Genomic DNA, 57,671 nt, shown 5'->3' with positions numbered 1-57,671 from the left:
GGTTCACCTGCTTGAAGTCATCAAGTGCCATTCCATAGTTCTGGAATACCGGCTCTTTCACCGGTGACATCAAATCGAAAGGGGCCTTCAGAAACCGGCCTTCAACCATCGGTACGACTGGAGACAACTCACTTAGCAGCAGGCTGGCCTCATGACCGGAACGGTCGGTCACCTGTACAGTCAAATTGACGGGATGATCCTCCAGATTAGCAATTGAGAAGACGAGGGAAGAGCCTTTTTGCGGTTTTACGCCCTCGTCTGGAAGACGAAGCGAGTAGACGGGAGGCTTGCCTCCTGAAGCAGTCTGATCCCAACCGATCCGGGCAGCCCTGTATTCACTTGGGGCGAACTTCAGCTGCACGGTCTCTTCCTTCCATTCTTTCAGGTGTTCTCCGATCAGCTCGCCGCCTGCAAGGGTGGCGGTTGACGGATCGGTGTCTTCGTTATAGCCAGCTAACAGGCTGGTATGCGCGTCCATATAATTGCTGATATATTGATTATCCGGCAGCCAGCTCTTGGCATAACCAAGATCCTGGAACACCTGACGGTAAGAGTTGTTCTGTTTCAGAGTCGTCTCCAGAAAAGCCGAGATGAAGCCCTTCGCGGTTTGCTGCTGCATGTCTTCAGACATGAGCTGCTTCGTATTATATAGCCTGTTGGCGAGGCCGGCTCCGTCCGTGCGGCCCCAGACACTGTTGAACTGTCCGTGGTTGGCCCCGTAAATATAGACGGCCGATTTCATCCAGGCAGTTCCGGGATCAAAGGTGATCCGCTTGTATTGGTTTGTCGTATCATAGGAACTGACATCCATATCGTGCACACCTTGGAGGGTAAGATAGTTGATATTGTGCAGATTCACTGTAGTTCCCGAAGGTTTGAACTGGCCGTCGGTTCCTCCAATTGCGATAAGGGAACGGATGCCAAAGTTATAGTTGAACTTGATTAAGGCGTTCTCGGAGTATGCCTTCTGTCCATTGAACAGGGCCGCAAGGGTGATCGCTTCCCCGCCCCGTGAATGTCCGATCAGAGCGACATTGTTCAGGTCGGCCCGGCCGTAGAACGGGTTGCTCCGGTCTTCGTTCCACTGCTTCCATACCTTCAGATGCTCCAGCATCAGCCAGGCTCTGGCAGGATTCTCCTTCACGGGCACCTGGAATATGAACATATCGTCATAGGGAGAGGTGTTGAGAAAGTTCTCATCAATCGAGATGAAAATATACCCGCGGCTGGCCAGCAGCTTGCCCAGGTATTCATAACCCGGGTCAGAGTAATCGGTCATCGTATGGTTGCCGTGCACCGCCATAACCACAGGGAAGGGGCCCTTCCCTTCGGGGTACCAGACGAGTCCGTTCAGCGGCATTTTCTCAGGACCGAAACCAAGCGTCCCGGTCCGGATCGAAGACCAGCCGCTCACGAAGGCGGAGCCGTCCACTGGCTGGGTTGTCAGTGAACCGCTCTGCCGGAACACCTCGCGATAGTTGTTAGGACTGCCGTACGTCAAGGTTTTAACCGCATAAGCTCCGGGCTTAGACGGGTCGGGAAGCTGGGTACTGTACCGGGGAGCCTTCTTCATCTCGTTCAGCCGGTAAGCTGGAGACAATGGGTCTGATCCGCTGCCTAAGTACCAGAAGGTTCCGGAGATCAGTGTCACGGTGAGGAGTCCAGCCCAGAGCACCCGGAAGATGATCCCCCGACGGGCTATGCCCGTGTACTCCTTTTTCCGCCACTTCCATAACATCGAGCCAAGCAGGGACACTATGGTGATGGTTGCGGCAATCAAGATCAGGGAGACTGTCGGAACGATGAAGCAAAACAACATCATTCCGGCTGAAGCAACAACCGCCCATATGTAGAGAGTCGGAAGTTTCTTCAGCAGATGCAGCCCCAGGGCTGCGACCCCGGCCGCGAGCACAAAAAATACAATCGCCACAACTGAACCAATTACATACCTCAGAGGGCCCTGCCCGCCGATCATGTAATAGGACTGAAACAAGATGAGCAGGAGTGCACATGCAAAGACTGCGGTGATCGCACCCTTCCAGCCGCTGCTGAGCGGTTTGGGCCGGGGAAGAGGGAGCAGCTTGCTCCGCACCCGGTTAAACCTGTTATTGAGATCAAGTTTCATTTCATTTCCTCCAATGCGGGCATGTGTTATCGATAAGATACTGCCCCAGTATAGGAGGCGAATCTTTCTCCACTCTGGCTGGCACCTTACAATAAACTTACATGGAAGGAGTCTGGGTGAACGGGAGCGAACTTCTTGTGTAACCAGGAGGGATATACAGATGCGCAAAACGATATTAATCGCTGACGATGAACCGGAGATTGTGGATCTCCTGCGGCTCTATTTGCAGCGTGAACAAGTAGATATTATTGAGGCCAATGATGGAAGAGAGGCATGGGAGCGCCTTTCACAGACGCCTGTGGACTTAGTGATTCTGGATATCATGATGCCGCAGCTGGACGGCTATCAACTGCTTAAGCTGATCCGGAAGCGGTATAAGCTGCCGGTTATTATCCTCTCAGCCAAGAATCAGGATATGGACAAGATCACCGGACTTGGCCTGGGGGCGGATGACTTTATCGGCAAGCCGTTTAATCCGTTAGAGGTTGTTGCCCGTGTTCAGGCCCAGCTTCGCCGCTCCTATGAGTTCAACGAGCCGTCTCCCGTCCCGGTCCGTCCCCGGACAAAGGTCGGCCGTCTGGAGCTGGATCATGAATCCTGCCAGCTGTATAACGAGGGGCGGCAAATGGCTTTAAGCGCTCTGGAATACAAGCTATTGGCCTTGCTTATGGAGCATCCCGGGCGAATCTTCACAAAACGGCAAATTTTTGAGAACGTGTGGTCGAGCCCCTATTTTGAAGATGATAATACCATCATGGTGCAGATTAGCAGACTGCGTGACAAGATGGGGGACGACCCTAAGGCCCCACGTTATCTTAGGACGATCCGGGGGCTCGGATACCGGTTCTCCAAAGAGGAAGAGCTGAATGGCCAAGCCTAAGAAAATCCAGAAGACCCTCATTCAGAATTTCGTGTTCTTCTCGCTGACGGTAACCCTGCTTGCTGTGATGGTTATGTTTTATTTCAATCACCGGATCACCACCCAATTGATCACCGGCATGAGCAGCCACTTGACAGCGGGGGATATCGTCCAGACGGATTACAAGAAGATGGATACCGAAGCAATAGAGTCGCTGGAAGGCTGGGTGGAGATTCTCGATGATAAGCTGAATGTCGTCTACACGCATGGCGTTAAACGGGACGGCACCTTCCGGTACACAGACAAGGATATTTATGGCATGTTCTATGATCATGGAGGGAGGGAATATTCTGTATCCCTGGCGCCATTTAAGACCCGGGAAGGGCGGACTTATCACTGCCTGGTGAAAATACCGAAGAAACACGTGGAATCCTCATTGACCATTACGGACCAAGCGAAGGATCAGACGGCCGCCTTCTGGCGGCTGCTGCTGGAGGCGGCTCTGCTGTTCGTGTTCTTGTTCGCCATCATCGTCTATATATACAGCCGCTGGACAGCAAGGAGTATCACCAATCCGCTTCGTTATATTGCAGAGGGGATTTGGAGTGTGGCCAAGGGGAAATACGGGAAAAGGCTCGATTTCGAGGCGAACTTGGAGCTTATTCAGATTCAGGAACGTTTTAATGCCATGGCGGATAAGCTGGAGCGTACTGAGCGGGAGAAGAAGCAGCTGGAGATGAGCAAGCAGCGGATGCTCGTGGATATTTCCCATGACCTGAAAACCCCGATCACAATGATCCGCGGATATGCGCAGGCCATGCAGCTGGGGCTGATAGAGGAGGAACGAAAGGAAAGGACCATCGGTCTGATCCATGACAAATCACAGCTTGTAGCGGAGCTGATTGACGATGTGTTCGAGCTCTCCAAGCTGGAAAGCCCCGATTATCCTGTAGAGATGGCGTACGCAGATTTGGCTGAATTTGTGCGTAAGCTGGCTGCCGACTATTATGATGCGTTCATAGATAAGGACTTCGTTGTGGAGATCGATATTCCGTCAGCACCGGTTGCTGCGGAGTTCAACGCCCGGCTTCTCTATCGCGCAGTTTCCAATCTGTTTGAGAATGCGGTCAAATACAATCCGCCCGGGACCAAGGTGGCCCTGGTGTTGAAGGAGGAGCCAGATACGGTGCAGATTGAAATGAGCGACAACGGGACTGGCATCCCCTCCAGCCAGAGGGAACATGTATTTGAGGCGTTTGTGCGGGGCGATCCGTCCAGGAAAAGCGATGGCGGGACAGGGCTGGGCCTTACCATAGCCCGGCAGATTATACAGAAGCACGGCGGAACGATTACACTGGAGCCAATCAAAGGCTGGACCATGTTCCGGATCGTGCTTCCGAAGCGGCAGACGGATGGGACCTAACATACAGGCCCATCCGCTTTATTTTATGGAAAACTGGGTCCCTGAACCCCGTCCTCTACCGGTGAATTCTTGGGGATATTGTTCTCTGTGGACGGTCGTTTCTGTGCAGGCATGTTAATAGCGATAATCGAATTTTGCGGGGGATAGGTGTCCCTCGATATTTTCCGCCGTTCCACAGCGATGCCGTTCACATATTTAACCCGGTAGGTTTCCACGATGTAGCCCTCCTTACCTTCCTGTACAACCTCTTGAATACCCAAGGCAAGCGTGTTGTTGCGAACATATTTTGGCTGGGCGGGCAGCACCTTTATTGTCCGAGATTCCAGTTCATACCGGGTCCCGGTGGGAATGTCCCCGAACAGCTTGATCGTCAGGTTCCTCTGGATAAGTCCGGCTTTAATCAGAATGTGGTGGCTGGTTGTGTTCTTGAACCGGAAGTTAATATAACCTTTGGCAAAAGTCGCATCCTGTCCCTTGGGCAGGTAGCTGACCGGAAGCGAGTGATTGCGGCGCTCTACAATATCCAGTCCGGCCCGGACTGCCGCATTGTACAGCGTGCTGGACACTTGGCAGATTCCCCCGCCGATGCCGGGGACAAACTTGCCTTGTATAATGACGGGAGCGGGCTTAAATCCGTATTTGGCCTCAGCGGTGTCGATGACTTTCCCATAATCAAAAATATCACCCGGTGCCAGCAGCATGCCGTCAATCACCTGAGCCGCCGCATTGATATTGTGGGCTCTGCCGCTTGAGCTTGTGGCGAGCCCGGTTGTGAATTCAGTGATTTTCCGCTGGATTCCCTGGCTGCGGAGTGTGTCCAACGTCACAGCCGGCTTGGCCGATTTCAGAGGAATCTGAATCAAGACGGGACTCTGCCGCTGGGGAGACTCCGATACAGAGAGCGGAATGCGGCTCTTGAAGACCTGGGCGAACGCTTGCCAGTCAATCCGTGTGACAGGGACTTCCGGTACATAACGAATACTGTCATCAGGCCCGATAATACGCTGTGCGTTAACACCCTCTCCGAACTGCTTGGCCTCCCATGCTGGATTGAACGTCTTGTGCAGTGCGGTCTTATCCCAATGTACAGTCAACTGCCACTGCTTGGACAGCTGCAGCCGGGCCCGGGCCCGACTCCAGATAGAGCCCTCCCGCAGTTTCCTCACCGCCGCTTCCCAGTTGTCCGCTGTATAATGAACTCCTGCCCGCTTCCAGGAGGATTGGACCTTAATACCGGGATGCCCCGGGACCTCGGGGATACGAAAGTAAATCTCCTCATTCTCCGCCCGGTCGAACTCCTGCTCCAGCCGGGCTTGCCCCTCTTCATAAGTAAGCCCCCCAATATCCACGCCGCCGACGGTTACACCGGCGGGAATCTTATTTCTGGCAGCATACAGGTGGAGAATTCCATAAGTTACCGCAGTGAGCAGCAGCAGGGAAGCTGCGATGATGAGAAGAATATGCAGTTTTTTCATTTGCATCCCCCTTTAATTTGATATGGAAATGGAATAGACGGCGATGCTCCAGGCTTCATAGGCAGGTAGGTTCTATATAAAACGAACCTTAAAAATTATCCTTTCTCAGCTTCGATCCCGAGTGATTCTGAAGAAGCGGAGCGTCCGCCTTTGTCTCCGAAATGCCCCGTTGGATATCTAGTTCAAGCATTTCGGAGACAACAGCGGCCTTAAAGAACACTCGGCATCGCAGCGCCCCATAAGGGTAACTTTCATAAGTTCATTTTTATAGATCTGACTCCCTGAATGCCAGCTTGCTGGGCACCATTACATTCCTGTGAACATAGGTATGAAACCATGTATATGTCAAAAGAATGGGAAACTTTCGGGTACTCAAAGGGTAACAAATTTGTTACAATGATAAACGGACTGATGAAATTGCTCATCTTTTAAAGGATTTGGCTGGAAGGTGTCGAAGTCCTATTAGTCTTGTATGTAGTGGATAATGACAGGTAGTTACTAATTCCGAATTGATAGATAGAAGTAGATAGAGATATAAATTTTAGGAAGTGATGCTGTGATAGAAATGCAGGATGTCTGGAAGACTTATCCGAATGGAGCACACGCCCTGCAAGGGGTTTCGGTAAAGATTGACCGGAATGAATTCGTATACTTAGTTGGTCCCTCTGGTGCAGGGAAGTCCACATTTATGAAGCTGATCTACAGGGAAGAAGTGCCCACCAAGGGGCAGATTTCGGTAAACGGGTTTAACATAGGAAAGCTTAAGCCGCGCAAAATTCCTTACGTCCGCCGTAATATCGGCGTTATTTTCCAGGATTTCAGGCTGCTTCCCAAGCTGACGGCCTATGAGAACGTAGCTTTTGCGCTTGAGGTCATTGAGGCCCCGAAGAAAATTATCAAGAAGCGCACCCTTGAGGTGCTGGATCTTGTGGGACTGAAGAGCAAGGCGAACCGGGAACCGTCCCAGCTGTCCGGTGGGGAACAGCAGCGTGTTGCGATTGCGCGTGCCATCGTGAACAATCCTTCTGTTATCATTGCGGACGAGCCTACCGGGAACCTTGACCCGGAGACGTCCTGGGGGATTATGCAGCTGCTGGATGAGATTAATTTCAGGGGCACCACAATTGTGATGGCCACCCATAACAAAGATATCGTGAACACCATGCGCAAGCGCGTCATTGCCATCGAGCACGGCAACATTGTCCGTGACCAGGTGAGAGGAGAATACGGATATGACTTTTAGAACCTTCTTGCGGCATTTACGGGAAGGTACGAAGAACGTATTCCGTAACGGTTGGATGTCTGTCGCATCAATTACTTCCATTATCGTTTCTTTGTTCATTCTAGGGGTGTTTATTCTGTTGGTGCTGAATGTGAACTCGTTCGCTGATGAGGCTGACAGCCAGGTTCAGATCAGCGCTTTTCTGAATACGAAGGTTGACCAGAAGTCCATCCAGGACATTCAGACCGAGATCGGCAACATGCCGGAGGTCAGCCGGGTTACGTTCGTGCCGAAATCGCAGGGCCTCAAAGATTTCAAGCAGAAGCTCGGCGAGAGCGGCAAAGACCTGCTCGAAGGATATACCGAGGCGACCAATCCGATTCCCGATACTCTGAAAGTTGAGGTTGTTGAGCCTTCGACGGTTCCTTTTGTAGCGACCAAGATCAGTGCTCTTAACGAGAAATACAAGAACTCGCCTATCTACAAGGTCAATTATGGCAAGGGGACGATTGAGAAGCTGTTCAAAGTCACCCGGGCGATCCGTAATATCGGATTTGTATTTGTAATCGGGCTTGGTGTTATGGCCATGTTCCTGATCTCCAACACGATTCGGGTTACGATTCTAGCCCGGCGCAGGGAGATCGGCATTATGAAGCTTGTAGGTGCGACCAACTACTTCATCAGATGGCCCTTCTTCGTGGAGGGTGGACTGATCGGGCTGATTGGCTCGGTTGTTACAGTGGTTGTCTTGTACGTAGGCTATCATCAGCTGGTCCAATCCGTCAGCCAGGATATTACGATCCCGATTCATTTGGTTTCGCTTCAGTCGATCGGGCTCCCGCTGGCAGGGCTGCTTATCGGGCTTGGCCTGCTAATTGGCATTTGGGGAAGCACCGTGTCCATCCGCAAATTCCTGAAAGTGTAATTCATAGATATCTTAAGAAGGACGGGGAAAATAGAATTGAAAAAATCGTTATCTGTCGTCGTCGCTGTTGCTCTGGCCGCATGTCTCTTTCAGCCAACTGAAGGGTACGCCAAGAAAAGAACGATCGATCAGATCGATCATGAATTAAAAGTGCTGCAGCAGCAGGCTCAGACAGCCAAGCATGAGCAGCAAAAGGCGGAAGAAGCCAAACAGGAAGCCCAGCATTACAAGGACAAAGCTACGAATTTCCTCCAAGTGGTGATGGATCAGATCGATCAGGTCAGCACCGAGCTGGCCAACATCTCCGGTGAGATCGACAAGACTGAAGAAGGCTTGCGTGTTACGGCAGAGAAGATTGATCAGACCCAGAAGCGGATTGACGAGCGGGAGAAGCTGCTCGATTCCCGGGTCCGGTTAATGTATACAGATGGTGCGGTATCTTATCTGGATGTGCTGCTTGCCTCCACCAGCTTCTCGGATTTCCTGGACCGGGCCGATTCGATTCAAGCCATCGCCGAACAGGATCAGACAATTCTGGATGACCATAAGAAGGACAAGGCTATGCTTGTCCAGGAACAGGCGAACCTGAAGACAGCTTATGCCAAAGTCAAGGATCTGTACACACAGGCGGCTGCCCGCAAAGGAATTCTCGACGCCAAGGAGAAGGAGAAGCAAAGGCTGATCGCGAACTATCAATCGGATATCGAAGAATCTGATGATATTAGCGGCAAGCAGGATCAGCTGCTGGTGCAGATTGCAACCAAGCGTGCTCAGCTCGCCAAGGAGAAGAACAAGCTTAAGGCAGCCCAGATCTATGCTTACAATCAGAAGAAGAAGAGCAAGACGGTCAAAGTCTCCAGCAGCTCTTCAGGCTCATCCTCCTCAAGCGGCGGCTTTACGGGCAATGGCGGTTCCATGTCCCTGCCCGTCTCGGGTGCGCGTATTTCTTCGCCGTATGGATACCGGATTCATCCGATTACCGGCGTAAGAAAGCTGCATACCGGTACCGACTTCGCCGTTCCACAGGGTACGGATGTGCATGCTGCGGACAGCGGAAGTGTAATCGTAGCCGAGTGGTGGAACGGATACGGGAACTGTGTCATCATTGATCACGGGAATAATACCTGGACCTTATATGGGCATCTCAAAGAAATTAAGGTCAGCAAGGGAGATAATGTGAAGCGCGGTGAAGTGATTGCCGAGTCCGGGAATACCGGCAACTCCACAGGTCCTCACCTTCACTTTGAAGTCCGTATTAACGGTACTCCGGTTGACCCGATGCCATATTTGTAGACAAGTTTTAAACATTGTGGAAACGGAACCCTTGCTCCTTGGTGGGCATGGGTCCGTTTCCCCTTTTTTTACGGCAGGAGTCAAGACTGTTCAAAATTTAGGATCTAATTTATAGATAAATATTCCGTACAAGCTAAACATATACTATGATGAATATTAAAGGCCTGCATCAAGTCAGCCGGAATAGGAAAGGGCGGTGAATGGACCTATGTATAAAGGACGTACAGTGGCTTTGTTCGTGGTGGTTGCCGTGCTCGTCAGCAGTGCGCTTACCATGACGCTTACGGGAAATTGGAGTCTCGTATCCAGCAGCGGTTCACCTGTTAGCGGGATTTTTGCCTCTATGGGAGGCGAGTCTGCGAGCAAAGATGATTTGAATAAGATTGAGACCGCACTGAACCTGGTCAAGAAAAATTATGTTCAGGATGTGGATCAGAGCAAGCTTGTAGACGGGGCGATTAACGGGATTATGAGCGCGCTGGATGACCCGTTCTCTTCTTATATGGGCAAGAAAACAGCGGAGGAATTTACGGAACAGATTCAGGGTTCCTTCTCAGGAATCGGGGCGGAGGTCTCGATGGAGAACGGCAGTGTGGTAGTTGTATCTCCTATTAAGGGCTCGCCTGCCGAGAAAGCGGGAATTCACGCCAAGGATATCCTCCTGTCTGTTAACGGGGAATCTTTTGAAGGACTCAGCCTGAATGAAGCCGTAAGCAAAATCCGCGGGCCAAAAGGCTCCGTAGCCAAGGTGAAGGTGAAACGCACGGGAACCGCTTCGGCCTTGGAATTTGAGATCAAACGGGACGATATCGCGGTGGAAACGGTCAACGCACGCATGGAGAAAGGCGGCGTAGGCTACATCGAGATCACGGAATTCTCCATGAATACGGGGGAACGCTTCAAGAAGGAGCTGGAGTCCCTGGAGAGCAAGGGTATGAAGGGACTTGTCATTGACGTCCGCAACAATCCGGGAGGTGTCTTGTCCGTGGTGATCGACATGGCTCAGCGCCTCATCGGCAAGGACAAGGTCATTGTTCAGGTGGAGAATAAGATGAAGCAGCGGGATCAGACCGTATCTAAAGGCACGGCGAAGCCGTATCCGATTGTAGTGCTTACCAATAAGGGAAGCGCGAGCGCATCCGAGATTCTGGCAGGAGCGCTCAAGGAGTCTGCGAATGCCAAGCTGATCGGGGACACGACCTATGGCAAAGGAACGGTTCAGACCAGCTTTGACAAGGAGCTTGGCGACGGAAGCCTGCTGAAAATCACGATTGCGAAATGGCTGACCCCTAACGGGGAGTGGATTCACAAGAAAGGCATTAAGCCGGATATCGCCGTATCCCAGCCAGCCTACTTCTCCGTTGCTCCAATTAACAAAGAGAAGACACTGAAATATGATATGAACAATGAGGATGTCAAGAGTGCTCAAGTCATGCTGAACGGGCTAGGATTCGCACCGGGACGTACGGATGGCTATTTTGACACCAAAACCGTGGCTGCCGTTAAGAGCTTCCAAAAGAGCAGCAAGCTGACGGTTACCGGCAATGTCGATGCGAAGACGGCGGAGGCGCTGGAGAAAAGCTTGATCGCCCACATCCGTGATCCTAAGAACGATGTGCAGTTGAACAGAGCATTCACGGAGATCCGGAAGGAAATCGCTTCTCCTGCGTCGAATAAATAAAGAAGGCTGAATTCAGCCTTCTTTTTTTCTGAATGTTGAGGCGGTACTCACCTATATAAGTTGAACTTAAGAATTTCGAATAGGCAAGAGCGTGAATTGATTCTAGAGAAGCGAAGCAATGGGAGCAACAGTTGGGGTACCGGTTGGTATGCATTTTGGGAGGCGCTTCCAGACTTTGGATACTTCCATCATCCGTAATTTTGGTCTACGCTGAAAGAAGAGTTTTATTGCTGGATTGGATACAGGGGAGAGTGAAGAGGACTTGGAAATTGTGCTTGAATGGTTATGGAAGCTGTCGGATGCCTTGGTCTATTTTCTAGCGCAGCCGTTCTATTATATTTCGATAATACTGGTCATGCTGCAATACCGCAGACAAGTTCAGCTTGAGCGCAGGCTGTTCCATGTCCGTCTTCACAGTTGGGGACGGCAGACCTGGATCACCGTATTAAGCGGATTTGCCGCCGGGATTGCGATATCCGTCGTGTCCTCCTTTCTCGGGACCACACTTACCTTGGACGGAATTATTCTGATATGGTCTGTTTCTATCCTTCTGTTGTTATTCCGCGTGCGGTATTTGTGTTTTGCTTATTCGGTGGGGCTCTTGGGCGTCATTCAATTCATATTAAGCTGGTTTCCGGGGTTCACGCTGGAGGGCTTTGCGGGCGGGGTGCTGAAGACAGTCCAGGATCTGAATATCCCGTCTCTGCTTGCCTTGGTGGCTCTGCTGCACTTGGCCGAAGCGCTGCTGATCAGATGGCAAGGGGCTTTATTTGCCGGACCTCTGTTCTATGAAGGCAAGCGGGGGAAAGTGGTCGGCGGTTATCAGATGAAAAGCTTCTGGCCTATTCCGCTGTTCCTGCTCGTTCCGGCCCAGAATGCTGGCAGCCTGCTGCCTTGGACGCCATTCTTCGGCGGGGAAGCCTGGCATAGCGGTTTCAGCTTTATTGCACTGCCTGCGCTGATCGGTTTCACGGAAATGACGGTCAGCACGCTGCCTGGTCAAAAAGCACGGCTGACCTCCAGCCGGCTGCTTCTGTATAGTGTGGTGCTGCTGGGCCTGGCTCTGCTCGCTGGGTGGTGGAGCCCGCTTACCGTCGTTGCGGCCCTTGCCGCATTTCTGCTTCATGAGCTGCTGGTATGGTACAGCAGTGTGGAAGAGACGAACCGGAGTCCTTACTTCGTTCACCCTTCCCGCGGTCTCAAGGTACTTGCCGTCCTGCCCGGCAGTCCTGCGGAGGAGCTCGGCATCGAGGCCGGCGAGGTGATCTTCAAAGTGAACGGGACTCCGGTGAACACGAAGCAGCAGCTTCATAGCGGGCTGCGCATGAATCCGGCCTTCTGCAAGCTGGAGGTGCTCAACCGCCAGGGCGAGAGCAAGTTCCTCCAGCGGGCAATCTATGCCGGGGAGCATCACCAGCTTGGCGTCATTCTAGCGCCGGATGATGATGCATCTGTAGCGCTTAGAATGAAGCCGCTGTCGCTGCTTGAGCTCTTATCGCCCCGGCGGGGTGCGGAAGGGCGGAAGAGTGCCCGGGTACCGGAGAAGGCTCCTGGAGAGGCGCTGGACCGGTAAGACGGTTGGCGGACGTGACTGGTTTTGGCTTGCTGCTGTTCTGTGAAAATAAAGTTGTAGACTGGCAGCCGGCATTAGCCAACGAGCAGGATAACGGTACCATTAGATGAACTTATGGTTCTCATATGATGCAATTTATCCCAGAAATATCTTCGCGGATTAATGAAAAGCAGCGGTGATGAACTAATAGGAGACGGCTGGCACTTCGCGCCGAATGGAACTTGGTACTAAAAGGAGGGGCAGGACACATGCGAGAAGAACAGGAAATATTCGCGGGCGACGGATATAACAGGTTGTACGCAATGGCTACGGGTATGCCGATTTTGAATCTTAGGGGTAGCATACCGCGTGAAAGTAACGGCCAACTACCGTTTCCGTGGGTGACAACGGGCATCAGGATTGATAAAGAACAGATGTTGGAAACCGTTATGAAGCAAAAGACACTCGAGTATTTGTTTAAGATGCAATTCAGTAAGGAGGAAATGACCGACCGCAATTTGGTTGTAGGCTGTTATGAATACAGGAATCCGAATGACAAGGAACAAATAATGCTCTATGCGCTGGTTTCGTTGAAGGAATTTCTCGCGAGATACGGCGATGAACGGGCATCGGAGATTCTGATGCGAGTTGGCTGCACATACGAGAAGATTATGGAGGAATGCGATGAAGCCATTAAAGAACACTTTGCAGTGTTGCGCAGGTCACTTCATTTAAAGAATTTGAGGGACAAATATGATATCGTTTACGAGTGGAGTGAAGAGGAAGGGGTAAAGACGTACATAATCAGATACACCAAATCGAGTTATACGAAGATTGAAGCTGAATCCTTCGAAGAGTTGACCAAACTCTATGATGAGCAACGGAAGAAGGATGCAAAGAAGACGTTCGCGATTCTGGAACCGTTAGAAGCATTCATGCAAGCATAAGAAAACCGCCCCTTTACGGGGCAACATTTCATTGAACGAAGATGAAGATTCGAGGAATATCCAGCTATAGGGATGATTCTCAACAGTCACATCTAAACCTTTATTTTCATCGGGCAGTTGCAATGATTGTAGACACCACCGGCTGTGGTTAGGAATTTAAAGGCTGTCCCAGAACATCATGAAGATGAAGGGACAGCCTTTCGTATTATGGGGGTCGTCCCAAAAGTAAGCAAAGCGCCAGTTCAAGGGGGGGCCTTGGGCTGACGCTTTGCTATTTTGTCTACTACAGGCTTCTTCAGGAGAGAGAAAGCCACCTAACCACCCGGCTTACCAAGGAACGGCTTATTTTGATTTTTTTTGTTCGTTTTTTGGTGGGGAATTTCGCCGAAGCCGCGGAGAGACGAACGACCCGCGGCCAAGCGGTAGCGGTCGCCTTTGATTTTGGATTTCATCCACTGAAAATAATTCAAGAAATCCAAAACCAACAGCGCTGGGAGCAACATTCGTCTCGGAGCCTTTCGAACACAAGCCGAACTCCTAAACAATATCAGGGGCTGTCCTGTGGGGCAGCCCCTGATATTGTTTATTTCTGCAATTGTCTCAGCACCGTGATTTCTACCCGCCGGTTCTTCTGCCTGCCTTGGTCCGTCGTATTATCAACAGCGGGACGTGTATCCGCATATCCGGCGTATTGGAACTCGTCCGGCTTCAGCTTGGCCGTATCAATGAAATACCGGAGGACGGAGAGGGCACGTGCCCCGGACAGCTCCCAGTTGTCTTTATAACGGGCCCCTGCACTAACCGGTTGGTTGTCCGTGTGGCCCTCAATGCTGATAACGGTGTCCAGCTTGCTGAACAGACTGGCCAGTTTGTTCAGTGCTTCGGCTGAGCCGGGCTTGAGATCAGCCTTTCCGACATCGAACAGGAAGCGGTCACTAAGCGTAATCGAGATGCCCTTGGCCAGATCGGCCACATGGATCTGATCCTCAAGATGGTTGCTCTTAATATATTCCTGAATCATTTTCATCAGATTCTGCAGCTGCTCCTCCTGCTTCCGGAAAGCCTGCTCCCGATCAGTCAAGGGCTTGGTGCTGCCGGAATTGCCCTGCTTATCGCTATTCCCCTTCTCGGCCCCCTGCTGGGAAGGGGGATTCTTTGAGGTGTTCTTGCCGGCTGTGCCAGTAATCCCTGATCCCAAATCGAGGACTGAATCCCCGTTCTTGAAAGTCATCTGCAGCGATTCCGTTACAATCTGGTACTTCTCAACGTCCAGCCTGCTCATCGCGTACATAATGATAAAGAAAATAAGTAGCAGCGTAATCAAATCCGCATAAGTGATCATCCAGCGGTCCTTGGATTCGCCACTCTCCTGCTGACGTCTCCGGTTCAGGCGCTGTCTCATTCCACAGCCTCCCCGGCCTGCAGGGGCGCACGGTCCGGTTTCTTGGAAGCGAAGGATTCGAGTTTTTTGCGGACAAGCAGATGATGATCGCCGTTCTGAACGGACAGAATTCCATGCAGAAGCATCTCCAGCCGGATGATTTCATCTTCGCCCCGGGTTTTGATTTTGGTAGCAATGGGAAGAAAAATAAGGTTGGCGCTTGCAACCCCGTACAGGGTTGCGGTAAAAGCCATCGCAATCGACGGACCGAGCATGGTCGGTTCGGTCAGACTCCCGAGCACATGGATCAGACCCATCACCGTGCCGATAATTCCCATGGTCGGGGCATATCCGCCGGCCGTCTCGAATATTTTGGCATATCCGTTGTACCGGTTCTCGGCCGCATCAATCTCCAGCTCCATGATCTGTTTGATTAGATGCTGATCTGTACCGTCAACCACCAGCTGGATTCCCTCCTGCAGGAACGGATCCTCATGCTGGGCGGCCTGCCTTTCAAGAGCGAGAACCCCGGAACGTCGTGCAGTCATGGCCATCGAGACCATGTCTTCTATAATCTCATCGTGATTCTGATTCCGGCTTTTGAAAGCAATGGCCAGAGCTTGAGGAATGGACTTCAGTTTGGAGGCAGGGAAGCTGATCATTACTGCTGCCAGGGTTCCCCCCAGTACGATCAAGGCTGCTGTGATCTGCATCAGCCCTGTAAACTCGCCGCCTTCCCAAATAAAGCCGCCTACGATAGCGATAAGTCCAACTATAATACCAACAACTGTAGTAATATCCACCAGTTCGCTCACTCCTAGTTCGGTCTATCCGTTGCAACCATATCATGAACAAGGTATAATATCATGGGAACAGATATTCTTATTCATGGAATAGTAAGGATTTCCGTTATTTATTAGACATCAAGGATACGGGTTATATAAATGATGAGGCGAGTAGCGCCTCTTTTCTATAAAAGTCATGGGAATCATGTTCGCTCTAGGCTTTTAGAAACTTGTTGTTATATAAGTTGGACTTACAGAATTACGAACAGGCAAGAGTAGAACATTTTCACATAGCTGCCCTGCGTGTAAATCAACAATAGTTCAACTTAGATAGAGACTTATATAGTAACTTTAGCACAAGGCTTGGAAGTATAAATGTGTACAGAATACTATTTTAGACGATAAGGGTGATGTTGGACAATGAGTGATATTGTCGTAAGTAATCAGAAATTTGAACTTATTTCCGATTTCAAGCCCCAGGGCGATCAGCCGGCCGCAATTGAACAGCTGGTAGAGGGCGTCAGACAAGGCAAGAAGCATCAGACGCTGCTCGGGGCCACGGGAACCGGGAAGACATTCACAATCGCCCATACGATTGCGAAGCTCGGCCGTCCGACGCTAGTAATTGCCCACAATAAGACGCTTGCGGCCCAGCTGGCCAGCGAGTTCAAAGAGTTTTTCCCCAACAATTCCGTAGATTATTTTGTCAGCTACTATGACTACTACCAGCCGGAGGCGTACATCCCTTCTTCCGATACCTACATTGAGAAAGACTCCAGTATTAATGAGGAAATTGATAAACTGCGGCACTCGGCGACAAGTTCCTTGTTCGAGCGCCGGGATGTGATCATTGTGGCCAGCGTATCCTGCATCTACGGCCTCGGTTCCCCGATGGAATACCGGAATTTGCTGCTGTCACTGCGCGTGGGCATGGAGAAGCCGAGAAACCAGATCTTAGCCAGACTGGTCGATATCCAGTATCAGCGCAATGACATTAACTTTGTCCGGGGGACGTTCCGCGTCCGCGGGGATGTAATAGAGATTTTCCCGGCTTCCAAGGGGGAGCAGGCGATACGGGTTGAGTTTTTTGGTGACGAAATTGAGCGGATTACCGAAATTGATGTCCTGACCGGGGAATTGATCGGGGAACGCGAGCACGTTGCCATTTTCCCGGCCTCTCACTTTGTTACCCAAGAAGAGACGATGCGCATCGCCCTGAAGAATATTGAGCGCGAGCTGGAAGAGCAGCTGGAGAAGTTCCGCTCAGAAGGGAAGCTGCTGGAGGCGCAAAGGCTGGAACAGCGTACCCGCTATGATATCGAGATGATGAAGGAAGTGGGCTTCTGTTCGGGCATTGAGAATTATTCAGGACCGCTGACGTTCCGGGAGCGCGGGGCAACCCCGTATACCCTGCTGGACTACTTTCCGGATGATATGTTGATTGTGATCGACGAGTCCCACGTGACACTGCCGCAGATCCGCGCGATGTATAACGGGGACCAAGCCCGCAAAAACGTGCTGGTGGATCACGGCTTCCGTCTTCCTTCAGCGCTGGATAACCGGCCGCTGCGGTTTGAGGAGTTCGAGGAGAAGATCAAAGAGATTATCTATGTATCTGCGACGCCCGGACCTTATGAAATCGAACATACGGACACAATGGTACAGCAGATTATCCGGCCGACAGGGCTTCTTGATCCTGTGATCGAGGTCCGCCCAACCAAGGGGCAGATTGATGATCTGATCGGGGAGATCCGTGATCGGATTGCCAAGGATGAGCGTGTCCTGGTGACTACGCTGACGAAGAAGATGTCGGAAGATTTGACCGACTATCTGAAGGAGATTGGCATCAAGGTAAGGTATCTGCATTCGGATATCAAGACGCTTGAGCGTATGCAGATTCTCAGAGATCTGCGTCTCGGGACCTTCCATGTGCTGATTGGGATCAACCTGCTCCGCGAAGGGCTTGATCTGCCCGAGGTATCACTTGTCGCTATCCTTGATGCGGATAAAGAAGGGTTCCTGCGTTCCGAGCGTTCGTTAATCCAGACGATTGGCCGTGCGGCCCGGAACTCGGAAGGCCGTGTTCTGATGTACGGGGATAACATTACGGAATCCATGGATAAGGCGATTAAGGAAACCGAGCGCCGCCGGGCCATCCAGATTGCTTATAACGAGAAGCATGGGATTACTCCGCAGACGATCAAGAAGAAGATCCGCGAGATTATTGAAGCGACCAAGGTTGCCGAAAGCAAGGCGGATTATTTGACCGACGGGGCACAGAAGATGTCGAAGAAGGACCGTCAGGCTTATATTGGCCGTCTGGAGGCCGAGATGAAGGAAGCGGCCAAGAATTTGCAGTTCGAGCGTGCGGCAGAGCTGCGTGATGCGATACTGGAGCTGAAGGCGGAGTAAGTTGAGAAAGTTGGGCTCCGCCCGGCTTGTAGGGTGAATTCAGGGTAAGCAGCCGCCGATGGAGCGGAGCTTTAAGGAGATGAAACGATGGCTATAGAGAATATTGTCATAAAAGGTGCCCGTGCGCACAATTTGAAGAATATAGATATTACGATCCCGCGTGACCGCTTTGTTGTTCTTACCGGACTTAGCGGTTCGGGGAAATCCTCGCTTGCCTTTGATACGATCTATGCTGAAGGCCAACGACGCTATGTGGAATCCTTATCCGCTTATGCGCGCCAGTTCCTGGGACAGATGGAGAAGCCGGATGTCGATTCGATTGAAGGATTATCACCCGCTATCTCCATTGATCAGAAGACGACCAGCCGCAACCCGCGTTCTACCGTAGGTACGGTGACCGAGATTTATGATTACCTGCGCCTGCTGTTTGCCCGGATCGGCCATCCTCACTGCCCGGAGCACGGGATTGAGATTACATCCCAGACAGTGGAACAGATGGTGGACCGTATTATGCAGTATCCGGAGAAGACGCGCTTGCAGATTCTCGCTCCCGTGATTTCCGGAAGAAAAGGGGAGCACAAGAGCCTGTTTGCTGAGATCAGCAAGCAGGGCTTTGTCCGTGTCCGGGTGAACGGGGAACTGCGTGATTTGTCGGAAAATATTGAGCTGGAAAAGAATAAGAAACATACGATCGAGGTTGTGGTGGACCGGATCGTGGTGAAGGAGGACGTTCAGTCCCGTCTTGCTGATTCGATCGAGACTGCGCTCAAGATGTCCGGCGGGCAGATTCTGGTGGATATTATCGGCCAGGAGGAGCTGCGCTTCAGCTCCAACTTTGCCTGCCCGATCTGCGGCTTCAGCATTGAGGAGCTTGCGCCGCGCATGTTCTCATTTAACAGCCCGTTCGGGGCTTGCCCGGAATGTGACGGTCTGGGTGCCAAGATGGTCATTGACCCGGATCTGCTTGTTCCCGATCCCCGCAAGAGCATTGAAGATGGGGCGTTCGAGGCCTGGGCAGGAAGTACTTCTAACTACTATCCGCAATATCTAAGATCGGTTGCCGAGCACTATCATATTCCGCAGGATGTGCCGGTATCGGAGCTGACCAAGGAGCAGATGGACAAGCTCCTCTATGGTACAGGCTCACAGAAGATACGCTTCCGGTATCAGAACGACTTCGGTCAGAGCAAGGAAGCTTACGTTACATTCGAGGGCATTGTTCCGAATCTGGAGCGGAGATACCGGGAGACTGCATCGGACGGCATCCGTGAATTTATTGAAGGTTTCATGGCTGCGAAGCCGTGCGGCACCTGCAAAGGGCAGCGTCTCAAGAAAGAAAGCCTGGCTGTGACTGTAGCCGGGCAGAATATGGCCTATGTAACGTCGCTCTCCATCGGAGAGGCCATGAACTTCTTCAATGAGTTGAAGCTCAGTGAGAAGGAACAGACGATCGCTCATATGATTCTCAAAGAGATCAACAGCCGTCTCGGCTTCCTCGTGAATGTCGGCCTCGATTATCTGACGATGAGCCGGGCAGCAGGAACGCTGTCAGGGGGCGAAGCTCAGCGTATTCGTCTGGCTACCCAGATCGGTTCCAGTCTGATGGGCGTTCTGTATATTCTGGATGAGCCGAGTATCGGCCTCCATCAACGGGATAACGACCGGTTGATCGAAACGCTGAAGCATATGCGTGACCTCGGAAATACGCTCATCGTTGTTGAGCATGATGAGGACACCATGCTGGCCTGCGACTACATTATCGATATTGGTCCGGGAGCAGGGATTCATGGCGGGCAGGTGGTTTCCCAAGGGACACCTGCTGAGGTCATGGAAGACGAGGCGTCTCTAACAGGCCAGTACCTTAGCGGCCGGAAGTTCATTCCGGTGAGTGCGGAACGCAGGAAGCCCGATGGGCGCTGGATCGAGATCAAGGGGGCTAAGGAGAACAACCTCAAGAACCTGAATGTGAAGATTCCGATTGGTGTGTTCTCGGCGGTCACTGGGGTATCCGGTTCAGGCAAGTCGACCTTGGTTAACGAGATCTTGTACAAGACTCTGGCCCGGGATTTGAACCGGGCGAAGGTCCGCCCGGGGCAGTACCGCGAGATGAAGGGGCTGGAGCATATTGAGAAGGTGGTCGATATCGACCAGTCGCCAATCGGCCGCACACCTCGTTCCAACCCGGCTACGTATACCGGAGTATTCGATGACATTCGCGATCTGTTCTCCCAGACGAATGAAGCGAAGATTCGGGGTTATAAGAAGGGCCGCTTCAGCTTCAACATCAAGGGCGGACGCTGTGAGGCGTGCCGCGGAGACGGGATTATCAAGATAGAGATGCACTTCCTTCCCGATGTATATGTTCCTTGTGAGATTTGTAAGGGCAAGCGCTATAACCGGGAGACACTGGAAGTTAAATATAAAGACAAGAGTATCGCCGATGTGCTGGAGATGACCGTGGAGGATGCCACAGAGTTCTTCCAGAACATTCCCAAGATTCACCGCAAGCTTCAGACAATTCTCGACGTAGGTCTTGGTTATGTGACCATGGGTCAGCCGGCTACAACCCTCTCCGGAGGAGAGGCTCAGCGGGTGAAGTTGGCGTCAGAGCTGTACCGCCGCAGCACCGGCAAGACGATGTACATTCTGGATGAGCCGACGACCGGGCTGCACGTTGATGATATTGACCGGCTGCTTAAGGTGCTGCACCGCCTGGTAGATTCCGGGGAGACCGTGCTTGTCATTGAGCACAATCTTGATGTCATCAAGACCGCAGACTATCTGATTGACCTGGGTCCAGAAGGAGGAAGCGGCGGCGGAACGATCATAGCTACGGGGACACCGGAAGAGCTGGTTAAGGTGGAAGAGTCCTACACGGGAAGATATCTTAAACCTATCCTTGAGCGGGATACCAAGCGGAGCCAAGAGCTTAGAGAGCGGGAAGCCTCCACTGTGTAAGGATAGTACAGGTGTTTTGGGATTACAGATGCATCAAAATTACTTGCTGAGGTTTCCCGTCCGTTCTGTATAAGATGAACTTTAAAATAAAGATTCAGGCGGGAGATAGCATGAGCGATCTTTTCGAAGCGGCAGGAGTGGCTTTTGCAGCTGGATTGGAATTTGTATCGCCATCCGAAGACAGTAGCACAACAACACGAGAGGCCCTTTTCTGGAAGCAGAAGGGCCTTTTTGCCCATAATCGAGCGTGAAAAGTCTTATTGGATATATTAAGCAAAATGGCACCAAAAAAAGTTTTATATTTCGCTTGCATCTGCTCCTGGGTGAAGATAACATATAAGGAGATGTGTAAATTTTGTGAATTCAGAGGAGGTCTCCAGCATGAGGTTGCTTGCGATAGAACCGGGAGAAACAACAACTACCTTTAACATGTTTGATATTTTTATGCTGCTGTTTACTATTCTGATTGTTATCGGGGTTTTCCGCCTGATCAAAGCCCGTGACAAAAACTTCTTTGCAATCGGTTTCGGAATTATCAGCCTGCTCGTGTTCTTAGCAACCGATTTTGCGATGATCAAGGCCTGGTTCAGCTAAGAACCAAGTCAACTTCTGAATAATCAACATGGTTAGAGACACTTCGTCTGCTGTTGCGGGCGGGGTGTTTTTTCGTTTAAGGATATCCGCAAAAAATCCCTCTTCCGGTCAATTGTGAAGGGGCTGGAACTGTGCTACAGTATTTCTACCAAAACGTTCCAAAATGATAGATACCATAAGATGAACTAAAGAAAAGGGCATCAATATGGCATGGCCGTAACACGTTTCCGCAGATATGACAGAGGCTGCCTTTGAGATTAATTCTATCTGTTATCGTTATCGATAATAAGAATCTATGAAGAACAGCGAATCCTAGGAATATTGTTCGTACTATATGAAATAAGCTTAAGAAACGAGGTTCGATTAGGTACACTGTGTACTGTATATAAAATGAACTTTAGAATTAACCTTTCTTTAGCGGAGAGGACGAGGGATTCTGAAGAAGCCGAGCATCCGCCTTTGTCTCCCAAATGCCCCACTGGGTATCTATATAAGTTGAACTTAAGAATTGCTAATAGGCAATAGTGTGAAATGATTCAGGAGAAGCGAAGCGTTCGCCTTTGTGACCGGACTTCTACCTTAATAAATTTAATCAAGAAATCTGGGCACAACAGCGATCGGAAGAACATTTCACACGGCTGCCCTACCTGTAAATTCATAGTTCAACTTATATAGTTCAAGCATTTCGGATATAACCGTGGTCGTAAGAACACTCGGCATCGCAGCGCCCAAAAGGCAATCTTCTTAAGTTCATTTTATATAGCCTATTTTCTCTATTTTAATTGTTCACTTATAGGTAAGATAGGGAGTCAGTTTGATTCATTTAGGCGTTATAGAAAGAGAGGGGCGGACAAGCATATGGAATTGAAAGGTAAAGTAGCGGCAGGGCTGCTGTTTGGAGTGGTATTGGGGTTAGGCAGCGGGATTGCAGTACCTGCGGGAGCATCCTCCAGCCCTTTAACAAGCAAGGGAATATCCAGTAAGGTGAAGGCCGATTCTATTCAGACAGTGAAGGCTAAATCAAACCCAAATTCAAAATCAAGCTCAAGTGCAAACTCAAAAGCAAGCTCAAATTCTGCCCGAGCTACAGTAACCACACAAGTGGACCCAGTTCCTCAAATTATACAGAAGGTTTCTCCTTCTGTAGTAGGGATCATTGGGAAAGCGAGCGAACAGGCAAATAAGAGTCAAGGGGACAGCCGCTATGATCTTGCCCATGGAACCGGTGTGATTATCCGTTCAGATGGCTGGATTGTAACAAATACACATGTGGTACAGGGACTTACGAATGCGCTTGTAGTAACGGCGGACGGCAAGTCTTACAGCATTGTGGAATCTTATGTAGATGAAGTCAGCGATATTGCCCTAATCAAAATAAACGCAAAGTCACTGCACCCGGCCAAGTTCGCTCCGGCTTCGCGAAGTACCGTTGTCGGAGAGAAGGTTATCGCGCTTGGAACCCCGATCTCTTTCTCCCTGCGGAACTCGGCAACACAAGGAATTGTCAGTGGAGTTAACCGTGCAGTGAATGCGGCTTATCGGTTAATCCAGACGGATACGGCGATCAATCCGGGAAACAGCGGGGGACCGCTGCTGAATATGAAGGGTGAGGTCATCGGAATAAATTCCATGAAATTTGAAGCTATCGGGGTTGAGAACATGGGCTTCTCCATTCCGGTGAATACGGTACAGTATGTGGTTGATCAACTGTTCGAGTATGGGACGGTTAACCGTCCTTCCCTTGGCGTAGAACTCGAAGAGAGTTGGTCGGCTGTTGTTGGATTGCCTGGCGATGAGCCAATGACAGTGAAGAATGTCCACTCTGCGGAAGCCCAAAAAGCCGGGCTTCAGAAAGGGGATGTCCTCTACAGGCTGGATGGCAGGAAGGTTTCATCTGTTGTGGATTTGAACGAGCTTCTCAAGTCTTACAGCCCTGGTCAGACGGTCACGCTGTGGCTGGAATCGGGGGGCGATATTGTCACCCGGAAGCTGGTTTTGTCCAAAGACTCCGGTTCACTTAGCGGTGCCGGTACATCTGAGAAGGGTGAGGATCAGTCTATAGACGATCAGGAATGATTAAACACTAGTAGAAGGCTAGGAAACAAGTGGTTCAAGGTAAACTATAAAACGAACGTTAAAAATTAACCTCTCTCAGCTTCGATCCCGAGTGATTCTGAAGAAGCGGAGCGTCCGCCTTTGTTTCCGAAATAACCCTACTTGGATATCTAGTTCAAGCATTTATTTTATATAGTTCATTTTATTAAGTATTCATGGGAAGAGGTTGATTCTTCAATTATGAAAATTCTACAAAAAACGGGCGCGGTTTCTCTTATACTTGCCCTTCTGCTAGGGATGTCAGGTTTATCTTTGACGGCCTATGCCGGAAAGTCCCTGGAACTGCAAATCACTGTAGGAAGCAAGAATGCGCAGATCAATGGCTCTGCCCAGTCCATTGTGCAGCCTTACCAAATTCATGGGGTAACGATGGTTCCACTGGGGGTATTTAAGAAGGCGTTTGGAGCCGACATCAAAATGCGGGACGGGAACGAGGTCACGCTGCAGCAGAACGGCCACAAAGTCACGTTGGCAGTAGGCAGCCCGACCATTTGGATAGACGGTCGGAAATATAGATCTGAAGCAGCTCCCGCGATGCTGCAAAATACCCTGATGGCGCCTCTTCGTCTGATTGCGAACGGGATAGGTGCAAAGGTTACAACCAGCGGGAAGGGTCAAATTACGGTAAGCCTTCAAGATGGCGAACAAGCTGATTCCGGCGATGAAGGAAATATCAACACAGATTCGGGCAAGACCCGAATTGGCAGCAGTTATTACGGATGGAGTCTCGATTATCCGCAGGATCTAATCCTGGGCAGCAGTACGGATGAGAGTGTGACGACATTTTCGGATAGCGGAGATACATACTATGTAGAGGTTCATGCCGGGGATCTTTTGGCAAAGGAGGCTGATACGGATACGCTTATGGATGTGCTGCTTACGAGCTCCCGGAACAGTGGGGAGACGGTGCTTGATCAGAGCACTTTTCCGGCAGCCCCGGTTCCGTATGCCCGCATCATCTCGTCGGATAAAGACGGTTCGCTGTGGGAAGGACGAGCTTACTACGGAAATAAGCGCATTTACACCTTGTATCTGCTATCCCAGACAGCCAAATCCTATAAAGACTTAAAGGACTATGATGCTTTTCTGGATTCATTCCGGCCTGGCTTCGATCCTTCGGATACAACCATTAAGGATGTTTCCAACGTCAAGAATGGAATGGTTGAAGCCGTGAATGAGGAATATGGAATATCGCTTCTGATTCCGGCGGGTTGGAGCGCAGACTCCAGTCAAATGACCTATACCGGAAAGAATGGGGAATCCCTGGCAGTCTATATTTCATCGGCACCCAAGGGTTTAACATTGGAGAGCTGGGCAGATCAGCTGACCGGACAGGACAAACAGAAGTTTATCCCGGAAGCTTATCAATTCAAGAGTAAATCTTCTACTGAGGCGGCCGGGGAGAAAGGACTGCTTCAGGAAGCGGAATATAACTACGGTGATGGCTGGAGGCAGTTGAAGCGGGCATTGCTAATTAACGGGGGGTACAGGTATCTGCTGGAGTATACGGCTCCGATACCACAGGAGAGCGGACAAGATACCTTCAAATCTATTCTCTCCTCCCTGGATATTGATTTTGAGGGAAACACCAATTATTTCGGCAATCTGGAGAATCGGCGCTTCCAATCTGACCTGGCTAAGAGTGTCATGAAAGCTTCGGGCAGCTACCACTATTCGGTATCCATTCCTTTGTATTGGCGAAGCATTAGTGAGCGTTATGAGCAATCCGGGGCAGAATACCAGTTCACCGGCGGGAGCTTCAAGATTGAAACTGAGCCGGCCAGCGACCCGGACCTGAGGGTTTCCCAGCTGCGGAGCTATTATAATGAAGCTGCCCAGAGCAATAAGGACTTTGTTCTGGAAGGTGTGGATAAAGTGACTTTTGCTGGTGTTCCGGCAACGGTGTTTCGCATCCATCAGACTGAAGGGGGCGTACCCAAATCGAAGCAGCTGATTCTATTCAGCCGGGATGGCACAGCCTACCGGATCACTTCTGTAATAAATGATTCGAACCGGACGACGGAGCAGAAAGCGGCGCTGCAGAAGACGGTTGAATCTTTTGGATGGACGAAGTAATAGGTGCTAAGCAAAAAGCTCTGCATGAGAGTGAGATCTCGGTAGAGCTTTCTTTTTTGCAGGACTAAGACTGCATCTTTGAAAATGAAAATAATGATGCCAATTTCTTTCTTTTCGCTAGAGCATTGCTCTGAATTCTGATAAACTATACTAGTTAAAGCGGCTTTGAATTAAGATTCAGGATAGAGGGTTACACTTAAAATATATCTGATCGGTCCAATCCGATCCGGGAGGACATAAATGAGCAGTACAGCAATAACAAGACAAGACGTGGAGCTTCTGGCTCCTGCCGGCGATTGGGACTGCATGCGTGCGGCCGTGGCCAACGGGGCCGATGCGATCTTTTTCGGTGTGGAAAAGTTTAATGCCCGGGCCCGGGCCAACAACTTCCGCATGGCAGAGCTGCCCGAGATCATGGGATATCTGCACAGCTACGGGGTTAAAGGGTTCCTGACCTTCAACATCCTTGTTTTTGAGGATGAGTTAGCGGATGCCAAGGAATTGATTGAAGCTTGTATTGATGCGGGTGTGGATGCAGTTATCGTGCAGGATTTGGGTCTGGTCAAAATGATCCGCGAAATCTCCCCGGACTTCCCGATTCACGGATCAACACAAATGACGATCACCTCGCCGGAAGCGGTCGAATTTACCAAGCCGTTCAATATGGAGCGGGTTGTGCTTGGGCGTGAGAACAATCTCAAGCAGATTCAGAAGATCGGTGAGCAGGCGAAGCTTCCGATGGAAGTGTTTGTCCACGGGGCACTCTGTGTGTCTTACTCTGGGCAGTGTCTTACCTCTGAAATGTGGGGCGGACGCTCGGCGAACCGTGGAGAATGTGCTCAGGCCTGCCGCCTGCCTTATGATCTGATGGTGGACGGCGAGCAGAAGCCGATGGGGGATGTGGCTTATCTGCTGTCTCCTAAGGACTTGGCTGCCGTCGATATTATGCCTGAACTGATAGAAGCGGGCGTAACCTCGTTCAAAATCGAAGGGCGTATGAAGAGCCCGGAATATGTGGCTAACGTGGTGAGCAAATACCGCAAGGCCATTGATCTGTATTTCGAGGGGAACAAGGAGCGCATCTCCAAGGAGGAGATTCGTGAGCTTCAGCAGAGCTTCTCGCGCGGATTCACCCACGGCTTCCTGGAAGGTACGAACAACAAGAAGCTGGTGGAAGGGACTTTTCCAAAGAGCCGCGGGGTATATCTCGGCCGGATCGAGCAGATCTTGAGAGACGGCGTGGTGTGCCGTCTGGATGCGCCGCTGAAACGCGGCGACGGAATTGTATTTGACGCCGGAGACCCTACGAAGAAGGAAGAAGGCGGGCGCGTCTACGATCTGCGCCGCAAGGGCGTTAAGATCGAAGGAGAAGCTGGTGAAGGCTGGATCATTGATATTGTACCCGGCCGCAATGATGTGGATCTGCGCAAGCTGCACGTCGGGGACCGCATCTGGAAGACAAGTGACCCGGCATTGGACAAGCGGATGCGCCAGACTTTTGAGACGGAGAAGCCGTACCGGGTGTTCCCGGTCCGTGTCCGGGCCATCGGGCATGCGGGTCAGCCGCTCGTCACGTTCTGGACGGACGTGCAGAAAGGCACTACCGTCCGGGTAGACTCGGAGCTGGAGCTGGAAGTCGCTCAGAAGCGCCCGATGGACCACGCGCTGCTGGAAGAGCAGCTCGGCCGCCTCGGCGGCACGGTGTTCCAGCTCGAAGAGCTGGATACGGAGCTGCATGGCGACGTGATCGTGCCCATCCGCGAGCTGAACAGCATCCGCCGCCGCGCGGTGGAGCTGCTCGCAGGCGAGCGTCCGAAGCCGCCCGTGTATGTGAAACGGGCGGTAGAGATTTACGGCGACGCGGCGAAGCCCGCGCAGCCGGTTGCCCGCGGTCAGGCGAAGCTGACCGCGCTGTGCCGCAGCCTGGAACAGGTGCAGGCTGCCCTGAAGACCGGCGTGGATATGATTTACGCCGACTTCGAGTTCATCAAGCAGTTCCCGGCAGCGGTGGAAGCCGCCCGCCAGGCAGGCAAGCCGATTGCGCTGGCTACGCCGCGCATTCATATGCCTGGCGAGAACGGCTACCATAACAACATCCTGCGTCTTCAGCCCGACGCGGTGCTGGTGCGCAACACCGGTGCGCTTTATTATTACCTGCGCCACCGCCTGGAGAACCCGGATGCGCCTCAGCCGATGCTGATCGGCGACTTCTCCTTGAACATTGCGAATCATAAAGCGGTTGAATTGTTCCTCGAAGCAGGCGTTGACCGGGTCACTCCATCTTACGACCTGAACATTCAGCAGATGGTTGATCTTCTCGGCAAGAGCCGGACGGCGGAGATGGAAATTGTCATTCATCAGCATCTGCCGATGTTCCATACCGAGCACTGCGTATACTGCACGTTCCTCAGTGAAGGTACAGATTATACGAACTGCGGACGCCCATGTGAAGAGCACCGCGCATCGCTTCAGGACCGGATCGGCATGTCCCACCCGGTGCGGGTGGACGAGGGCTGCCGCAATACGGTATACAATGCGATCGAGCAGTCGGGGGCTGAGTATCTGAACCACTTCATGGAAGCCGGGGTACCGAGCTACCGCGTGGAGTTCCTGGAGGAGACTCCGGAGCAGGTGCTGGAAGTCATTGATCTGTACACTCGCGCACTGCGGGGGGAGATCAGCGGCACCCAGGTATGGAAGCAGCTGAAGGCAACCAACCAGCTGGGGGTTACCCGTGGACAGCTGGTGAAGTAACAGAGGGAATACCGGACAGCTGTATTGGCCTTGTCCTGGTTCATACGGTGCGTGATCTGAGCGTCGATGCCTGGCCCGCCCGTATGGCGCGGGTTGTCGGTTTCCTGTCGGATTTTTACTAATAACAAGTTGGACTGAGGAATAGGTTAGGGAAGGCTGGCTTATCCATTCCTTGGTTCATAATTAAATATAACCATGAGAGAATATGGTTAGAAGCCGCCCTGGTTGAGGGCGGCTTCTTATTGTTTAGGCCAGCCTGATATTTCTGGGGGCCGTTTTTGCCATCTCCAATGCCTTTTATACAACTTGTGGTGAAATGATCCATCAAAATCTTAGTACAATTGTCGAATCGAGCAGGAACATAACTACTCGGCAATCGCTTTTAGAGCTTTTGCGGCAATAGTCTTGGATACCTCGTTACCTGGTGCTGAGCTCTCCGCAATGGTCTGCAGTGCATTCTTGGCGACCGCCATCTGTGCGGTGAGTCGGTCAACCATTTTGGCAAGATCAACGGTAAAGTCGTCTGTTAACTCGCCATTGCCTATTAAGACGATCGCAGTAAATTCGAATTTATTTTTCATCTTTACTTATCTCCTTTTAGTAAATGTTTTCCTCATAATAAAGTCCTCCCACTCTTCATCCATTATATTACTATTCATACTATATACAGGTTTACTTATACAGCCCAGCTAATATCCCACAGCTCCGGGGCCTAGGTGCTGAACTATATTTATAGCTTGCCTGTAAGTTCAGGAGACCTGGTTGTTGGAACCTGGCTTTTGGTTTTATTCGTAGAAGTCACCCTTGCATCCGCCTGGTCATATATTAAATGCAAAATCAATGCAAGGGGAATCCGCCTATGAATACAAGCTATAGTTCCTTACCTGGACTCAGGCCCGCCGACTCAGAGCAGGTACTGGACCAGAAGATCGGGGATGTTACCGGGGACAGTGTCCCGGATACTGTGATTTTAACTGGGAGGGTCACTGCGGACAGCCCGTATATCACCGGAATTACGCTTGTGGTGCACAGCTGGGGAGACCGCCGCACATTTCGGGTACAACCCGAAAATAACGCCGGATATCAGCCTACTTTGTTTCTAGGTGATTTTACGGGAGATAAAGTAGATGACATTCTTATTAGGATAGACACAGGAGGGTCGGGGGCCACAACATTTGACTATCTCTATACTTTCGCAGGTGGACAGATGAATTTGATTTTTGATTCGGAAAAGTATAATCAGATGTGGAACTATACCGTAGATTATTTAGACAACTACCTGCTGCGTGTCAGCAGCCCTGGGGCAGATAAAACCTACACCGTAAATATTGCCTCACGGGGTGAGGAGTATTTAAATCAAATCTACAATCCGAACGGTACCTTGAAAAAGCCGGTTCAGGGCTTTACCGATCCGCTCAGCGGCTTGTATCCGATAGACCTGGACCGGGACGGCACCTATGAGCTGATGGCCCTTCAGGGGGTTAGTGGACTGTATCATGCAGACAGATTTGGGTATATGACCAACCTGCTGAAATGGAACAAAGGCACGTGGGAGCTGGTGCAGCAGTGGTTTGCGTTTTTGGGGTGATTTTTACTGTATGTCGGCAGTAGTTTCTGGATCTCTCAGTCAAAAAAAGTGCCCTCTGCATTTGAATTTTGCAGGGACACTTTTTTAACTATTTGTGATTAGAAAATTCGAACCAGGTTAGCAATTTGCTCTTTTGCTGTAGGGTCAGCTTGCAGTAAAGATTTTGAAACGCCTTCGTCCTTAGCACTGGATTTCTCTATAGCGGCCAAGTACCAGATTGCAACTTCACGGTTGGTAGCATTAGAGAAGTCGGCTGTGAGAGCTTTTTTCAAAATATCAGCAGCTAACTTCGGCTGCTTGGATATAAACTGCATCTTCCCGGCATTGAGAGACATCGTTGGACTGAGGTCAAAAGGTTGCCCCTGAAGCTGACCAGGCGGAAGAGTTTTTAAATGGGCAATTCCTTTGATTACGTGATCATATGCTTCTAAGCCTGTTTTAAAGTATGCATCACGCTTAGCGGTATCACCTTGTCCAAGTGACTGATAACCCAGTTCGAACGATTGGGCAATGAGCTTCTCATACCAGCTGATATCCCAGGCAAATTTGTCGGCATTGTCGGCAAGAACCCGATATGCTTGCTCTTGTTCATTCTTCAGTTGATACCCAGCCATTAACGTATTAAGAAAATCTTTATTAAAAGGCTCTTTCTTAAGTGCATTAGTCAGCAGGTTAAGGGACTCGTTATAAAAGGCGTCATCTTTCGTCTGCTTATAAGCTTGCTGCAACAATGCACTTTCATAAAGGACTGCAACGGGTTGTGAACTGCGAATGCTGAGCGCTTTATCAAAGCCTTTCTTTATAGTTGAAAAATCTGTACTGCTCTTGGTGAGGTCTCTAGCTGCTACTGTATTATTCGTTGCTTGAAGGAAGCGAATGGATACAACGATAAGGACAATCGCGGCTGCCCCAAGAACAATACTGTAGAGCGGTCTTGCAGCCTCTGCTTTTACTTTAAACTTCTTTAGAGGTTTGCCCTGTATTCCGGCAGACATTCCACCAAGCCCAATAAATACGAGTATGCCCATGAACACGTAGCTCATGTTAAAGTCCATCGTGCTATGGAGCAGGATAGATAGCGCTAGGATAAAGTAAATGAAGTAGGATTCCCGCTGATTCAGATCAGACTGAATGTACCCGCGAATGTACTTGTAAAAAATATAAATAATAAAAGCCATAAAAATGATGAATCCAAGAAGTCCGACTTCTACCAAGTACTGCATAAAGAAGCTGTGGGCCTGACGACTGGAGTACGGGTTATTCTGGTACTTCTCATATAGAGATGCCCATGCACCGCCTCCGGCACCAATGATCGGATAATCTTTGACAACCTTGATGGTATCCCGGTAGAAGGTAAAACGTTCTAACACACTGTGCTGCTGAAGGTTAATGGTGTCCAGACGTTCACCAATATTACCTGGAAGTATATTTTTAAGGTTAGTTCCAATGAGAAGTCCGGCTAATAGTCCGACTATAACGATAGAACCTAAAGGTAACCATAAGTTAGATAGTCTTCGCTCTGTCCAAGCGCCAAGTTTAGCATTTAGCCATGGGGCCACGTATTTCTGAATAAGCAAGCAGACTGCGGATACCGCTAAAGATGCTGTCAGAATATATATCCAACCTTTTCCCGCTGGTACTTGGTTAATCCAGAATTGCTGTCCTAAATTAGTAACGGGTTTAGAAATAAGCAGCGCAGCGACCCCTGAGATGACGCTGTATATGATCCATAAAAGTTGGTTGACGGGTTTCAGGAACAGTAATAATACAACAAATATTACTGGAAGGAATACTAATCCCCCGCGGGAAAGAGTAAGTAGGACTGACACAATCATAGGGACCAGCATAAATGCATGTAATGCCTGTACATACCATTTCTTAGATCTTGTAATACAGAAGATTGCTACGAAGAAGATGGCCATTAGAAATGCAGCGTATGTATTCGGATATTGAAATACAGAAGCCAGGCGTGGACCATTGGCATCAATCCAGACGGCCTGAGTATACACTCCGTTAACCACAATTTTGGAGAACCAGCCTACCAGGGCTCCGCTGAATTTGGTCTCCCCCAGCCAATTTAACAGTCCGAACAGAATAATGAGATAAGCTATTCCGATAATTGCGGATTCGATTAAACGGCTGCTGTTCTTGTTTCTAAGTAAATAAACAGAGATGATAAACAAGAATGCATAAGAACACTGAATCAGCACCATGTTCATGGCTTGGTAAGCCGATGCTGCCGAGATTAGGGCAAGGATATAAGATAAAGGTAGAAGAAGAGCAGAAATCGCTAGCAGCTCTCTATTTTCGTCTAATTTAAAACTTTTAAAAAAGGTGGCAATTCCGGCAAGTAAGAGGACACAAATGATAATATTTGCCCAGTACATTGGTGCTTCAAAGTTTAATTCCAGCCCATTAAACAGCCCGGCTTGGAATGGAGCCCATACTAGAAATAAGATTAGGGCTATGGATAGTACTAAATTGGAAGTAGATGTTTTATCTGGGTTCCTCGACGTAGTGATAGATTTCCCGTATACTGGATTCGACAACGTTTTTATCTCCTTTTCTTGTAGATACGACAATATTTTAGCATAGAGCACTAGTACAGGGCTATAATTGATGGAAAGACTACATATTATTGTTAGGAGTTATGTTATGAAGGGAATTATTCTCGCCGGAGGTTCTGGAACAAGGTTGTATCCATTAACACGGGCTATATCTAAACAAATGCTGCCAATCTACGATAAACCAATGATATATTATCCTTTATCTGTGTTGATGCTTGCTGGTATAAGAGAAGTGCTAATAATATCAACGCCTAGAGATCTTCCTTTTTTTGAAAACTTGCTTGGTGATGGGTCACAATTGGGGATGAGCTTCGAGTACCGGATTCAGCATGAACCTAGAGGACTAGCCGAGGCTTTTTTAATAGGTGAATCTTTTATAGGAAACCAGCCTGTTGCTATGGTTTTAGGTGATAATATATTTTATGGGCAAAGTTTTAGCAAAACACTTTACAAAGCAGCTCAGCTTCAGGAAGGTGCTGTTATTTTTGGGTGTTATGTAAAAGATCCAGTAGCATATGGGGTAGTTGAGTTTGATGAAAATTATAAAGTCTTATCAATTGAAGAGAAACCGTTGCAACCTAAGTCAAACTATGCCGTTCCGGGTCTATATTTTTTTGATAGTAATGTTGCAGAGATAGCATCAAGAGTTACCCCCTCCCTTAGAGGTGAGTTGGAGATTACTTCAATAATCGAGGCCTATAAAGACAACGGAAAACTTACAGTAGAAATTATGGGTAGAGGAATGGCTTGGCTTGACACGGGCACACATGAATCATTGCTTGAAGCAAGTAATTTTGTAGAAGCAATTCAAAAAAGACAAGGTTTATACATTTCTTGTGTTGAGGAAATTGCTTACAGGATGGGATATATAACGAAGGAAAATTTGATCCGGTTAGCAGAACCGCTTCTTAAAACACAGTATGGTCAGTATCTGATAGAAATAGTGAAAAATAATTGAAAGGAGTATCACATTGGGGAATTTTACATTTAAAGAAACAAATATTAAAGGGCTCATTGTAGTAGAGCCTAAGTTATTTGGAGATGAACGAGGATATTTTATGGAGACATATCAACAAGAAGATTTCAATAAAGGTGGTATTAATGTCTCTTTTGTACAGGATAATCAATCTCTATCTAAGCAAGGCGTGTTGAGAGGACTTCACTTTCAAAAAAACAAACCCCAGGGGAAGCTTGTTCGAGTTCTTGAAGGGGAAGTCTTTGATGTAGCAGTAGATTTAAGAACGGAATCCGAAACATATAAGAAATGGTATGGAATTTACCTATCCTCCGAGAATCGCAAACAATTGTACGTCCCTGAAGGGTTTGCTCATGGTTTCCTTGTCTTATCGGAAGTAGCGGTTTTTTCATATAAATGTACGGATTATTACGATCCAACAGATGAAGATGGATTGATCTGGAATGACCCCTCAATTAATATCGAATGGCCGCTAGACCGAATTGGTAAACCGTCACTTTCCTCTAAAGACCAGCTATGGAAAACTATTGACTCTAATAATTGAAGGGTGGAGGGCAATTGAATGTTTTATTGGTTGGCGGATTCGGATTGCTAGGGACGGATGTATTTAATATTCTGACTAACAAGGGACATAATGTTACAAGGTTAAGAAGAAGTGAGATGGATCTTAACAACATTGCCAGTATAAGAGAAGCTGTAAAAAAGGTGAACCCGGATTGGGTTATACATGCTGCAGGATACACTAATGTCGAATTGGCCGAAGACGAGCCACTGAAAGCGTATAATATAAATAGTTTTAGTATGTATAACCTTCTTAAAGTTCTTCAAGAAAGGAAACCAAAACTCACCTTTTTTAGTACTGATTATGTATTTGATGGGGTACAAACGATACCTTACCATGAAGGAGACATGGCAAACCCATTAAATGTTTACGGCATGTCCAAACTTTTAGCAGAGGACATTTTAAGAGCAAATTATGAAGACTATTATATTATTAGGACTTCATGGCTTTTTGGGCGATGGGGTAAATGTTTCCCTAGAACAATTTATAATAAGCTTGTAAGTCAGAGTGAAGCCGTTTATGTAGTGAGCGATCAGATAGGTTGCCCAACTTATACTGTTGATTTAGCAAATATCCTTACTGAGTTATTAGACTGTCCGTTTGGAACGTATCATATTACTAATAGTGGTACAACAACTTGGTATGATTTAGCCAAATTAGTAGCTAAGGAGAAAAAGCTAAATCTAAATAACGTGAAATCTATTATTTCTAACGGTTCCCCATCTAGAGCAGTTCGTCCTAAGTATTCAGTGTTAGATAATTCAAAGTGGAATCATTACCATGGACCCTTGAAACATTTTGACGAGGCGATACATGAGTTTTTAAAATTTATATAAAATGGAGTGGTAAGAATGTCAACGCAATTATTTATGCCAACTTTTCGGGTTGATGAATGTTTAGAAGAGATTAGAGAGTGTCTGGAGAAAGGTTGGACAGGATTAGGATTTAAAACAGTACAATTCGAAGATCGTTGGAAAGAATATACGGGGCTGGAGAATGCTCATTTTTTGAATTCGGCTACAGTAGGTTTGAGTTTAGCCTTTAAGATATTGAAAATGCAAAATGGTTGGAGCGATGACGCTGAAGTAATAACAACTCCACTGACATTTGTATCAACTAACCATGCTATTCTATATGAGAATTTAAAACCAGTATTTGCAGATGTTGACGAATTTCTTTGTTTGGACCCAAAAGATGTGGAATCCAAGATTACTAACAAAACTAAAGCAATCCTATTTGTTGGTATCGGAGGTAATGCTGGTCGTTATCTTGAAATTGTAGACCTATGTAAGAAATACGATTTGGCTCTAGTTTTAGATGCTGCTCATATGGCAGGTACCCGAATTAACGGGAAGGTACCTGGGAACGAAGCAGATGCAGTCGTGTACTCTTTCCAAGCTGTGAAGAACCTCCCAACCGCCGATTCCGGGATGATTTGTTTTAGAGAAAAAGACAATGATGAACTGTGCAGAAAACTTACCTGGTTAGGCATAAATAAAGATACTTATGCTCGGTCAAATGACAAGGGGGCTTATAAGTGGAAGTACGATGTTGAATATGTGGGATATAAGTATCACGGCAATTCAATTATGGCCAGTATTGGACTAGTTCAATTAAAGTATCTAGACCAGGATAATGCCTATCGTAAACAGTTAGCTAACTGGTACGATGAGGGATTTCGTAATCAACCAAACATTAGACCGGTACCTATGGCGTCAAATTGTGATGCTTCGAGACATTTATATGTTATAGAAGTTGATAAGCGGGATGAGTTGTTGTTAGCACTTAATGAATCGGAAATTTACCCAGGTGTTCATTACAGAGATAATACAGAATACAAAATGTATTCCTATGCTAAGGGAAGCTGTCCTAATTCACACAGACTTAGTGAAAGAATTCTTTCGCTTCCTATGCATCTTAGAATGAAAAAAAGTGACGTAGATAACGTAGTTGAGCATATTGTCAAATTCACAAATATGTAACTGGAAAGGCAGTGTAACTGTGGATCATCACTATGTTATTCATTCGGACAACCTGGACTTATTGCCTGTTAAAGAACAAGATATTGAGATGCTGCGAAATTGGAGGAATGATCCTCAAAATCAGTCGAGCTTTCTAACGACTTCTTTTATAACTGCTGAACAGCAAAGAGCTTGGTATCGAAACTATCTGAACAAAAAAAATGACTTGATGTTTATGATTTATGATAAATTGAGCAATTCGAATATCGGTATGTGTAGCTTATATAATATTAATAGCGATAAACAGACAGCTGAATTTGGACGTTTATTAATTGGAGAGACCTCTGCCCGTGGCAGAGGTCTGGGGTTTTTAGTCACTTATACATTATGTAACTTTGGATTTAACACACTCAACTTTAAAGAGATTAACCTCGAAGTGTTGGAAGAGAATACTACAGCTTATAGTCTATATCGTAAAATTGGCTTCTTGCCTTATGACCGTTATAACGTTTTGGACAAAATAGCAATTAAAATGTCCATATCTAGGGAGAAATTTAATGAGTTTAACTAAGGTTGTCGCATTTTGTCTTGGTGATATTCCGTCGGCCAGAATAGGGATTGTTGAGCCGATGTTGGAACTGGAGAGAAGTGGATCTATTCAGTTTGGATTTTATCTGGCGGCCGAGCTAACCAGGGAGATCTTAGCCGATGCCGATATTGTTATATGTATACGGTCTGCGGACTCCTACGAGTTAGATATCGTTGAAGAATGCAAGGAAGCTGGCAAACTTCTTATTTATTATTTGGATGATGACTTACTAAATATCCCTCAATATGCTTCTAGCACGGATTATTTCAATAGTGACTTGATCCGTAACAATATCATTTCAATAATTAGTAACTGCAATTATTTGTTAACTAATAATGAAAGATTGAAGGAAAAGTATGGATTGTATACTTCGAATGGGGTATACATGATTAAAGCTCCGGCTTTGCTTCTCAGCGAAATTAATCCCGAACTTAATTTGGAGCCTGATCCCAATGAGGTAGTTAAACTAGGCTTTAGTGGAGGAACGGATCATAAAAGGAACTTAGAGCAGATGTTAGATGTTCCTCTAAAAGTGTTGAAAGAAAAATATAAAAATAAAATTGAATTTGAGTTTATGGGAGCTTCCCCTAATTTCAGTAGTGGAATTGAGTATAAATATATCCCCTACCAATCAAATTATATGGATTATATAGAACAAATGAAACAAGTTAGATGGGATATTGGGTTAGCTCCTTTGCCGGAAAGTGATTTTCATGCAAGCAAATATTTTAATAAATATCTTGAATACGGATCAATAGGGGCAGCAGGTGTATATTCAAATGTTGACCCATATAAACAAGTTGTTGTGAATGAGAATAATGGAGTTTTGGTGGACAATACACATGAGCATTGGATTAAGGCACTGTCCAATTTAATAGAGGATAGTCTCTTAAGAAAGAGAATACAAACTAACGCAAGAACACACCTTGAAAATGAATTCACCATAGCTCAGATCGCTTCTGATATTAAGATCAAGTTACCCGAACTTATGAATTATTCAGCTCCTGATTGTAATCCTACTAAACTTAAACTTCGATTGGGCAACAAGGAAGTGATGTTAAGCAAAATAAACAATATTATAAAGGCTATGGGAATTAAAGCTCCTATTTATATACTCAAGAAGGTAATTAGGAAGTTGGTCAAAAAATAAATGATTTTATGGCCCAGTGCTCAGCTATGCCTTGTAAGTATTTTGATATGATCCACACACGCGAAACTTGGAAGGAAGATACAAAGTGAGATATTTTAATAATTTGTACAAAGCCAGATATATATTAATGAATTTAGTTTCGCAAGATCTAAGAAATAAATATAGAAATTCAGTAATTGGAGTTGGATGGTCTTTGCTAACTCCTTTGGGTCTTGTTGTAATTATTGGAGTAGTTTTCTCGACAGTTTTGGGTCAACCTATCAGAGATTTTATTCCTTATCTTTTTTCAGGATTAATGCCTTGGCTATATATCGTTCAATGTGCAGATGGAGGAACAGGGGCTTTTATTTCGGCAGAGGGTTATATAAAACAAACACAAACCCCAGTTGAAATATTTCCCGTTCGAGTAGCTGCGGGTGCTTTTATTAATTTTTTGTACAGCTTAATTGCTTTTAGCGCAGTGTATATTTTTTTGAAGCCCGAGAAATATGGGATTAATATGCTTCCAATATTTATATCCCTACTGTTATTGCTGCTATTCGGTATTGCATTATCAACAATCTCCGCAGTTATTAATACGTACTTTAGGGATTTTGGTCCCCTTCAATCCTTGTTTCTTCAAGGCCTGTTTTATGCTACGCCGATAATGTTCCCAGCGGAACTCTTAAACAAACCCTACGTTAAATGGATTTATGAATGGAATCCACTTTATTATATTATGGACATGATAAGAAAGCCTCTTTTGGGTGATCCTGTTTATTTTACCTCATGGATTGTGGCTCCGATATTTATATTAACTTTATTTTTCATTGCGATAGCTATAATGACTAGGATCGGGAGAGCTATAACTTTTAAAATCTAACTCTAGGAAGGTATATAGTATGAGCATTGTTGATCTTCAAAATGTAGATTTAATATATAGATTTAAAAAAGATACTAGAATGAAAGATTTATTTGTAAAAAAACGCTATTCTTCCACACTTCTTGAATCCGGTTCACTTCATGCATTGAAAAATATTAATTTACAAGTTAACGAAGGTGACAGACTAGGTATTATAGGACATAACGGCGCCGGAAAAAGTTCTTTATTGAAATTAATAGCGGGTATTTATCCTCCTACGAATGGCAGGGTAGTTACTGAAGGCAGAATTGCCTGTTTATTTGAACTTGCGACCGGCTTTGAGATGGAGGCCTCGGGTTGGGATAACATATATTTAAGAGGTTTAATGTTGGGAGAGACGCCAGAAAGCATAAGGGCTAAATCTAAAGAAATTGCTGAATTTAGCGGGCTAGGAGAATATCTAGATATCCCAGTTAAATATTATTCTTCAGGAATGTTTATCAGGCTTGCATTTTCAATATCAACAGCAATTGAGCCGGATATTTTACTTTTGGATGAGGTAATTGCAGCTGGAGATGCTGCCTTTTTGGAAAAAGCTGAACGTAGACTAAAATCATTAATGGAATCTGTTAAAATTATGATATTCGTGACTCATTCCATGGATTCTATGCATAAGTTTTGCAATAAGTGCATTTGGATGGAAAAGGGCGAAGTAAAATTATTAGGAGAACCAGAGCATGTCTCTAGAGTATATTTAGAACATGTAATAAGTAAGTAGTTAAGGAGTGTACACTGGAGAGATGCAAACGGATATAACATGTTCAGTAGTTGTTGCTTTGACCGGTGACTTTTTTAAAGTTCATCGGGATTTAGCGGCTACGTTGTTAAATTACCAAAATGCTCCCGATGAGGTCGAAGTCATCATTGTTTCTGATGGTGCCATCTGGAGGAGCTTACCTTTGTTGCAAATGCTGGGTTATAAGAGGAATATTAGAATAATCGAGAACCAGGAGCAGAGTAATCACTTTGGAATATTGTTTAATCAAGGTCTAAAACAAGCGACGGGTAAATATATAACATTTTTGTGGCCTGGAATTGAGTATTCTATAAATGAGATTATGATCCATTGCTATGCTCTTGATCAAAAAGAAGATTTAGCGTGTATATATACGTCCACTAAAGATGGTATTGAACAAAATTATATTTCATCAATCAATTATGGATGGCTTCAATGTGCAAACCTTATTTCTCTAGCCGGGGCAGTATTTAAAGTTCAAAACTTGATTGAAATTAATGGATTCCGGGAAGAACTATATTTTCAACGATATACTGACTGGGATATTTTCTTGAGATTGAGTAAGTTCGGTGAACTGCAATATAAAATAGACTCTAAGCCATTGATGAAGTGGGAATTAATAAATTACCCTTACACAAACAGTGCTGTCGTCACCCAAGACGAGGTTCATAGGAATCTTCTGAGGAATAAGAAAATTTCCTCCACAAAAATTAATATAACTATTACAGGTGGGTACTGGGAACCGACTCATAACCAACTTTGTTTTTTTAATTACTTTGATACAGAGTTAGGGCATGAATTATATTCTTGGAAATCGTTGTTCGATTTTTCTGCTACAGAGGATGATTTGATAGGTTCTGATCTTGTTATCATTTCAAGGGGACGCCATCAAAATGTGTTAAACATCCTAAATTACTGTGAAAAACATAACATACCAACACTATATATGATTGATGATAATTGGTTTACCGTAGCAGAGGATTGGCCAGTTTATAAAGACATTTTTTCGCCAGGTAAACCAGACTATGAAGTGTTTATCGAGTGTTTAACTCGCTGTAATGCAGTATTAGTATATTCAAAGGTACTTGAAGGGTATGTTACTAATTACGCTAAAAGAGTGTATAGACTTGATATTAATATTGATCTTATGCAATTTGAAAAGACAAGAAGTGGATCTGACTCGAGAAAATTAGTGGGGTATTCTGGTTCCCCTAGATTTAGCGACGTTGCATTTGAAGGGTTGTTAAAATTTATTCAACAAAATGATGAATGGGATCTGTTGATATTTGGTGTACAATTGCCTGATAAATTGAAAGAATTACGTGGCTCTCCAAGACTCAAGTTTATTAATTTCACAAATTACCATAAATATGCTAGAACTATTGCTAATTTAAATCCGGACATATTGCTTGCCCCTCTAGATAATTGTGTTTCATCTCAAAGTAAGTGTCCCAATAAATTTCTTGAAATTACGGCTGCAGGAGCAGTCGGTATATATACGGATATACTCCCGTATTCAGAAGTTGTAACTAATAATGAAAATGGCATCCTGATTTCGGAATCTGATCAAAATAACTCTGATGCATGGTTTGAGGCTATTAACAATTTGGCAAACAATAAACAACTTAGGGTTGATTTGCATAGTAATGCTACTTCTAAAGTGAAGGAGATGTATGAGACAGAATTTGCTTTTCAGAATTTTTCTGCACTTATCTCCCAGGTTATTAAGGAGGCCGTCAAGTGAGAATTGCACTAATATCCCACACGTCATTGCTTGCTGGTGCAGAGAAAGTGTTGCTCAATATGGCCCTATCTTTGTACGAAAAAGATTGCATAGAAATCTATTTATTTGCTTACGGTGATGGTGAACTGAAAAATCAGGCTGCTAATGCTGGAATCAGATATATTTCACTTGAAAATAACTTGCCATGGTACCTGTTTGTTAAAGATGATATTGGTGAAATAGCTGACCATTGGAGAAATGTGCAGAAAAGTACCGAGGAACTAACAAGATACTTTTTGAAATACGGGATTGATTGTGTTCTTATCAATACAATGACAAATTTATCAGGTTTGATAGCTGCTGCTAATTTAAAGCTACCTAGTATTCTGTGGATCCATGGGATCATTGATCACATGCTTTTACCGCAGAGCGGATCTGATTTTAAGATGGTGTGTGATCGTGTATTAATTAATGGGGCTACAATAGTCTTCTGTCCTACAAATTGGATTAAAGAGCATTATCAACACTATCGTAATGATATAAGTGTCGTTCCGAACTTTACAATAGTACCTGATCAAATTATAGATTACCCGACAAATATAAGTAGTACTGTTTTCACCTGCTTTAACACATGGAATCATGTTAAAGGTATGGATTGCTTAATTGATGCAGCTGAAATTGTGAAAAATGAGGGTAAAGAGTTTGAACTTAATTTTTATGGGAGCGGTGAACAACAAGCTATTTTAGCTGAACTTATAGAAAAAAAACAGTTGAATGGTTATGTGAATCTTAAAGGGAGAGTAGCAAATATTTCTGAGGTTCTTAATCAATCACATGCTTTGATTACTGCATCGCTTATCGAACCATTTGGTATGACATTAATAGAAGCGATGGCTCATGCAAGGCCAATTATCGTTTCAGATAATTCTGGCCATTTGGAAATAGTTGATGATAGTAATTTTGGATTTTTATGCGAGACAGGCAATCCCGCTTCATTTGCTAAAAAAATGATATGGGTTTTAGAGAATCTCGATGATGCCAAAAAGATGGGTCTAAACGGTTACTATGTTGCGAAACAGAAGTTTAATGGTACGCATGCTACATTGGAATTCATTGAATTAATTAAGAAAGCACACAGAGAGCAGAAATTTGTTGATAGATCAATTTATATTGATCTGATGTTCGGCTTATTAAGTCCATTTTTAAAAGAAACAAAACAAAGCCTCATCGAGGTGCCAAAAAACGAGGATGGAAATTTTCTGCAGATTGGTGAACCGTTGGTACCAGTTGGTATTTATATGAATAGATCGTATAAAGTAAAGTGCACATTTGATAGAATGCAGGAGATTTGTTTTTTAATCGGAACTCATCATGAAGTTGTTACTGGAACCTTAGGCCTTAAAATATTTCTGAATGGGAGTCTATTAAGAGAATGCACTGCTCATTTAGAAAAGGTTGCTGACAACTCATGGGTTAGCTTTGAATTCAATCAAATCTCCCATATACGTAACAAAGAAATAACATTTACGCTTAGTTTGAATTCAGAAAACAAAGTTAGTGTGTATGAAAATGCTATGAACTATTCAGTTTTAACTAATTTCAAGAACAGATTAATTTCAAAAGGAGATATTTGTTGTAAAATTCGTTGAAAACAAGGAGAGGAATATGAATATATTTCCTGAGATAATTGGTATACAACTAGTTAATCATCAAGAGTATGCTGATGAGTATATGTCGACACAATTATTAGACGACATTTTACATGAGATAAAACGTTGGCCAACTATAAAAATTGTGGAAATATTTCACTCCCGGCAAGAGGATCTAGAAAAATACTCTCGTCATATAAATCTATTAGCTTCTGAACAAATACCATTTAAACTTAGTTTAGTTACTCATACCCTTGGGGGTGAAAGTATAGACTCTCGAGATAAAGAAACATTAACATTAATTAGTCCCTCGGATATGGAGTTTCTCGACAATAAAGATCAAGGAATGAACGGTAGTTTCGGGAGTCTTTGCATTGAAGCTAATTCTTTGTATATTACGGTTTCTGGCTTTGTCTATCCCTGCCAACATTCGCTTGACGAACATATTGGTATATTTCCTGAAAGTGATTTCGGTACCCTGATTAATAATGATAGGCTTTATGAATTACGTCATGAAACAAGAATGGGAAACTGCAATGTATTGCCTAAATGTAATTATTTAAGTTCAATGATTTCAAAAGAATCTTTAAGGAAATTTTGGATTAACAAGGATGATAGGGAACAAATTGATTCACAGGAAGAAAGGTTGCTACTATTTAATGAATTGTTACAAGTGGAACATAGAGCTTTAAGAGTAGACTTAGGATGCGGGCCAGCTAAAAGAACCGGATTTGTAGGTGTTGATAGATTTCCACTCCCTGGGGTGGATATTATAGGGGATTTAAATGAACGGCTTCCTTTTGAGGATGATACTGTTGATTTAGTTTATGCCTCCCATTCATTAGAACATGTAAGTGACTTAATGTTTACCATGAATGAAATTTACCGTATTTGCAAGCACGGTGCTCAAGTATGTATAGTAGTTCCTTATAGCGAACAAAAGTTAAATTATGCGAATCCATACCATTTGCAGGTATTTAATGAACACACACCTCGGTTTTGGACAGACTATCCTCGAAGTGTCATACCCAAGAATGAGTGGGAGCATCCCCAAGCCCCAATTTGGGGATTGAGTAGAAGCGACCATAGTGATGCAACCATTGATTTAAGATGTGTTAACATGCATTTTGATTACTTCCCAGATTTCGCGCAGATGAGCGAAGAAGAAAAAATTGCTGCTCGGAAAACAAAACTTGATGTGTGTGAACAAATAATGTATCAGTTAATAGCTATAAAAAAGGGAATAACAGATGAGGAGTTTCTCGACATGGTTCAAAAAACGGACTTTTATGAGCCGCCATATATTACTCTGAGGAAACAAAAAGAGGAAAATAATAAGTTGCAGACAGACATGAAGATTGTTTGCGAAGAAATTGAAAGACTACAGCAAAGAGTTGAAAACTATAAGGTTGAATATGACAAACAAAATAATTTGATTAATGATCTGAAAAAGGAAAATAACGAATTAAGTAATAATAAATATCAGTTGGAGAAGGATGTAGTACTGCTCAAGCAAGAATATAAAGATTCTGAATTGAAAATTGGAAAGTACCGGGAGGACCATGAAAAAACTATTAAAGAACTTGAAGCATTAAATCGTGCGTTACTCCAAATGGCTAATGAAAAGGAACTCTTTAAAAAAAATAAAATTAATCGAATTAAATCATTATATTCAATAAAAGACATGTGGCCACTTGTTGGGAATAGCTTTACTAAATTGAAGGATGATTCAATTATTCACCATTTTAAAGAAGACAAATATAAGCTAACCTTAAGCGAAAATTTACAGACGGTTCCTTTTTTACACTATAAATTGGAGAATATAGGTGGGACTCTAAATGGTGTTTTTATAGCATTATCGACTGATATAACTTTATGTGATGGTAATATTGGCGTTGAGTTGCTGGATGATACCGGAAAAATTTTGAGTAATAATTCAAAAGAAATTAGGGGGCATGATATTAATGAACCTTTTCATATACAAGTTAAACCACAAGTGCTGTTGCAAAATGTCGAATACTATCTTAGGGTATTTGGTGTGAATTTAGAGGCTCCGGTTAGTATATATGAATTTGCAAGAAGAAATAAAATTTACAAAAAGAAAACAAGACCATTTGTTGGATTGGATTTAATCTGAAGATACCTTTAGTTTTGGAAGAGTGTGCGCTCTTATGTTTTATAAACGTAAGCAGCAAATGTATCGATCATTGGGAGGAACCTAAATGAGGTTATTAGTTACCGGCGGTGCCGGATTTATCGGAAGTAATTTCATTAAGTACGTTAGTGAGACACATCCGGATTATTTTATAATTAATGTGGATTCGCTAACTTATGCGGGAAATCTAGACAACCTGGTATCTGTTGCAACATCCAGCAATTATAAATTTGCTCGGACAAGCATCATAAATCAAAAAGAGCTCGACCCTTTGTTTAAAGAAGGTGTCGATGTTGTAGTCAACTTTGCAGCTGAATCACATGTGGATCGGAGTATTTTAGATCCGAATATATTTGTTATGACCAATGTAGTGGGGACTCAGACATTACTTGAATTATCCAGGAAATATAATATTCGAAAATATGTTCAGGTATCCACGGATGAAGTTTATGGCTCACTCGGAGAAACTGGATTATTTAGTGAGAGTACTCCATTGGCTCCCAACAGTCCTTATTCGGCAAGTAAAGCTGGGGCAGATCTTTTAGTAAGATCCTATCATGAGACCTTTGGACTTCCTGTCAATATTACAAGGTGTTCAAACAATTATGGGCCATATCAATTTCCAGAAAAGCTGATTCCTTTAATGATTATCAATGCTTTGAATAATAAAAAACTTCCGGTCTATGGAGATGGTTTAAACATAAGGGATTGGCTTTATGTCGAGGATCATTGTCGAGCAATTGACTTGGTAATTCATAAGGGTGTTAACGGTGAAGTGTACAATATTGGCGGTAACAATGAGTACACTAATATTGACATCGTTAAATTAATATTGCAAATGCTTGATCGACCGGAATCCCTGATTCAATATGTAGATGACCGTTTGGGGCATGACCGACGTTATGCAATTGATTCTACAAAAATAAAACGTGACTTGAATTGGGAGCCTAATTATAAGTTTGAATCAGGTATAAATCAAACAGTAAAATGGTACTTGGATAATCAAGATTGGTGGACTAAAATTGTTGAGGGTACGTATCAAGGCAACAATTAAGTACTTTTAATTATTTTATATCAGAGTCTGTTTAATAATGGATATGGGGAGCAGTGTCAGATATACTTACTTCCCCTTCTAGTAGTCCGAGTTGCAACTATCCACAACTAATTTAAGAGGATATTAATAAAGACTGAAGTTGAAAGTATAATGGAACTCACCGGAGTTTGGAACCGGTGAGTTCTGTTATGATCTGAAGCTAATCAACTCTTAATTTATATATATTTTTCAGCATTCAGAATCGAGATCATTCAATCTTTAATATATGTTTTTAATAATAATTAAAAAAGGGATCCGCTATGAAGAAAACGGTTAGTGTTCATATCGTTACATATAACAGTGTGCTAGATATTGAGGAATGTTTAAAGGCAGTAGCCGAACAATCCTATGCTATACAACAGGTGATTGTCGTCGACAACGCATCTGTGGATGGGACGCTTGAGCAGCTAAGGGCACTAAAGAAAGAGGGTTTTGGTGGACTGAACCTTCGCATACTCGTTAATGAACAAAATACAGGCTTCGCCCCTGCACACAATCAGGCTATTCATCATACGGATACTGACTATGTGCTAGTGCTTAACCCCGATGTGGCGCTCGGCCCTCACTATACGGAGTTACTTGTGAAATGTATGGATAAGCACCCGGAGATCGGGAGCGCTACTGGCAGACTGTTGCTTAAAGCTAACCCGGATATTGTTGATAGTACAGGTTTGATCATGAATAAGGCATGCCGGGCTTTTGACCGTGGGGCGGGAGAACCCGCAATGAAATGGAATCAATCGGGAGAGGTATTTGGTGTCTCGGGAGCGGCTGCGGTATACTCACGTCGCATGATCAACGATATCAGCATAGATGGCGAGTTTTTCGACAGCGACTTTTTTGCTTATAAGGAAGACGTTGATGTTGCGTGGCGGGCGCAGCTGCTGGGGTGGAGGGCTTACTATCATGCAGATGCCATTGCTTATCATGAACGTGGATGGAAGAAGAGCAGCCGGAACAGTATCCCGCTTTTTATTCGGCAAGCTTCATACATTAACCGCTTTAAAATGATATACAAGAACGAAAAGAGTTCTGATCGTCTTAAAGGGTTTATTTATAGACTTCCTTTTGATTTTGCTAGCAGCGGATACTTCTTGCTCCGTGAGCCTGCCGTACTTGGCGCATGGAAGTCGTTCATGACACAGCTCCCTCAATTAAAGAAAAAGCGCGCCTATATTCAACAAAAGCGGAGAGAACGGGATGTAAGGGATCGGTAATAAAGCACCGGGTACTTACTATAGCTGCATAATTTAACGGCACAAGCCATCTGTACAGGAATGGGCCTCTAATAAACTACCCCTTTTCCCTATGCTTCCTCCCTCTATCTAGTTCATTCATGCTATAATGTCGATAGATTACTAAATTTGTCAGGAGTATCCTCAAATGGATCTAAGCATTATCATTGTGAACTATAATACATGTCAGCTGACCCTAGACTGTCTTCAATCTGTCTTTGATTCACAAGTTAATTTTGATTTTGAAATCATTGTTGTTGATAACAATTCTATAGATAATACCGTTATAAGTATTAGGGAGAATTATCCGTTGGTGAAGATCATCGCGAATACAGAGAATACTGGGTTTGCGAAAGCCAATAACCAGGCAATGGAAGCAGCTCAGGGCCGTTATTTTCTTTTACTGAATTCGGATACTGTTGTTCAGCCGGAGACGCTTCAGACCATGTTTGAGTTTATGGAGTCTAATACGGATGTTGGAGCAGCAGGATGCAAGGTCGTATTACCTGATGGCTCTTTAGATAAAGCTTGTAGACGGGGGTTTCCTACCCCTTCGGCCTCGTTTTATTATGCATTTGGGTTTTCGAAATTGTTTCCAAATAACCCTAAATTTAACCAGTATCAGTTGGGGTATATGGACTCCAATCAATCCTACCCCATTGATTGCCTTGTGGGTGCCTTTATGTGGGTAAGACGTGCCGCGTGGGATGAGGTAGGAGGGTTGGACGAAACCTTCTTTATGTACGGGGAGGACGTCGATTGGTGTTACCGGATCAAGCAAGCTGGTTGGAGAGTGTACTACAATTCGGATACATACATTGTTCATTATAAAGGGGGCAGTGCAAGACGTCGTCCTTTAAAAATTGTATATGAATTTCATAGGGCTATGTGGCTGTTCCATCGGAAGCATTATCGAAGCCAATATAATTTTTTGGTAAACGCAGCAGTATACTTAGGAATTGCGGTTAAGTTTACAGCAGCATTATTAACGAATTGGTTAAAACCAGTCAGACGGGAAATTCCTGTTCCGGTGTCGAAGGATTCAAGTATTGAGGTGAAATCATGATTCGCAGAAATCAGCGTTATCTGACGCAGCTTTATATTATTTTAGACTTTTTGATCATTCAGGTTTCATTTATTTGTTCCTGGTGGTTAAAATTTGAAAGCGGCTGGATTGACGGAGATGAACCTCTTCCAGTTCAGACTTATGCAATTTGGAGTTTGGTTTACGGGGCAATTGCTATTTTTATTGGATTATTGGCTTCCTTGTATGCCCCCAAGCGGAAGAAAAGATTTGCTGACGAGTTCATTAAGATTTTTCAAACGCATTTGATCAGTGTTTTTATTCTGCTAAGTGTCATGTTTTTTGTGAAGCAAGTGGACATTTCCAGGTACTATCTTGCTATTTATATGATTGGGAATGTCATGGCAATTATGCTGTACCGTTATTGTGTAAAAGTGTCTTTGAAGCATTTTCGCGAAAAAGGTTACAACCTTCAGTACGTGCTAATCTTAGGTTCTGGTTCCCTAGGCAAGCGGTTCTATGACAATCTCAAGCAATATCCTGAGTTGGGTTACGAAGTAGTTGGGTTTTTAGATGATTATCGCCAGTGGGATAGTCTGGAAGCTAAGCAATATAAGCCAATTCTAGGTACCTTGGATGAATTACCTGAGTTACTCCATCGCATGCTGATTGATGAAGTAATCTTGGCACTGCCTCTGTATGCTCATGATAAATATCCGCAGATTATCGCAGAATGTGAGAAGGCGGGAGTCCGGACATTGATTATCCCTGACTTTTTTGACTACCTTCCCGCCCGACCGTACTTTGATAATTTTGCGGGAGTGCCTTTAATTAATGTTAGGGATATTCCACTTGATATGGCAGGGAACCGGTTGTTTAAACGTGTATTCGATATTTGTTTTTCTCTTTTTGCTATTATCCTTACTTCACCTCTCATGCTGGCGATTGCCATTGGAATTAAATTAACATCCCCCGGACCTCTTATCTTTAAACAGGAAAGGGTTGGGATGAACCGTCGTACTTTTAAAATGTACAAATTCCGCTCAATGCGCGCCCTGCCTGAAGAGACAGTGGATACAGGTTGGACAACAGAGAATGACCCGCGCCGTACCAAGTTTGGTTCATTTCTCCGTAAAACGAGCCTCGATGAACTGCCACAGTTCTTTAATGTGCTGCTTGGCCATATGAGCGTGGTGGGCCCTCGCCCAGAAAGGCCGTATTTTGTGGAGCAGTTCCGTGAGGAGATACCTAAGTATATGGTTAAGCACCATGTGCGGCCGGGCATTACAGGATGGGCCCAGACTAATGGTTTGCGCGGGGATACATCCATTGAAGACCGAATTAAACATGATATTTTCTATATTGAGAATTGGTCCTTATTATTTGATATCAAAATCATCTTCAAAACCCTTCGTAACGGCTTCATTAATAAGAATGCATATTAATAAGTTTGTTACCATTACAACCGCTCATCATCCAAGCTGGGCGGTTTAAATATATATAACCGAACTCACAGCCCTCACAACTTGTGTCAGAGAGTTGATCTTAGCTAAGGAGAAGAGAAATATGAAGATTCGTAAAGCGATTATTCCGGCTGCTGGACTGGGGACCCGGTTTTTGCCCGCAACCAAAGCGATGCCCAAAGAAATGCTGCCCATCGTGAACAAACCAACCATTCAATATATTATTGAAGAAGCTGTGGCTTCAGGAATAGAAGACATCATCATTGTTACGGGAAAAGGGAAAAGGGCGATCGAGGATCACTTTGACAACTCTTTTGAGCTTGAGAATAGATTGTCCAGCCAAGGTAAATGGGCGCTCCTTGAGGAGGTTAGACGACCTTCTGATATGGCGGATATCCATTACATCCGGCAGAAAGAGCCAAGAGGACTTGGACACGCCATTTGGTGCGCGCGGAAATTTATCGGAGACGAGCCTTTTGCTGTGCTGCTTGGGGATGACATTGTGCAATCGGAAGTGCCGTGTCTTAAACAAATGATTCAGGTGTATGAGAAGTACGGGAGTCCCGTAGTTGGGGTTCAGCCTGTTCCTGAAGATCAGGTATCCAAATATGGGATCGTTGACCCCCTTGAGTTGGAGAATCGCATCTTCCGGGCCCTTCGCCTTGTGGAGAAGCCGGCCCCCGAGCAGGCGCCATCCAGGCTGGCCGTAATGGGCAGATATATTCTTACGCCTAATATATTTGGGGAGTTGGAGAAGCAGCATGTGGGAATCAATGGTGAAATTCAATTAACCGATGCGATATCCCGCCTTGGGGAAACGGAGCGTGTCTTGGCATATCAATTTGAAGGGCTTCGTCATGACGTGGGGGATAAGCTGGGCTTTATCGAATCGACGATCCACTATGCCTTGCAGCAGGAGGATTTGAGGGAGCCTCTGCTTCGTTACATTAAACAGATTGCATCCCTGAATGAAGGGGAAACGCGCTAAGACCCAGCTAAATGGCTGCAATAAAAATTTGCGTCAAAACGAGCGTCTATTCACTGTGCTTGTAGACTTTTACTTCCTATTTTAATGAAAGATGCAGTTCCGTCTTACCGGAATTTGCATCTTTTTTTGTTCCCCTAAAATACGAACATTGACACTGTCCCGTGGGTATCATAGACTGGAATCAGGCGTTAAAATACGTTGCACAATGGAGCCGCGGGTTCCATTTTCCTATACTCATATCCGGCGGAGCGGTCACAGTCTGAAGCTCCGTTTTTTGAGGTGGAAATCACATATTGCGGTGCTTTTTGGAGGAGTTCGTTTGAATCGAATGATAGACCAGTGGAGACATGTTTTCAAGCTTGATCCGGATAAAATGATCTCGGATGCCGATTTGGACGCCGTGTGCTTGTCAGGCACGGATGCCGTTATGATTGGCGGATCGAGCGGGGTGACTTATGAGAATACGGTGGATCTCCTGTCCCGTGTCCGGCAGTACGAATTACCTTGTGTGCTGGAAATTTCCGAGCTCGAAGCGGTGGTCCCTGGATTTGACTTGTACATGATTCCTATGGTGCTCAATACGCGCAGTGTGGAGTGGTTAATCGGCCATCATCGGCGGGCAGTAGAACGTTATGGCTATATCATCCCCTGGGACCTTGTTGTTCCAGAGGGGTACATCATTCTCAATTCCGAATGTACGGCAGCCAAGCTGACTGAGGCGGAATGTGGATTGTCGGTATCCGAGAGCACAGCTTATGCCCAGACTGCGGACAAGCTGTTATCCCTTCCGGTTGTCTACTTGGAGTACAGCGGTATGTTCGGGGATATGGAGCTCGTCTCGACAGTACACCGCTCCCTGTCTAATTCTCGCCTTTTCTATGGCGGAGGAATCTGTGACACAGAGACTGCTCGACAGGCTGCGGAAGCCGCCGACACGATCATCGTCGGCAACATTATATATACAGACCTGGTGGCGGCACTTTCAACAGTTAAAGCTATTAAAGGTTAAAGTTATTAAAGACTGCCGCACAACCGTAAAGCGAATCCCGCAGGGAGAGCGCAGCAAGCACGAGGTCGCACCAGACAAGCACGCAGTCACTCTCACGTGCTCTGCACCATGGTAAAGCGTGTCCCGCTGGGACGACAAGCGGCTCCTTAACCAAACCAATCTCACTTTATATACAGCACCTAATCACACCAATTTATCTTTTCAGTATCTAAACAACACCACAGTCAAGCGGGTCCCGTAGGGACGGCAAGCGATCAATTCCGCAACCGCCCCTAAGTACCTGCAGCCCATATCCTTCGCCCCTTCAGGGTGTCCAGAGGGCAGAGCCCTTGGGGCCCTCCCTTCTAGGGAGGGTTTGGGAGGGTAAGATCCAACGAAAGGATGTTCATTATGATTGACATACAACAAGCAATCAACAAACTAAATCCCCAACAGAAGGAAGCTGCGCTGACTACCGAGGGTCCGCTTCTGATCATGGCCGGCGCAGGCAGTGGCAAGACCCGGGTGCTTACACACCGGATCGCCTACCTGATTGCTACCCGTAAGGCTCCACCTTGGAGCATTCTGGCCATTACGTTCACTAACAAGGCCGCCAGAGAGATGCAGGATAGGGTATCTAAGCTGGTCGGACCCGAAGGAAGGGACATTTGGGTATCCACCTTCCACTCCATGTGTGTCCGCATTCTTCGTAAGGATATCGAGCGCATCGGTTATACTTCGAATTTCTCAATATTGGATTCTACGGATCAACTGTCGGTGATCCGCAACTGTATGAAGGAACTGAACGTAGATCCGAAGAAGTTTGAGCCTAAAGCGGTTCAGGCCATGATTAGCAATGCCAAGAATGAACTTGTCAGCCCTCAAATGTACGAGCAGAAGATTGGCGATTATTTTGAAGGTATTGTGGCCAAAGTGTATACCATGTACCAGAAACGTCTTAGAAGCAACAACTCCTTGGATTTCGATGACTTGATTATGAAGACCATCGATCTGTTCAAGGAAGTTCCCGAGGTGCTCGACTTCTATCAGCGTAAGTTCCAATATATTCACGTGGACGAGTACCAGGATACGAACCGGGCCCAATATATGCTCTGCAAAATGCTTGCGGACAGCCATCACCGCATCTGCGTGGTCGGAGACAGTGATCAGTCGATTTACCGCTGGCGCGGAGCGGATATCAGCAATATCCTGAACTTTGAGGAGGACTATCCGGAGGCGAAAACGATCCTGCTTGAGCAGAACTACCGCTCAACCTCGAATATCCTGAATGCGGCGAACGAAGTGATTGGGCTCAATACCGGCCGCAAGCCCAAGAAGCTGTGGACGGACAAGGAAGGCGGGGCCAAGATCAAGGTATACCGCGGGGATTCGGAGCATGACGAAGGTTATTTTGTCGCATCGGAAATTCATAAGAATATTAAGCAAAATAAAAGCTATGGGCATCATGCTATTCTGTACCGCACAAATGCCCAATCCCGGGTAATCGAGGAAATTCTGATCAAGTCGGATATCCCTTACCAGATTGTCGGGGGGATTAAGTTCTACGACCGTAAAGAGATTAAGGACATTTTGGCTTATCTGCGCCTGCTGTCCAATCCGGACGATGATATCAGCTTGACTCGGGTAATCAATGTACCGAAGCGTGGAATCGGGGATACGACCGTAGCCAAGCTGGCCGCTGCTGCTGCGGAGCGGGGCACGTCCATTTACCGGGTGCTGGAGTACGTCGATGATCTTGGTTTTGCAGGGCGCACGCGGAATAATTTGGTGGACTTTTTTGATATGATCGCCAATCTTCATCGTATGGTTGAATATCTCTCCGTTACCGAACTAACAGAGAAGCTGCTGGAAATGACGCAGTACCGCCTTGAGCTGCAGAATGAGAACACGATTGAATCGCGTTCCCGGTTGGAGAATATTGAAGAGTTTCTGTCTGTAACGATGGAATTTGAGAAAAATAACGATGATAAATCCCTAGTCTCCTTCCTCACCGATCTGGCGCTCATCGCCGATATCGATACGATGAATGACAAGGAGGAAGAGCAGAGCGATGCGGTTGTGCTTATGACCATGCACAGTGCCAAGGGGCTGGAGTTCCCGGTTGTCTTCATCATCGGCATGGAAGAAGGGGTGTTCCCGCACAGCCGGGCTTTCTTGGATGAGGAAGAGCTGGAAGAAGAACGCCGCCTGGCCTATGTGGGGATCACCCGGGCAGAGGAGCAGTTGTTCCTTAGCTGTGCACAGATGCGGACCTTGTTCGGACGGACAACGGCGAATCCGCCATCCCGCTTCCTGAATGAGATTCCGGATGAGTACAAGGAAGATACCGACATTGCGCGTGACCGCTACCGTCGCGGGGCCAATAACGGCGGAGCTTACGGAGGACGGGGCTTTGGAAGCAGCAGCAGCGGCGGCAGCAATTTCGGCCGCAGACAGGAAGGCAGTACAGCCAAGGCTGCTCCTTCGGCGGCCCGGGTGACCGTGACAACCGGTGTTCCGGGAACAGCTCAGCCTAAGCCAGCTGGCTCAGGCTCCACTGACTTCAAGGCCGGGGACAAAGTTGCCCATGGCAAATGGGGCACCGGAACGATCGTGGCCGTCAAGGGTACTGGCAATGACATGGAGCTGCAGATTGCTTTTCCGGCTCCAGTCGGCTTGAAGCGTCTGCTTGCTGGTTTTGCCCCGATTACTAAAGTAGAAGCTTAAGGCGCGCATACTGCTGAATAACTTTGAAGGCCAGAAGGTTAAATGAGAACAGGCATCTGTCCTCACTTCACTGCACGAGCACAGATGAACAGCGTATTGACGCTGGTATTAATGCTATTATTATGATCTTAAACGGAGGGTTGCCCTGCATGGATCCGATGCAATCGATGGAGCAGCTGGTAGAGGAGCTTAACAAGTATAACTATCATTACTACACGCTGGATGAGCCGCTAGTCAGCGACAAAGAGTATGACGTCCTGTATGACAAGCTGGTCGCGCTTGAAGCTGAGACTGGGATTACACTGCCTGACTCGCCAACACAGCGTGTAGGTGGAGAGCTGCTTAAAGGCTTTAAGCCTCACCGTCATTTAACCCCCCTATGGAGCTTGGACAAAGCTCAGAATGAAGAACAGCTGCAGAATTGGAATAACCGGGTGCTTCGGCTGGTAGCTGATTATAATACCAAGAATCCGGAATCTCCACTTCCCGCACCGAGCTACGTGGTTGAGCTTAAGTTTGACGGACTGACTCTCAACCTGACTTACACGGACGGCAAGCTCGTTCAGGCCTCTACACGGGGGAATGGGGTTGTGGGCGAAGGGATTCTGGCTCAGGTCAAAACGATCAAATCCGTACCGCTAAAAATTCCTTACACAGGGGGCACCATCGAGGTTCAAGGGGAAGGGATTATGAATCTTTCCGTGCTGGCGGCTCACAATGAATCCGGTGCTGATCCGCTTAAGAATGCCCGCAATGCCGCCGCAGGCGCGCTGCGCAACTTGAACCCGAAAGTCACCGCGGAGCGCAAGCTCAGTGCGTTTTTCTATAACGTGGGTTATGCGGAAGGCATCCGTTTTGACAACCATAAAGAAATGATGGACTTCCTCAAAAACAATTTTTTCAAAGTAAATCCGTTCGTTTCCTACTTCGACAGCTTTGATCTGGTCATGGAGGAGCTTCAGCGGATTCAGGAGCGCCGCAGCTCCCTGGATTATCTGATTGACGGAGCTGTGGTCAAAATCACCGATATGCGCACACGCGAGGTGCTCGGGTATACCGATAAGTTCCCGCGTTGGGCGGTTGCCTTCAAGTTTGAAGCGGAAGAGACAACCACGATTCTGGAGTCTGTGGTGTGGAATGTAGGGCGTACGGGCAAAATAACACCGCTAGCCAAAGTAGAGCCGGTTGAGCTGGCTGGAGTTACTGTACAGAACTGTACGCTGAACAATGTCGGGGACATTGAGCGGAAGAACCTGAAGTTCGCCATCGGAACACGGGTATTTATCCGCCGATCGAACGACGTCATCCCCGAAATTCTCGGCAAGGTTACGGAAGAGAGTGATGGTCAGGAGATCGTGTATCCGGAGCATTGCCCGGCTTGTGGATTCCCGCTGGAGCAGCGGGGAGCACATTTGTTCTGCAACAACCGCTTCGGCTGCAAACCGCAGACGGTAGGGCGGATCACACACTTTGCTTCACGGGATGCGATGGATATCGAGACCTTCAGTGAGAAAACGGCAGAACAGCTCTATGATGAGCTTGACGTTCGAGAGCCGGCTGACCTGTATTCTTTGAATTTTGAGGATTTAGTGAAGCTGGAGCGGTTCGGGACGAAGAAAGCGACGAATTTGCTGGAAGCGATCGAAGTAAGTAAGGGACGGGATTTGGCCGCGTTCCTGTTTGCCCTTGGAATTCCGAACACTGGCAAGTCCACGACCAAGGTTCTTGCCGATCATTACCGAAGCTTGGAGGCCATTATGTCTGCAACTGCTGAGGAGCTAACCGCATTGCCGGATATTGGAGGTATTGTGGCCGATAGTATTGTAAGCTTTTTTGCAGACCCATTCATGCAGGCGGGTATTCACAAAATGCTTTCTTTAGGGGTGGAAGCCCGCGCACCAGAGAAGCCGCAGGTTGTGGCAACGGATTCCTTCTTTAGCGGCAAAACGGTTGTGCTGACCGGTACTCTCCACAAGCTTACCCGTGATGAAGCTGCCGAGACGCTTGAGGCGCTCGGGGCTAAGGTAACGGGCAGCGTCTCGAAGAAAACAGATTTGGTCATTGCCGGAGAAAAGGCTGGAAGCAAACTTGCTAAGGCCCGGGAACTCGGGATTCAAGTGATTGAGGATGAGGACGAACTTATCCGGTTATTGGAGGGCTGAATCGATTGAACGGCAGGGGCAGGCTGGATAATTGCAGTTACGGGCCGTTGGGGGCATCCTGATTCTCCGATCAACAAGATATAGGTTCGTTAATATTGGCATTACCAAGGCTGCTGAACATTCACTTCATGGATGTCGGCAGTCTTTTTATATGGAACCCTGATACAGAGAGGAAGAGAATCATTCATTCGTCCCAAGCATCGATGGTTGAGAGTATATTTCTATGAACTTTGTGAATTTGACCTAGCCAAATCTTTATAGGAGTCCTCCTTATCATAGCATGGTAGTATAGGGATTATTACCTTTTCCCATCCATACTGCAGGCCGTGTTATGAAGAAGAGAAAAAATCGAATTTTTACTGGGATATTTTGTAGTATTGCACAATCGGCGAAATCATGATAAATTATTTCTTGTCGCTTCGGAAGCTAACTTGCTGAAAGACAAAAACAAATGTCGAAGAAAGTTATAGACAAAGCGATGTACGTGAGTTAAAATAAAATTCTGTTCGATCAAATGCGACATTGAATTTGAGAGAATAGAGCAAGTTCTTTGAAAACTGAACAAATGGAACTCGTTAATAAATGATTCTTGTTTTAAAGAATCGTCAGTTTCAAAATGAGCAAGTCAAACACTTTAATGGAGAGTTTGATCCTGGCTCAGGACGAACGCTGGCGGCGTGCCTAATACATGCAAGTCGAGCGGACTTGATGGAGAGCTTGCTCTCCTGATGGTTAGCGGCGGACGGGTGAGTAACACGTAGGTAACCTGCCTGTAAGACTGGGATAACTACCGGAAACGGTAGCTAATACCGGATACGCAAGATCCTCGCATGAGGGACTTGGGAAAGACGGAGCAA

General features: G+C 46.4%; 40 protein-coding genes and 1 rRNA gene (1 of these 41 running past the window's edge). 35 read left to right on the top strand and 6 right to left on the bottom strand.

The genetic code is table 11. The features are described from left to right. On the bottom strand, positions 1-2,125 hold the 5' portion of the coding sequence (locus KJS63_RS10025; protein ID WP_213618998.1) for a poly(ethylene terephthalate) hydrolase family protein. The gene continues 101 nt to the left of window position 1, outside the view; 2,125 of the gene's 2,226 nt are visible here — the first part of the coding sequence; it begins with the start codon at positions 2,123-2,125; its stop codon lies off the left edge, out of view. Positions 2,126-2,285: 160 nt separating this feature from the next. Between KJS63_RS10025 and KJS63_RS10020 the strand changes: the two genes are divergently transcribed. Together KJS63_RS10020 and KJS63_RS10015 are read left to right on the top strand one after the other, a co-directional pair. After that, entirely contained in the window at positions 2,286-3,005 is a 720-nt protein-coding gene (locus KJS63_RS10020) for a response regulator transcription factor (RefSeq protein ID WP_068620528.1), read from the top strand. Next, the gene (locus tag KJS63_RS10015) at positions 2,992-4,407 is read left to right on the top strand and encodes a HAMP domain-containing sensor histidine kinase (protein ID WP_213618997.1); all 1,416 of its coding nucleotides are present in this window, start codon (positions 2,992-2,994) and stop codon (positions 4,405-4,407) included. Before KJS63_RS10020 ends, KJS63_RS10015 begins: the two co-directional genes overlap by 14 nt. 23 nt (positions 4,408-4,430) lie before the next feature. Here the strand turns inward: KJS63_RS10015 and KJS63_RS10010 are convergent, their stop codons facing one another. Further along, positions 4,431-5,882 carry a VanW family protein gene (locus KJS63_RS10010; RefSeq protein ID WP_213618996.1) on the bottom strand — a complete coding sequence of 484 codons (1,452 nt, stop codon included), beginning with the start codon at positions 5,880-5,882 and terminating at the stop codon, positions 4,431-4,433. Positions 5,883-6,438: 556 nt separating this feature from the next. On the opposite strand from KJS63_RS10010, the gene ftsE reads away from it, so the two are divergent. The 6 genes from ftsE to KJS63_RS09980 all read left to right on the top strand — a co-directional run bounded on the left by ftsE (position 6,439) and on the right by KJS63_RS09980 (position 13,502). Further along, positions 6,439-7,125, top strand: coding sequence for a cell division ATP-binding protein FtsE (gene ftsE / locus KJS63_RS10005; protein ID WP_213618995.1), 687 nt, complete (start codon positions 6,439-6,441; stop codon positions 7,123-7,125). Further along, a complete protein-coding gene (gene ftsX, locus KJS63_RS10000; RefSeq protein ID WP_213618994.1) occupies positions 7,115-8,029 on the top strand; it encodes a permease-like cell division protein FtsX in 915 nt (304 codons plus the stop codon). Before ftsE ends, ftsX begins: the two co-directional genes overlap by 11 nt. A gap of 36 nt (positions 8,030-8,065) precedes the next feature. Continuing rightward, positions 8,066-9,322 (top strand): murein hydrolase activator EnvC family protein, encoded by a 1,257-nt coding sequence (locus tag KJS63_RS09995; RefSeq protein ID WP_213618993.1) that lies wholly within the window; start codon positions 8,066-8,068, stop codon positions 9,320-9,322. Between the two features lie 208 nt (positions 9,323-9,530). Continuing rightward, positions 9,531-11,003 (top strand): S41 family peptidase, encoded by a 1,473-nt coding sequence (locus tag KJS63_RS09990; RefSeq protein WP_213618992.1) that lies wholly within the window; start codon positions 9,531-9,533, stop codon positions 11,001-11,003. A 262-nt stretch (positions 11,004-11,265) separates the two neighbouring features. After that, positions 11,266-12,576, top strand: coding sequence for a PDZ domain-containing protein (locus KJS63_RS09985; protein ID WP_213618991.1), 1,311 nt, complete (start codon positions 11,266-11,268; stop codon positions 12,574-12,576). Between the two features lie 248 nt (positions 12,577-12,824). Then, positions 12,825-13,502 (top strand): hypothetical protein, encoded by a 678-nt coding sequence (locus tag KJS63_RS09980; RefSeq protein ID WP_244862559.1) that lies wholly within the window; start codon positions 12,825-12,827, stop codon positions 13,500-13,502. A gap of 583 nt (positions 13,503-14,085) precedes the next feature. On the opposite strand, the gene KJS63_RS09975 is transcribed toward KJS63_RS09980, so the two are convergent. Next, positions 14,086-14,904, bottom strand: coding sequence for a flagellar motor protein MotB (locus KJS63_RS09975; RefSeq protein WP_213618990.1), 819 nt, complete (start codon positions 14,902-14,904; stop codon positions 14,086-14,088). Further along, a complete protein-coding gene (locus tag KJS63_RS09970) occupies positions 14,901-15,686 on the bottom strand; it encodes a flagellar motor protein (protein WP_068620513.1) in 786 nt (261 codons plus the stop codon). The genes KJS63_RS09975 and KJS63_RS09970 overlap by 4 nt, the downstream gene beginning before the upstream one ends. A gap of 402 nt (positions 15,687-16,088) precedes the next feature. Between KJS63_RS09970 and uvrB the strand changes: the two genes are divergently transcribed. The 6 genes from uvrB to KJS63_RS09940 all read left to right on the top strand — a co-directional run bounded on the left by uvrB (position 16,089) and on the right by KJS63_RS09940 (position 28,577). Further along, positions 16,089-18,080 (top strand): excinuclease ABC subunit UvrB, encoded by a 1,992-nt coding sequence (uvrB, locus tag KJS63_RS09965; protein ID WP_068620511.1) that lies wholly within the window; start codon positions 16,089-16,091, stop codon positions 18,078-18,080. Between the two features lie 87 nt (positions 18,081-18,167). Further along, the gene (uvrA, locus tag KJS63_RS09960; RefSeq protein ID WP_068620509.1) at positions 18,168-21,038 is read left to right on the top strand and encodes an excinuclease ABC subunit UvrA; all 2,871 of its coding nucleotides are present in this window, start codon (positions 18,168-18,170) and stop codon (positions 21,036-21,038) included. A 381-nt stretch (positions 21,039-21,419) separates the two neighbouring features. Next, the gene (locus KJS63_RS09955; protein WP_068620503.1) at positions 21,420-21,632 is read left to right on the top strand and encodes a DUF2759 family protein; all 213 of its coding nucleotides are present in this window, start codon (positions 21,420-21,422) and stop codon (positions 21,630-21,632) included. Positions 21,633-22,490: 858 nt separating this feature from the next. Next, on the top strand, positions 22,491-23,708 hold the full coding sequence (locus KJS63_RS09950) for a S1C family serine protease (protein ID WP_213618989.1): 1,218 nt from the start codon (positions 22,491-22,493) through the stop codon (positions 23,706-23,708). A 219-nt stretch (positions 23,709-23,927) separates the two neighbouring features. Further along, positions 23,928-25,823, top strand: a complete 1,896-nt coding sequence (locus KJS63_RS09945; protein ID WP_213618988.1) for a copper amine oxidase N-terminal domain-containing protein — start codon at positions 23,928-23,930, stop codon at positions 25,821-25,823. 240 nt (positions 25,824-26,063) lie between these two features. Next, a complete protein-coding gene (locus KJS63_RS09940) occupies positions 26,064-28,577 on the top strand; it encodes a U32 family peptidase (RefSeq protein WP_213618987.1) in 2,514 nt (837 codons plus the stop codon). A 365-nt stretch (positions 28,578-28,942) separates the two neighbouring features. Here the strand turns inward: KJS63_RS09940 and KJS63_RS09935 are convergent, their stop codons facing one another. Further along, a complete protein-coding gene (locus KJS63_RS09935) occupies positions 28,943-29,158 on the bottom strand; it encodes a hypothetical protein (protein WP_213618986.1) in 216 nt (71 codons plus the stop codon). 278 nt (positions 29,159-29,436) lie between these two features. Here KJS63_RS09935 and KJS63_RS09930 point away from each other — a divergent pair, with 278 nt between their 5' ends. After that, positions 29,437-30,165 (top strand): VCBS repeat-containing protein, encoded by a 729-nt coding sequence (locus tag KJS63_RS09930; RefSeq protein WP_244862558.1) that lies wholly within the window; start codon positions 29,437-29,439, stop codon positions 30,163-30,165. Positions 30,166-30,263: 98 nt separating this feature from the next. Here KJS63_RS09930 and KJS63_RS09925 read toward each other — a convergent pair whose 3' ends face one another. Continuing rightward, the gene (locus KJS63_RS09925; protein ID WP_213618985.1) at positions 30,264-32,714 is read right to left on the bottom strand and encodes an O-antigen ligase family protein; all 2,451 of its coding nucleotides are present in this window, start codon (positions 32,712-32,714) and stop codon (positions 30,264-30,266) included. A 106-nt stretch (positions 32,715-32,820) separates the two neighbouring features. Here KJS63_RS09925 and rfbA point away from each other — a divergent pair, with 106 nt between their 5' ends. From rfbA to KJS63_RS09825, 20 genes are all read left to right on the top strand, one after another. Continuing rightward, complete coding sequence (rfbA, locus tag KJS63_RS09920; protein WP_213618984.1) at positions 32,821-33,690, top strand: glucose-1-phosphate thymidylyltransferase RfbA; 870 nt, start codon at positions 32,821-32,823, stop codon at positions 33,688-33,690. Between the two features lie 13 nt (positions 33,691-33,703). Beyond that, positions 33,704-34,252, top strand: a complete 549-nt coding sequence (rfbC, locus tag KJS63_RS09915; RefSeq protein ID WP_213618983.1) for a dTDP-4-dehydrorhamnose 3,5-epimerase — start codon at positions 33,704-33,706, stop codon at positions 34,250-34,252. Positions 34,253-34,266: 14 nt separating this feature from the next. Then, entirely contained in the window at positions 34,267-35,106 is an 840-nt protein-coding gene (rfbD, locus tag KJS63_RS09910; RefSeq protein WP_213618982.1) for a dTDP-4-dehydrorhamnose reductase, read from the top strand. 15 nt (positions 35,107-35,121) lie between these two features. Beyond that, positions 35,122-36,252, top strand: a complete 1,131-nt coding sequence (locus tag KJS63_RS09905) for a DegT/DnrJ/EryC1/StrS family aminotransferase (protein WP_213618981.1) — start codon at positions 35,122-35,124, stop codon at positions 36,250-36,252. A gap of 19 nt (positions 36,253-36,271) precedes the next feature. Then, positions 36,272-36,802 carry a GNAT family N-acetyltransferase gene (locus tag KJS63_RS09900; protein WP_213618980.1) on the top strand — a complete coding sequence of 177 codons (531 nt, stop codon included), beginning with the start codon at positions 36,272-36,274 and terminating at the stop codon, positions 36,800-36,802. Then, positions 36,789-37,970 carry a glycosyltransferase gene (locus tag KJS63_RS09895; RefSeq protein WP_213618979.1) on the top strand — a complete coding sequence of 394 codons (1,182 nt, stop codon included), beginning with the start codon at positions 36,789-36,791 and terminating at the stop codon, positions 37,968-37,970. Before KJS63_RS09900 ends, KJS63_RS09895 begins: the two co-directional genes overlap by 14 nt. Positions 37,971-38,055: 85 nt before the next feature. Beyond that, the gene (locus KJS63_RS09890) at positions 38,056-38,832 is read left to right on the top strand and encodes an ABC transporter permease (protein ID WP_213618978.1); all 777 of its coding nucleotides are present in this window, start codon (positions 38,056-38,058) and stop codon (positions 38,830-38,832) included. A 19-nt stretch (positions 38,833-38,851) separates the two neighbouring features. Beyond that, positions 38,852-39,589 carry an ABC transporter ATP-binding protein gene (locus KJS63_RS09885; RefSeq protein ID WP_213618977.1) on the top strand — a complete coding sequence of 246 codons (738 nt, stop codon included), beginning with the start codon at positions 38,852-38,854 and terminating at the stop codon, positions 39,587-39,589. Positions 39,590-39,611: 22 nt separating this feature from the next. After that, the gene (locus KJS63_RS09880; RefSeq protein WP_213618976.1) at positions 39,612-41,351 is read left to right on the top strand and encodes a glycosyltransferase; all 1,740 of its coding nucleotides are present in this window, start codon (positions 39,612-39,614) and stop codon (positions 41,349-41,351) included. Then, positions 41,348-42,979, top strand: a complete 1,632-nt coding sequence (locus tag KJS63_RS09875) for a glycosyltransferase (protein ID WP_213618975.1) — start codon at positions 41,348-41,350, stop codon at positions 42,977-42,979. Before KJS63_RS09880 ends, KJS63_RS09875 begins: the two co-directional genes overlap by 4 nt. Before the next feature lie 16 nt (positions 42,980-42,995). Further along, on the top strand, positions 42,996-45,116 hold the full coding sequence (locus tag KJS63_RS09870; RefSeq protein WP_213618974.1) for a class I SAM-dependent methyltransferase: 2,121 nt from the start codon (positions 42,996-42,998) through the stop codon (positions 45,114-45,116). Between the two features lie 85 nt (positions 45,117-45,201). Then, positions 45,202-46,188 (top strand): dTDP-glucose 4,6-dehydratase, encoded by a 987-nt coding sequence (rfbB, locus tag KJS63_RS09865; RefSeq protein WP_213618973.1) that lies wholly within the window; start codon positions 45,202-45,204, stop codon positions 46,186-46,188. A 299-nt stretch (positions 46,189-46,487) separates the two neighbouring features. Further along, on the top strand, positions 46,488-47,444 hold the full coding sequence (locus KJS63_RS09860; protein ID WP_213618972.1) for a glycosyltransferase family 2 protein: 957 nt from the start codon (positions 46,488-46,490) through the stop codon (positions 47,442-47,444). 166 nt (positions 47,445-47,610) lie between these two features. Next, a complete protein-coding gene (locus tag KJS63_RS09855) occupies positions 47,611-48,528 on the top strand; it encodes a glycosyltransferase family 2 protein (RefSeq protein ID WP_213618971.1) in 918 nt (305 codons plus the stop codon). After that, entirely contained in the window at positions 48,525-49,931 is a 1,407-nt protein-coding gene (locus KJS63_RS09850) for an undecaprenyl-phosphate glucose phosphotransferase (protein ID WP_213618970.1), read from the top strand. Before KJS63_RS09855 ends, KJS63_RS09850 begins: the two co-directional genes overlap by 4 nt. 121 nt (positions 49,932-50,052) lie before the next feature. Beyond that, the gene (gene galU / locus KJS63_RS09845) at positions 50,053-50,937 is read left to right on the top strand and encodes a UTP--glucose-1-phosphate uridylyltransferase GalU (protein WP_213618969.1); all 885 of its coding nucleotides are present in this window, start codon (positions 50,053-50,055) and stop codon (positions 50,935-50,937) included. A 328-nt stretch (positions 50,938-51,265) separates the two neighbouring features. After that, complete coding sequence (pcrB, locus tag KJS63_RS09840) at positions 51,266-51,946, top strand: heptaprenylglyceryl phosphate synthase (RefSeq protein WP_213619555.1); 681 nt, start codon at positions 51,266-51,268, stop codon at positions 51,944-51,946. A gap of 381 nt (positions 51,947-52,327) precedes the next feature. Further along, positions 52,328-54,652: a DNA helicase PcrA gene (pcrA, locus tag KJS63_RS09835; RefSeq protein ID WP_374706278.1), complete on the top strand. Its 2,325-nt coding sequence runs from the start codon at positions 52,328-52,330 to the stop codon at positions 54,650-54,652. A 149-nt stretch (positions 54,653-54,801) separates the two neighbouring features. Continuing rightward, on the top strand, positions 54,802-56,814 hold the full coding sequence (gene ligA / locus KJS63_RS09830; RefSeq protein WP_213618967.1) for an NAD-dependent DNA ligase LigA: 2,013 nt from the start codon (positions 54,802-54,804) through the stop codon (positions 56,812-56,814). 634 nt (positions 56,815-57,448) lie between these two features. Beyond that, positions 57,449-57,671, top strand: a 16S ribosomal RNA gene (locus tag KJS63_RS09825); the annotation flags it as partial.

It is taken from the genome of Paenibacillus sp. J22TS3 (assembly GCF_018403205.1).
GTDB classification, from domain to species: domain Bacteria; phylum Bacillota; class Bacilli; order Paenibacillales; family Paenibacillaceae; genus Fontibacillus; species Fontibacillus tuaregi.
This window is presented reverse-complemented; position numbering and strand designations above follow the sequence as displayed.

Bases quoted from the DNA above. Each gene is read 5' to 3' on its own strand.
- KJS63_RS10015 (WP_213618997.1), top strand. From the start codon at position 2,992: ATGGCCAAGCCTAAGAAAATCCAGAAGACCCTCATTCAGAATTTCGTG.
- KJS63_RS09850 (WP_213618970.1), top strand. From the start codon at position 48,525: ATGATTCGCAGAAATCAGCGTTATCTGACGCAGCTTTATATTATTTTA.
- KJS63_RS09885 (WP_213618977.1), top strand. From the start codon at position 38,852: ATGAGCATTGTTGATCTTCAAAATGTAGATTTAATATATAGATTTAAA.
- KJS63_RS09870 (WP_213618974.1), top strand. From the start codon at position 42,996: ATGAATATATTTCCTGAGATAATTGGTATACAACTAGTTAATCATCAA.
- ftsX (WP_213618994.1), top strand. From the start codon at position 7,115: ATGACTTTTAGAACCTTCTTGCGGCATTTACGGGAAGGTACGAAGAAC.
- KJS63_RS09940 (WP_213618987.1), top strand. From the start codon at position 26,064: ATGAGCAGTACAGCAATAACAAGACAAGACGTGGAGCTTCTGGCTCCT.
- KJS63_RS09945 (WP_213618988.1), top strand. From the start codon at position 23,928: ATGAAAATTCTACAAAAAACGGGCGCGGTTTCTCTTATACTTGCCCTT.
- ligA (WP_213618967.1), top strand. From the start codon at position 54,802: ATGGATCCGATGCAATCGATGGAGCAGCTGGTAGAGGAGCTTAACAAG.
- uvrB (WP_068620511.1), top strand. From the start codon at position 16,089: ATGAGTGATATTGTCGTAAGTAATCAGAAATTTGAACTTATTTCCGAT.
- KJS63_RS09980 (WP_244862559.1), top strand. From the start codon at position 12,825: ATGCGAGAAGAACAGGAAATATTCGCGGGCGACGGATATAACAGGTTG.
- KJS63_RS09905 (WP_213618981.1), top strand. From the start codon at position 35,122: ATGTCAACGCAATTATTTATGCCAACTTTTCGGGTTGATGAATGTTTA.
- KJS63_RS09895 (WP_213618979.1), top strand. From the start codon at position 36,789: ATGAGTTTAACTAAGGTTGTCGCATTTTGTCTTGGTGATATTCCGTCG.
- KJS63_RS09880 (WP_213618976.1), top strand. From the start codon at position 39,612: ATGCAAACGGATATAACATGTTCAGTAGTTGTTGCTTTGACCGGTGAC.
- KJS63_RS09955 (WP_068620503.1), top strand. From the start codon at position 21,420: ATGAGGTTGCTTGCGATAGAACCGGGAGAAACAACAACTACCTTTAAC.
- KJS63_RS10020 (WP_068620528.1), top strand. From the start codon at position 2,286: ATGCGCAAAACGATATTAATCGCTGACGATGAACCGGAGATTGTGGAT.
- pcrA (WP_374706278.1), top strand. From the start codon at position 52,328: ATGTTCATTATGATTGACATACAACAAGCAATCAACAAACTAAATCCC.
- KJS63_RS09975 (WP_213618990.1), bottom strand. From the start codon at position 14,904: ATGAGACAGCGCCTGAACCGGAGACGTCAGCAGGAGAGTGGCGAATCC.
- KJS63_RS09935 (WP_213618986.1), bottom strand. From the start codon at position 29,158: ATGAAAAATAAATTCGAATTTACTGCGATCGTCTTAATAGGCAATGGC.
- KJS63_RS09930 (WP_244862558.1), top strand. From the start codon at position 29,437: ATGAATACAAGCTATAGTTCCTTACCTGGACTCAGGCCCGCCGACTCA.
- KJS63_RS09860 (WP_213618972.1), top strand. From the start codon at position 46,488: ATGAAGAAAACGGTTAGTGTTCATATCGTTACATATAACAGTGTGCTA.
- galU (WP_213618969.1), top strand. From the start codon at position 50,053: ATGAAGATTCGTAAAGCGATTATTCCGGCTGCTGGACTGGGGACCCGG.
- rfbB (WP_213618973.1), top strand. From the start codon at position 45,202: ATGAGGTTATTAGTTACCGGCGGTGCCGGATTTATCGGAAGTAATTTC.
- uvrA (WP_068620509.1), top strand. From the start codon at position 18,168: ATGGCTATAGAGAATATTGTCATAAAAGGTGCCCGTGCGCACAATTTG.
- KJS63_RS09990 (WP_213618992.1), top strand. From the start codon at position 9,531: ATGTATAAAGGACGTACAGTGGCTTTGTTCGTGGTGGTTGCCGTGCTC.
- rfbA (WP_213618984.1), top strand. From the start codon at position 32,821: ATGAAGGGAATTATTCTCGCCGGAGGTTCTGGAACAAGGTTGTATCCA.
- KJS63_RS09855 (WP_213618971.1), top strand. From the start codon at position 47,611: ATGGATCTAAGCATTATCATTGTGAACTATAATACATGTCAGCTGACC.
- KJS63_RS10010 (WP_213618996.1), bottom strand. From the start codon at position 5,882: ATGAAAAAACTGCATATTCTTCTCATCATCGCAGCTTCCCTGCTGCTG.
- KJS63_RS09950 (WP_213618989.1), top strand. From the start codon at position 22,491: ATGGAATTGAAAGGTAAAGTAGCGGCAGGGCTGCTGTTTGGAGTGGTA.
- pcrB (WP_213619555.1), top strand. From the start codon at position 51,266: ATGATAGACCAGTGGAGACATGTTTTCAAGCTTGATCCGGATAAAATG.